Below are 56,411 nucleotides of genomic sequence, written 5' to 3' on the forward strand. Positions count from 1 at the left end.
AGACGCTATTCTCATGGCGCACGGTGTTGCTCCTCTTTCGTGTCCGGGATTGTCGCCAAACATCCGAATACGAGTAGAATCAACACCGTGCGCCATGTCCACCAAATTTAAACCGGACAGCAGTGGCACAAGGCCGAGGATGACGCCGAGGAGGGAGCAAGGTTTTCAAACAAACTGGTACGCTGGGGATACCCGGCGTCTGCAACAATTTTGCTCAGCCCTTCGGCTCGAAATCCGCCGGCCGGCGGCCGGCGGCCTGTCGCGACAGCATCCAGCCCGGATATTCGGGGGCAAGGGCGCTCGCCTCGTCGAGCCGCTTCATATCCTCGTCGTCGAGCTTCAGCCCGACGGCGGCGAGGTTCTGGTCGAGTTGATCGACACGCTTGGCGCCGATGATGACGGTAGTGACGAAAGGCTTGGCAAGGATATAGGCGAGCGCGACGGTCGCGACGCCGGCGCCGTGCTTTTCGGCGATCTCGCGCATGACGGCGACGCAGGCCCAGGCCCTGTCCCTGTCGACTGGCGGGAAATCGAAGCTGGCGCGGCGTCCTTCGCCGTTGCCTGGCGCGCCGGGACCATATTTGCCGGACAAGAGGCCGCCTGCGAGCGGAGACCAGACCATCAGGCCGAGCTTTTCCTCCTGCATCATCGGCACGATGTCGCGTTCGAGATCGCGGCCGGCGATGGAATAATAGGCCTGCACCGTTTCGAAGCGGGCGAAGCCGCGCCGTTCGGAGAGGCCGAGCGCCTTGGAAATACGCCAGGCCTGCCAGTTGGAGACGCCGATATAGCGGACAAGGCCACGCGAAACGAGATCGTCGAGGGCACGCAGCGTCTCCTCGATCGGCGTCACCGTATCGGTCGCATGGATCTGATAGAGGTCGATGTGGTCCGTCTGCAGGCGCTTGAGGCTCGCCTCGACGGAATCCATGATATGGCCGCGCGAGGCGCCGCGGTCGTTCGGCTTGTCGCCCATGACGCCATAGACCTTGGTGGCGATGACGACGTCCTTGCGTGGCACGTCGAGATTCTTCAGCGCCTGGCCGAGCAGCCTTTCGGATTCGCCGGATGAATAGACGTCGGCCGTGTCGATGAAATTGACCCCAGACGCCAGCGAGCGCTCGACGATCCGGTCGGCGGCATTCTGGTCGACATCGGCGATGGCGCCCCACATGCTGCCCGACTGGGCCTCGCCGAAGGTCATCGTGCCCAGGCAGATTTCCGAGACGAAAAGTCCCGTATTTCCGAGTTGATTGTAACGCATGGTCGAAAAAATCCTTTGTGTCTGCCGCAAGAGGGGCTTGCGAACTTCAGAACTTCATTTTTTGATTATTGGCCTGCGCGCGACAGGCACAGCCGTGGCTGGCTGCAGGGTGAGGCCAATTCGATGTAGTGCGACGGCGGCGCTTTTCAACGCCACAGCTTGCCGCGCCGGCAGCGAACGCCCCGACGCAGCCCTCGTCATGACACAGCCCTTGTCTCGACACAGGCGGCCGATAGATTGCCGGCAAAGGTTCAAGAGGTGCGCATGTGACGACGCGAGCACTGACGACGATAGGCTTCGATGCCGACGATACGCTTTGGCAGAACGAACAATATTACCGACTGACGGAAGCGCATTTTACCAAGCTTCTTGCCGATTTCGCCGAAGGACCGAAGATTTCCGACCGGCTGCTGGAAGCCGAGAAACGCAACCTTCGCCATTACGGCTTCGGCATCAAGGGCTTCACGCTGTCGATGATCGAGACGGCGATCGAGATTACCGAAGGCAAGGTGCCGGCCAGCGTCATCGCCAAGATCTTGGATACCGGCCGCGACCTTCTGTCCCACCCGGTCGAGACCATGCCGCATGCGCGCGACACGCTGGAGGCGCTTGCCGGCAAATATCTGCTCGTCATGATCACCAAGGGCGATCTTTTCGACCAGGAGCGCAAGCTTGCCCAATCCGGCCTCGGCGACTTCTTCGATGCGGTCGAGATCGTTTCCGACAAGACCGCCGTCACCTATCGCCGCATCTTCGCCAAGGTCGGTGACGGACCGGAGCGGGCGATGATGGTCGGCAATTCACTGAAATCGGATATCGTGCCGGCGATCGCGGCCGGCAGCTACGGCGTCTTCGTGCCGCACGAACTCACCTGGGTGCTGGAACATGTGGACGAACCGACGGAAGCGCCGCGTTTCCGCAAGATCGGCCATCTCGGCGAATTGCGCGAGCTGATCGACCGGCTGGCATAGGCGGGCGGCCGATCGATGCCGGCCGTTCTGCCCTGCCCTATTGCGGCTTGGGCGGCGCCTTCGGGAACAGCGACGGCTGCTCCGGCTCGGCCGGCGGTTTCGGCTGCGGCGGGGCGGCCGTCAGCGGTTCGATCAGGATGCTGAAGGGCGCGCCGAGGCCGCGGCGCGGCGAGACCTTGGAATAATAGGGACGCAGCAGCCAGGTGGTGTTTTCCTTCGCCGTCGTCTGAAAATTCATGCCGTCCTCGTCGGTGCCGAAGAAAGCTTCGTCATCGGGCTTCGACAGGTCAAAAATCGCCAGGAAGGCGAACTTGCTCTTGGTGGCAAAGCTGATCTTGACGTGCTGTCCGGCGCGCACCGGCAATGTGTAGACATGGCTGTTGCCGAATTTCGTCCAGCCCTTGAGCTGCATGGTGACGGCGGGGAATTGCAGCTTCTCCAGCTTCTCGCCGGGATCGAGCTGCGGCGTCTGCGCCACGGCTGAGATCGGCAGGAAGAACAGGGCAAGGGCAGCAATCGATGTTTTCACGGACAGATCTTTCATGGTCGAACCAGGACGGCGCGCATCGCTTCCACCTCGGGCCGGCAGAAGCAGCCCTCAAGATGATCGTTGACGAGGCCCATCGCCTGCATGAAAGCATAAACTGTAGTCGGGCCGACAAAGGTCCAGCCGCGCTTCTTCAGATCCTTCGAAATGACCACCGAGGTCGGCGTCGTCGGATTGGCGAGGATATGGTCGCGATCGACCACGGCCGGCCGCTCGTTGTGGCCGGGTTCGTAACCCCAGAAATAATGGGCGAGCGAGCCGAATTCGTCGCGGAGCGCCATGGCGCGCCTGGCATTGTTGATGGTCGAGACGATCTTGCCGCGATGGCGGATGATGCCGGCATCGCCAAGGCAGCGATCGACATCCGCTTCGCCGAAATGCGCCACCTTGTCGAAATCGAAGCCGGCAAAGGCGGCGCGAAAATTCTCTCGCTTGCGCAGGATGGTCAGCCAGGACAGGCCGGATTGGAATCCTTCGAGACAGATCTTTTCGAAGAGGCGGATGTCGTTGGTAACGGGGCGGCCCCATTCCTCGTCATGATATTTGAGATAATCGGGCAGATTGGCGTGCCAGTGGCAACGGCGCCTGCCGTCCTCGCCGATGATGATGCCTGTCTCGCTCATGATCCTTCATTCTGCCGGGGTCCGTTTCGTTTTCCGGTCATGATTTCGGCTTTACCATTTGCAAACCGTCTTTCCAAATCGAACGGTAACCCTGACGAAAAGTTTATCCGATCGGCCGGCTTTTCAGAAATCGATCTTTACCATTCGCTGGCGGATCAGGTGGCAGCGTCCTTGCGAGCGGGCCTGTCGCGCCCGCGCATTTCGGCCATTTGTAGAGAGTTCGTCCGATGATGAAACAGCTTGTTCTTGCCGCAGCCCTCGTCGGCGCCTTCTCCACGGCCGCCCTTGCCGACGACCGCTACGCCACCCGCCCGCCTGTCGTGCTCAGCCCCGATCTGACGGCACCATGGATCAACCAGCTCGGCGGCAAGGTTCGCCCCGTGGTCTACCAGCGGCCGGTCGTCCAGCCGCAGCAGCGCGGCCTTTTCCAGCGCCGCGTCATCCGCCAGGCGCCGCGGCCGGCACCGCAGACCGTCTCGGTGATCAATCCCGGCATCCCGGCGATCCGCCATCCGATCGAGCCGCAATTCCTGCCGCAGATGGTCGATTACGACACCCAGGAAAAGCCCGGCACAATCGTCATCGATACCAACAACCGCTTCCTCTACCTGGTGATGGACGGCGGCAAGGCGCGGCGCTACGGCGTCGGCGTCGGCAAGCCCGGCTTCGAATGGGCCGGCGCCCACAAAATCACCCGCAAGCAGGAATGGCCGGACTGGACGCCGCCTGCCCAGATGATCAGCCGCGAAGCCGCCAAGGGTCATTACCTGCCGGCGCGCATGGACGGCGGCCCGGAAAATCCGCTCGGCGCCCGCGCCATGTATCTCGGCTCGACACTTTACCGCATCCACGGCACCAACGCGCCCTGGTCGATCGGCAGCGCCGTCTCCTCCGGCTGCATCCGGTTGCGCAATGAAGACGTCGTCGACCTCTATGACCGGGTCAGTGTCGGAACCCGCGTCATCGTCATGTAACGGCACATACATTATCTTGGAAGCCGCAAGAACAGGCGGTTTCATTTGCCGAAATTGCTTTATCCGGTCGGGCCGATCTTGAATCGGGCAGAAGTTCATGTAGCTTCAGGCAAATTTGCTTGAGGGGAATCGATCATGATCAAATTGATGCCAGGTCTGGCTGCGGCCGGACTTGTTCTGTCCTTGATGTCCACGTCCGTCTTTGCAGCCCCGGCCGGCTCCGACAACACGCAGCGCCCGGCACAGATTGTGCGCGTGGCGCAGATGCCGAAATATGTGAAGCCGCAGTTCAAGCGCAAGAAAGTGCGTCTCGTGACGACGGAAGCGGCCGGCACCGTCATCATCGATACCAACAACAAATATCTCTATCTCGTCGAAGGCAACAACCGCGCCACCCGCTACGGTATCGGCGTCGGCCGTGACGGCTTCGGCTGGTCGGGCATCGTCAAGATCGGCCGCAAGGCCGAGTGGCCAAGCTGGACGCCGCCGGCCGAAATGCGCCGCCGCGAAGCCGCCAAGGGCCACATCATTCCTGCCTTCCAGGAAGGCGGCGAGGACAATCCGCTCGGCGCCCGCGCCATGTATCTCTACCAGGGCGGCCGCGATACCATCTTCCGCATCCACGGCACCAATCAGCCTTGGACGATCGGCCTCAACATGTCTTCCGGCTGCATCCGCATGATGAACCAGGACGTGATGCATCTTTACGATCGCGCCGCCGTCGGCACCAAGGTGATCGTCATCGGCCCCGGCAATAAGCAGGGCAAGGTGGCGTTCGAGGACAGGGGTATCGACGTGCTGCGCACCATGTTTGGCGGCTGAGCAACACTTGCGAATAAATCGAAAGGCGCATTTTGACGCGCCTTTTCTTTTCCTTAGACTTTACGGCGGAAAACTGGCACTGGTGCCTAAGAGTCGACATATTTGCAATATCGGGGCTATTCAATGACATATGCGCTGCGTTCCTCCGCCTCCCTGCTTGCGGGCATCGCACTTTTTACGATCTGTTCAGCAGCCTCCGCCCAGGCGGAAGACCTGGAATTTTCCATTTACGGCGGTTACCAGACGGCGCCGCACAGCGGCGTCGACGTCTCCGACGGCACGAGTTTTACTGCCGGCTGGGAGGGCAAGTCCTTCGGCGCGCCGCCCTATTACGGCGCTCGCGTCACATGGTGGCTCGAGGATTTCAACAAGCCGAACTGGGGTATCTCGCTCGACTTCACCCATGACAAGGTCTATGCCGACGACGATACGCTCGCCAAGGCCGGCTGGTCGCATTTCGAATTCACCGACGGTCTGAACCTGCTCACTGTAAACGGTCTCTATCGCTTCCAGGATCCGGCTCGCCGCTGGACGCCCTATCTCGGCGCCGGTATCGGCGTGAACATTCCGCATGTCGAAGTGATTCGCCCCGAAGGCAAGACCTGGGCTTATGAATTCGGCGGCGTGACGCTGCAGGCGCAGGCTGGCGTCGACTTCAAGGTGACCGAGCGCTGGTCGACCTTCGTCGAATACAAGGGCACCTATTCGCGCGTCGACGTTCCGATCGACAGCGGCGACCGGCTGAAGACCAACATCTTCACGAATGCCGTCAACGTCGGCGTCTCGTTCCACTGGTAATGAATTGAATTTCGGCTGCGGCGTTAGAGCGGTTCTACTTTTGATGAAAGCAGAACCGCTCTAACTTTTCGTTCGGGCGCAAATTCGGACGGAAAACCGCTCAAACTTTCCCTGAAATTGCTCTACTTCGTGCCGCAGCTGACCTTGCCCTCGGCCGCGTAAGGTTTGCTGCCACCCTCGATCGTCAGGGAATAGGTGCCGCTGAAATTCGCCGAAGGCTTGCCGCGCACGCCAGCGATCACCACCAGATCGAGCGTTGCCCTTTCGGTATCGTCACCGCCGCCATCAAAGACTTCCAGGAGCAGTTCGCCATCGCGCGCCCAGTGGTTGCTCAGATGCTGCGATTCGAACACGCGTTTTGCGAAGACCGGCGCTTGCGCGGGATCCTTGACAATGAGCGCGCCGCGGAAATGGTTGAGCCTGTGGCCGGCATCGCTTGCGAAACCGCTTTCGAGGGTAAAACGCGCCTGCGCGTCATCGGCGGAACAGAATAGGCGGCTGTCGGCATGGGCCGCTCCTGCCGTCGCGAGCAGTCCCGCAAGTATTATCATTCCCCGCCACATCGCCCGACCTCCCGAGAGCGGCCCGAATGGGCCGACTGCATTCTCTTCAGCCTAATGGCAAACCTGTTAATTTTTCCGGCATAGCGCCGCCATAGGCCCAATCGAGCAGCTCGACCGTATGCAGGATCGGAATAGCGGTGCCGGTGGCGATCTGGGTGATGCAGCCGATGTTGCCGGTGGCGATGATATCGGCCTTGGTCGCCTCGATATTCCTGACCTTGCGTGCCTTCAGCGCCGCCGAGATCTCCGGCTGCATGATGTTGTAGGTGCCGGCCGAGCCGCAGCAGAGATGAGCTTCGGCTGGATCGCGCACCGTAAAGCCGGCCGCTTTCAGCAAGGATTTCGGCGCAAGGGTGATGCGCTGGCCGTGCTGCATCGAACAGGCGGAATGATAGGCGACTGTAATGCCCCTCGGCATATGGGCCGGCAGCTCGAGGGTCGCCAGATATTCGGTGATATCCTTTGCCAGTGCCGAAACCCTGGCCGCCTTTGCCGCATAGGCGGGATCAAGGCGCAGCATGTGGCCGTAATCCTTGATCGTCGTGCCGCAGCCCGAAGCGGTGATGATGATCGCATCGAGCCCCTGCGTCTCGATTTCGCGCGTCCATATGTCGACGTTGATCCGCGCACTTTCGAGCGCCTGTTCGGCGCGGCCCATGTGGTGGACCAGCGAGCCGCAGCAGACCTCGCCTTCCGGCGCCACGACCTCGATACCGAGCCGCGTCAGGAGCCGGATCGCCGCCGCGTTGATGGCGGGATCAAGCACCGGCTGGGCGCAGCCGGTCAGGATCGCCACTCGGCCGCGCCGCTCCGCCTCGGACAGGTAGCTGCCGGGTTTTGCAAAGTCCGACGCGGCGGGCAGGCGCCGCGGCGCCAGCGCCAGCATGGCGACAAAGGGCTTGAGTGCCGCCCCGCGCATCAAGCCGGCGAAGGGCCGGCCAAGACGGGCGAGACGGAGCGCCAGGCGGAAACGGCCGGGATAGGGCAGCACGGCCGCCAGGAGGGCGCGCGTCAGCCGGTTCATCAGCGGGCGCCTGTAGGTCTTTTCGATATGGACGCGGGCGTGATCGACCAGATGCATATAGTCGACACCCGAGGGACAGGTGGTGACGCAGGCAAGGCAGGAGAGACAGCGGTCGATATGGGTGACGACCTCGGCATCGGCGGGCCGGCCGTTTTCCAGCATATCCTTGATCAGATAGATGCGGCCCCGCGGACTGTCGAGCTCGTTGCCGAGCGTCACATAGGTGGGACAGGTGGCAGTGCAGAAGCCGCAATGGACGCATTTGCGCAGGATTTTTTCCGATTCGGCGATATCGGGGTCGAGGAGCTGGGCGGGGGTGAAGTTGGTTTGCATTTACGCGGCCTCCGGTGCCCCCTTCGCCACAGCGAGGAGAAGGTGCCCGAAGAGCGGATGAGGGGGCCGCACTCGGGACAAAAGCGAGAAGACGACAGACTGCATGCCGTGTGGCCCCCTCATCCGACCCTTCGGGCCACCTTCTCCCCGCTGTGGCGAAGGGGGAGCAAGAGGCACCCTTGTGCAATCCATCGAGCGTGCACAGTCGGCAACAAGCATCTTCTCACCCCATCTTCCCCGGATTCAATATCCCCGCCGGATCGAACTTCTCCTTCACCCGCCGCGACAGCATCGCCACCGCCTCGGGCTCCGGATGAAAGGCGGCGGTCGCCGCCCTTGCCGCAAAGGAGGCGCGAATCAGCGTCGCATGACCACCGCCGAGCCCTTTGACGAAGTGGCGGATTAGTTCGGCCTCCGGCTCCGCTTCCATGCGCATCCAGATGAGGCCGCCTTGCCAATCATAAAAGGCATCGACGCCGGCCTCGAGACGGAGCGCTGCGACGAGCTGATGGCCGGTGCCGGGGGCGACCGAGACGCGCCAGACCGGCCGCGCCGTGCCGTCGGCATAAGGCAGCACATCGCGGATTTCCCGCCAAAGCCTCTGGCTTTCCCTCTCATCCAGCTGCGTGACCGTGGCGAAGGCGGACATTGCCGCCGCAAGCTTTTCGACGCGCACGTCGACAGAGCCAGCCAAGCCCTCGATGCGCAGAACTGTCGCCTCGCCCTCGGGCAATTTGCCGGCGAGGAATTTCCACGTCACCGTCAAAGGCAGATGGGCCGCACCCGAGACTTCGACCGGCAGCGCCATCGCCGTCGCCATGGCACTGGCCGCTTCGGCATCGTTGAGGCCCGAGAGAACCACCGTCCGTTCGGTCTTCGGGCGCGGCGGCACGCGGAACGTGACTTCGGTCAGAAAACCCAGCGTCCCGTGCGAACCGGCGATCAGCTTGACGAGATCGAGGCCGGTAACATTTTTCATCACCCGACCGCCGGCCTTGATGATCTCGCCGCTACCGTTGACGAAGCGCACGCCAAGCAAACTGTCGCGGGCAGCGCCCGCAATGAGGCGGCGCGGGCCAGAGACATTGGCGGCAAAGACGCCGCCGATGGTCGGCTCGCCCGACCTGGCCATAATGGGGCGATGATCCATCGGCTCGAAGGCAAGCATCTGGCTATTTTCGGACAGCGCCGCCTCGACCTCGGCAAGCGGCGTACCCGAACGGGCTGTCATGACCATCTCGCCGGGATTGTAGGCGATGATGCCGGAAAGCCTGGTCGATCGCAGCCGGTCTTCGGCTGCGACGGCATTGCCGAAACCCGAGCGCGTATCGCCGCCGCAGATCGCGAGTGGCCGGTTCATCTCCTGATGTGTGCGGACGATCGCCGCCGCCTGTTCCTCGCTCGTCGGCATCAGATCGATCATGCGGCGGGGCGTCCTTCCAGCGGAAAGACCTTCGAGGGGTTGAGCAGCCAGCCGGGATCGAAGGCGGCGCGCACCGCCATCTGTTGGGCGAGATCGGCCTGCGAATATTGATGCCGCATCAGGTCACGCTTTTCGATGCCGACACCATGCTCGCCGGTCAGGCAGCCGCCGGCATCGACACAGAGCTTGAGGATATCGTTGCCGGCGGCTTCGGCACGGGCGGCATCCTGCGGATCGTTGGCGTTGAAGAGGATCAGCGGATGCATGTTGCCATCACCGGCATGGAAGACATTTGCGACACGCAAGCCGTAATGATCGACGATCTCGGCAGTCTTCTTCAAGACGTTCGACAGCTGGCTGAGCGGTACAGTGCCGTCCATGCAGATATAATCGGCGATGCGGCCGGTGGCGCCGAAGGCGGATTTGCGGCCTTTCCAGATCAGCGCCGCTTCGGTCGCCGACTGGCATTCGCGCACGGTCTTGACGCCGTGCCTGCGGGCGATGTCGACCACATCCTTCAGCATGGCGTCCATCTCCGCCTCCGATCCCTCGACCTCGACGATCAGCAGCGCGCCGACATCGAGGGGATAGCCGGCATGGGCGAAGGCCTCGCAGATCTCGATCGCCGGCTTGTCCATGAATTCGATCGCAACGGGAATGATGCCGGCGGCAATGACATCGGCGACACAGGCGCCGGCCTCTTCTGAAGCTTCGAAGCCAAAGAGCACCGGGCGCGCGCCTTCCGGCTTGGCGATCAGCCGCACGGTCGCCTCGGTGACGATGCCGAGCTGGCCTTCGTGGCCGCAGACGAGACCGAGCAGGTCATAGCCGGGCGCATCGAGCGCCTTGCCGCCGAGCTCGATCACCGTGCCGTCGACCAGCACCATCCTAACACCGAGCAGGTTATTGGTGGTGACCCCGTATTTCAGACAGTGGGCGCCGCCGGAATTCATGCCGATATTGCCGCCGATAGTGCAGGCAAGCTGCGAACTCGGATCGGGCGCATAGAAAAACCCGTCGGCTGCGACGGCGTCGGAAATATTGAGATTGGTCACGCCCGCCTGAACCACGGCGACGCGGTTCGGCAGATCGATCTCGAGGATGCGGTTCATCTTCGACAGGCCGAGCACGACGGCATCCTCCTGCGGAATGGCGCCGCCGGAAAGCGAGGTGCCGGCGCCGCGCGGCACGACGGGAACGCCGTAGCGATGGCAATAACGCATGACGGCCGAAACCTCGGCGGTGGTGCGCGGCAGGGCGACGGCGAGCGGCAGGCGGCGATAGGAGACGAAGGCATCGGTCTCGAAGGGAACCAGTTCGCGCGCCTCATGAACCAGGCATTCCGGCGGCAGCAGATCGGTGAGATCGGCGACGATCTGAGCACGCCGGGCCAGGACATCGGCCCGGGGCGCAAGAAACGGAATGGCGTCGGACATGGCCTTCTCCCTGGCCTCCCGGAAAGATGACGACGGGAGGACGACGGCGGGAACGGGTGTCGGATCTTGCCTGCCGCCGTGCGATCGGCTTAGCACTTTCCCAATAGGGGCGCAAATGCTAAGCACTTATGCCAAAAGGGGAAAAATTCACAAAAGCTTATGACCAATCTGGGCGATCTCGAAATCTTTGCCAAGGTCGTTTCGACGGGAAGCATGTCGCTTGCCGGGCGCATGCTCGGCTTTTCCCCCGCCGTCGTCTCCAAGCGGATCAAGCGGCTGGAGGACCGGCTCGGCACCCGACTTTTGCAGCGCACGACGCGGCAGATTTCGCTGACGGAGGCCGGCCAGGGTTTCTACGACCGCGTTCTCGGCATCCTTGCCGGGCTGGAAGAGGCGGAATTTTATATTTCCGGCCGCGCGGCGCAGATGCATGGGACGCTGAAGATTTCGGCGCCGACCTCCTTCGGCCGCATGCATATCGCGCCGCACCTGAAAGCGTTCATGCAGGCGCATCCGGAACTCGCGATCAACCTGGTGCTGACCGACGAATTCAGCGACATCGTCGGCGGCGGCTTCGATCTGGCGATCCGCATCGCCGAACTCACCGATTCCAGCCTCGTCGCCCGGCGGCTGGCGCCGGTGCGCCGGCTGCTCTGCGCCTCGCCGGATTATCTCTCGGCACATGGCGAGCCGCGTGATATCGACGATTTGAAACACCATCGCTGCCTGCCGGCACACAATGGCGACACCTGGCGGCTGAACGGGCCGAATGGGGCGCTCAGCCTGCGGCCGGAAGGCATGCTGGTCACCAATTCCAGCGAAGTGATCCGCGAGGCCGTCATCGCCGGCCTCGGGATCGCACTGCGCTCCACCTGGGATATCGGCGAAGAACTCAAAGCCGGCCGTCTGGTGCAGGTGCTGCCGGCATATGAGAGCTCACAGAATGTCACGCTGTCGGTCGTCTATCCCAGCCGGCAGTTCCTGCCGGCCAAAGTGCGGCTGTTCATCGACTATCTCACCGAACTCTACGGGCCAATCCCCTATTGGGAGCGCTGACACTTCTTCACGGCATTCGCCACCATGTTCCCACGCGCGAGACCACGTTCAGCTCTTCGGCGGCTTTGCTGCCATGACGGCCTGAAAGGCACGGACGCCATTGAGAGGCATAGTTACCACATTTGCAAAAATCCTGGTGGAACAATTGATCCCGCCATTGATTAGGACTCCGGACGAAGCCATATTGTACACCTGTGCAAGGTGACGCATTCGAGACAGGGCACGACGGATTTCTGAGCCTGCCCCAGCTCGATTTCCCTTAATGAAACAGCGATCAAATCGCGTTTCGGAGCGTCTGTGGCTTTGGATTGCGTAAGCTTTTCGTGATACATGTATATGAGCGATTCCTAACAACCACTGCAAAGGTGACCCGACAATTGACTCTTCTCGCCCGATTGGCATCCGATGTGCAACTGATGTTCCGGCGGCCGCCGCGACAGCAATATGGTGCGCTCTGCTATCGGGTGAAAAAGAAGAGCGGTGAGGTCGAGGTGCTTTTGATGACGAGCCGCGACACCGGCCGCTGGGTCATCCCCAAGGGCTGGCCGATGAACGGGAAATGCGCTCATGAGGTCGCCGCGCAGGAAGCTCTCGAAGAAGCCGGCGTCCGCGGCGTTGCCGAAACGGAGACGCTCGGTGCCTACACCTATCCGAAGGTGCTGCGCGACGGGGTGCAGGTTGTCTGCAAGGTGCAGGTCTATGCGCTCGAAGTCACCGATATGGCAAAGAATTTCAAAGAAAAAGGCGAGCGCCGCATCGAATGGGTCTCGCTCGACGAAGCGGCCGGGCGCGTGCGCGAGCCGGAGCTACGCGGCCTTTTCCTCGCCTTTAAGCGCAAGATGACCGAACGGCTTTCGGCCAAAGCGGCAAAGCAAATTCCGGCGGAATGAATCCTGCCATCTTGCGCTGCTAAAAAGGCAGCGTAAAAGCAGATTCATAGTTGGAAGAAAGAATGCCGCCCCGTCCCGCCGTCCTCACCAAACGCACGCTCGACAAGGACCTCGACAAGATCACCCATGCCGAGGATGTGGCAAAGCACGTCCTGCGGCGGCTGGTAGCGCCCGGTCTCGGGCTGATCTTCGTCGGTCTGACGATGATCTTTGCCGGCGTCTATGTGCTCGACCGCCCGGGAGCGATGCTCGTCGTGGCGGCGGCGGCCCTTGCCGGCTACATGGCGATGAATATCGGCGCCAACGACGTGACCAACAATGTCGGTGCCGCCGTCGGTGCGCGCGCCATGACGATGGGCCAGGCACTCATCATCGCCGCGATTTTCGAGATCCTCGGCGCCACGATCGCCGGCGGCGACGTCGTCAAGACAATTTCCTCCAACATCGTCGACGCGGTGGAAGTGCCGCAGGCGATACTTGGCTGGATCATGATGGCGGCGCTGATGGCGGCGGCCCTCTGGATCAACCTCGCTACGTGGATGAACGCGCCGGTTTCCACCACCCATGCAATCGTCGGGGCGGTCATCGGCGCCGGCATCGCCGCCGCCGGGCCGGAACCGGTGAACTGGCGGGTGATGCTGGAGATCACCTCGAGCTGGATCACCTCGCCGCTGATCGGCGGACTGATCGCCGCCGGCCTGCTTTACCTCGTCAAGAGCCTCATCATCTATCGCGACGACAAGATCGCGGCGGCTCAGCGCTGGGTGCCGGTGCTGGTCGCGGTCATGGCCGGCGGCTTCATGGCCTATATGATGCTGCAGCTGTCGCCGCCCGGCCGGTTTCCTTCTTTCACCGTCATCCTGATCGGCATCGGCATCGGACTGGTCAGCTGGCTCGCCGCCCGGCCGCTCGTTCTCGCCCAGGCGCGCGATCTCGAAAACCGCAACAGCTCGCTGCGGGTGCTGTTCCGGCTGCCGCTAATCGGCTCGGCGGCGCTGCTTTCCTTCGCGCATGGCGCAAACGACGTTTCGAACGCCATCGGGCCGCTTTCGGCAATCGTCCATTCGGTCGGCATCGGCGGGGGCGACAGCGTTGGGCATCCGCCGCTCTGGGTGATGCTGATCGGCGCCTTCGGCATCTCCGTCGGCCTGCTGCTGTTCGGGCCGCGGCTGATCCGCCTGGTCGGCGAGGAGATCACCAAGCTCAATCCGATGCGCGCCTATTGCGTCGCATTGTCGACCGCCTTCACCGTCATCGTCGCCTCCTGGCTTGGCCTGCCGGTCAGCACCACGCATATCGCCGTCGGCGCCGTCTTCGGCGTCGGCTTCTTCCGCGAATGGTATACCCGTCATTCGAAGCGCCGCATCGCCTATATCAGGCGCCTGGCCGAGAGCTTCGATATCGACGAGCCGGAGGAGCCGAACATTTATGAGAGGCGCCGGCGCTACCTCGTACGCCGCTCGCATTTCATGACGATCGTCGCCGCCTGGATCGTTACCGTGCCGGTGTCGGCAGCGCTTGCCGCCGTGATTTATTGGGCTATGTTCGCGCTCTTCGTCTAGAACAGGATGACTTGAGGCCTGCTGGACCTCCAGTCTGAATCCTGTTCTAAAATTAAAGAGTTAGAGCATGATGTCGTCCGAAAGCCGCTCACACTTTTCGGCAACATGTTCTGAACCCCGTGAGTTTTTCAATGCGCGCCAATTTTCGCATGCAACGGCTTTTCGTCGATGCGCCGCTTTCTGCCGGCGCCGTCGTGGAGGCGAGTGCCGAGCAGTTCAACTATCTCGCCAATGTGCTGAGGATGGAGGCCGATGCCGAGATTCTGCTTTTCAACGGCCGTGACGGCGAGTGGAAGGCCAGCCTAACCTTCCCCACGCGCAAACGCATCCTGCTGACGGCAATCGAAGAGACGCGGCCGCAGCCCTCTCCCTGCGATCTGCATTATCTCTTTGCGCCGCTCAAGGTCGGCCGCATGGATTATCTCGTGCAAAAGGCGGTCGAAATGGGCGCCGGTCTGCTGCAGCCGGTTATGACCCAGCATGTTCAAGGCAAGATCACCAATCTCGACAAGCTGCGCGCCAATGTCGTCGAGGCGGCCGAGCAATGCGGCGTTCTCGGCATTCCCGAGGTGGCCGAGCCAGTGAAGCTCTCCGACCTACTCGAGCGCTGGCCGAAGGAGCGCCGCATCATCTATTGCGACGAGGGCGAGGCCGGTCAGAACCCGCTGCCGGTGCTGTCGGCGATCCGGGAAAAGCATCTCGCGCTGCTCGTCGGGCCGGAAGGCGGCTTTTCGGAAGAGGAGCGCGCACGGCTTCGCAGCCTTGATTTCGTTACCGCCATCCCGCTTGGACCGCGCATCCTGCGGGCCGACACGGCAGCGGTTGCGGCGCTCGCCGTGGTGCAGGCGGCAATCGGCGACTGGAACTAACGCTGAAAACGGGTTGACATGGAAATCGCTGCTATTTTTTTGATGCGTCGTTGAAAGAATTTCACTTGCAACATGGGTGGCTTGGGTCCTAATCAGCCTTCCAGCTGCCCGGCCCCCCGGGCGCCTTTTTGAATACAGGTACCCCGCATGGCCCGCGACACTACCGACCAGACGCCGCTCTCTTCGGTTCAGGATCTGACCGATTACATCGCCGCGGGCAACAAGCCGCTGGAGCGCTTCCGGATCGGCACCGAACACGAGAAATTCGCCTTCTTCCGCGCCGACAACAGCCCGGTTCCCTATTTCGGCGATGCCAGCATTTCGGCCCTGCTCGCTGGCCTGCAGGAAAAGAGCGGCTGGGAACCGATCATGGACGGCGGCAACATCATTGGCCTCGCCGAACAGAGCGGCATGGGCGCCATCTCGATCGAGCCTGGCGGCCAGTTCGAACTCTCCGGCGCGCCGCTGGAGACGCTCCACGAAACCTGCAGGGAATCGAACCAGCATCTGGCGACGCTGCGCGAAATCGCCGAACCGATGGGCATCCGCTTTCTCGGCATCGGCGGCAGTCCAAAATGGACCTATGCGCAAACGCCGCACATGCCGAAATCGCGCTACGAGATCATGACCCGCTATATGCCAAAGGTCGGCAGCAAGGGTCTCGACATGATGTACCGCACCTGCACGATCCAGGTGAATCTCGACTTCTCCTCGGAAGCCGACATGCGCCAGAAGATGCGCGTCTCGATGAAGCTGCAATCCTTGGCGACCGCGCTCTTTGCATCCTCGCCCTTCACCGAGGGCAAGCCGAACGGCCTGCTCTCCTGGCGCGGCGATATCTGGCGCGACGTCGACAACCGGCGCTCGGGCCTGCTCGATTTCACCTTCCGCGACGATTTCGGCTTCCGCGACTATGCCGAATGGGCGCTCGACGTGCCGATGTATTTCATCGTCCGCGACGGCCGCTATCACGATTGCACCCATGTCACCTTCCGCCAGTTCATGAACGGGTCGCTGAAGGGCGAGGTCGCCGATCCGGCGCCGACGATGGGCGACTGGACGAACCATCTTTCGACGCTCTTCCCCGACGTGCGGCTGAAGCGTTTCCTCGAAATGCGCGGCGCCGACGGCGGCCCGTGGCGGCGCATCTGTGCGTTGCCGGCCTTCTGGGTCGGCCTGCTCTACGATGATGCGGCCCTTCAGGCTGCCGACGAGTTGACCAAGAATTGGAGCTTTGCCGAGATCGCTGCCCTGCGCGACGCCGTCCCCGCCGAAGGGCTGAAGGCTCAGTTTCGCGGGCATGCACTGCTCGACGTGGCGCGCGAGGTGGTCGCCATATCGAGGACCGGCCTCAAGACGCGCGGCAAGCTCAACCGCGAAGGCCAGGACGAGAGCATCTTCCTGGCGCCGCTCGATGAGGTGCTCGCCAAGAAGGCGACGCTCGCCGAGGATCTGCTGTCGCTCTATCACGGCCGCTGGAACGGCTCTGTCGAACCGGTCTTCGAGGATTATCAGTACTGAGCCTGCCGAGGTTTTTATCGGGTTCGGAAAAACACCGCGCACGTTTGCCGGAACGGCTTTAAGTTCTTATAGCAAAAAGCCGTTTGCACATTACCTTTTCCGGATATATTGGCGTTACACGCGTCACGACTCGGGGAAAGGGACCTCCATGCTGCCACTCTTCGACATGATGATGCAGGCGCAGAACGGTGCGGCGATGGAAGCAGTCGCGCGGCAGTTCAACCTGGCGCAGGAACAGGCGACCAAGGCGATGGCGGCGCTGATGCCGGCCTTTTCCGCCGGCCTAAAGCGCAGCACCAGCAATCCTTATGATTTCGTCGGGCTGATGCAGGCCATTGCCTCCGGCAATTATGCGCGCTATTTCGAGGATATGAGCCGCGCCTTCACGCCGGAGGGCATTTCCGACGGCAACAACATCCTTGCCCAGCTCTTCGGCTCCAAAGAGGTTTCGCGGGCGGTCGCCGCCCAGGCGGCGCAGATGACCGGGATCGGCCAGGATATCTACAAGCAGATGCTACCCGTTTTGGCCGATACGCTGATGGGCGGGCTCTTCAAGCAGACGACCGGCCAGATGGCCTCGCCGGTCAACCCCTTCGTCAACACGGCGGTGGGCGAGACCATTCAGAAATGGCTCGAGAGCACCGGCTTTGCGCCGAAACCGAAGGCCCCGGAACCCAACATCTTCGACAATCCCTTCACGCAGGCGATGCAGGTGATGTTCTCGATGCCGAAACAGGAACCGGCGCCTCAGCCGAACCCCTTCCTCGACAATCCCTTCGCCAAGGCCTTTCAGGAAATGATGACCGGGCTCGGCCAGCAGCCGCCAGCCAAACAGCCGCCAGCCAAACAACCAGTGGGCAAACAACCGGCGGCCAAGACGCCGGAGGCGCCGAAGGAAGAGGCAAAAGCCAATGTCGAGAGCTATACCGACATGCTGAACGCCATGTTCGACAGCGGGCTTGAGGTGCGGAAGAGCTACCAGAGGAACCTGGAAGCGATTTTCGAAACCTACAGGCCGAAGCCCCCCGAGACCAAGGCATAAAAAACCCGGCGATGGCTTGGGAAAAGCCGATCGCCGGGTCAAGCGGCAGGGCTATTGGCTATCACCCTGCGGGGAAACTCGACACTCCTACTCCTCGTGGGCGCGGAAGAGCTGCAGGCGCCAGCGATTGCGCGCCGAGCGCGTCAGATGTTCCGACGGGTCCTCGAAAAAGGTCGAGGCCAGGAACGCAGAGGTCAGGTCGGCCCTGGTGAGGCCGATATCCCTCAGCTGACTGTCGTTCAGATCATGCAGCCCGTTGACCTCCATCCGATTGCGAAAGCCGCGAAAGAGGGAGACCAGCGGAGCGAGGCCGGCCACCAGACGCTGGGAAAGCGTCGGGGTCAGCTTGCTGCAGTCGAGTTCTAGTGTTCGGTCTGTCGTGTGCATCGAACTCTCCTTTCTCGGGCACGCAACAACCCCACCCCTCCCACGAGGTCATGCGGGAAGGGATAAGGCTGAATTCTGCTTGGACAGGCAGGGTGTCTGTCCTTCACTTTGCTTGATTTGCATCCCGAAGATGCCAAAGACCTATTGATCAGTCCAACGAATGTTTCTAATGATTATCATCAGCTATCTTTATGGGTGACACCATGTCCGCGCCTCTTGATCTCGACCAGTTGCAGACTTTCATCGCCATCGTCGATTCCGGCAGCTTCACCAAGGCGGCTGACAAGGTCTACAAGACTCAATCAGCAGTCTCCATGCAGATGCGCCGCCTCGAGGAGCGCATCGGCAAGCAGCTCTTCATCAAGGACGGCCGCGGCAACCGGCTGACGGTCGAGGGCGAGAAGCTGCTCAATTACGCCCGGCGCATCATCCGCCTCAATAATGAAGCGATCGCCGCCTTTGACGACAATAGGCTGGAGGGGACGCTGCGCATCGGCACGCCTGACGACTATGCCGACCGCTACATGCCGGAGATCATCGGTCGCTTCGCCAAGACCCATCCGAACGTCGAGCTTTACATCGTCTGCGAGCCGTCGGTGGACCTTGCCGAGCGCATGCACAAGGGCGAGCTCGATATCGCACTTGTCACCCACAATCCGCGCGAGCGCATGTCCGATGTCGTCAGAACCGAACCGCTCTGCTGGGTAGGCTCGGCCAATCACCCCATTCGCGACGACGCGCCCGTGCCGCTTGCCGTCGGCCGGCGCGATTGCCAGTGGCGTCAGCTCGCCTGCTCGGCGCTCGATGCGGTGGGACGCGAGCACCAGATCCTGTTCACCAGCTGGTCCTGCACCGTTGTCGCCGCGGCCGTGCTTGCCGGCATGGCTGTCTCGGTGATGCCGGAATCGGCGCTGCGGACCGGCATGAAAGTGTTGAGCCAGGCGGACGGCTTTCCCGCTCTGCCGCCGGTGCAGATCGGCATCATGAAGCGGCCCGGCGTCTCGGTCTCGCTGATGAATGCGATCACCGCGCATATCACCGCCTGCCTCGACAACATCACGCCGGCAGTCATCGACGACGGTCTGGATGCGGACGTCAAATCCGCGCAGGCGCGCCTTTATCCGCGGCTGAAGGCGGCCAATATGGTGCCGAGCTGGTAGAGGTTCTCAGGCGGCGCGCGGCGCGGCCTCGGTGAAAAGGGAGGCGCGGATGACGCGTTTCCACTCGCCGAGCATGCGCCGCGCTATGGTCTCTTCGCTGATGGCGGCAAGCCGGATGACGGCGCCGATCAGATGGCTGAAAAGGTAAGTGCGGGCGAACATTTCCTCGTCGCAGAGATCCGGAGCCAGCCTGCGCACGGCGTCATGAAAAATGCCGGCGACGCGGCCGCTATGCTCTATATTCAGCCGCAGCAGATCCTGATCGGTCTCCGTCCCCATCCAGACGCCGAGATAAACGGGATCGTTATGGTAGGAATCATAGTACCAATCGATGATATCGCAGACGAGATCGAGCGCCTGGTCGAGCGACTGCACGTCGGAGAACATCGCCGCCGTCTTCGTCTGGATGGCTGAAGCGTGCTGATCGAACAGGGCTTTGACGATCGCCGCTTTCTCCGGGAAATACTGGTAAACCGAGCCGATCGGCACTTTGGCGGCGATCGCGAGCTCGGTCATCCGCATGGCGCTGACGCCCTTTTCGGCGATGATCCTGGCAGCGGCGGCGAGAATAAGGTCCAGCCTCTGAATGCTACGCTCCTGCTTCGGCTTCCTTCGCAAGCCGATGCGATCCATGCTTTCCGCGCCCATGTCGTTCCCATTCTTATTGTTGCGCGCAGAGGCTTCTGCCACCAGCGCGTCGAGCGGATATGACATGCAGGTCTTCATCAGGCGTAAACGGAAAAGCTCGCATTTTAACGACCGGCAAACGCGTATGAAAATCGGGAGCTCAGCAGTTCCTACCGGTTGCGCCAGGCAAGAGAATCCTTGAAATAGTTGCGAAATTCTCTTCGACGGGAAAAGGCTGATGTCGCGACTCTTTGTTGAGAGGAATGGCCGTCCAGAAGTTTTAGAACTTCACAGAGAGCGTCGCCTTAGCCCCATGCTGCTGTCGCCGCGCGTTATCCCATCGCCATCCACCCGGCCAGCCACACCCACATGGCGGCGAGCACGAGGTAACCGGCGGCAAAGATCGGGCTGCGGTAGCGCAGATCATTGCTGGTGACGTGGATGGCGGCATGGGCGTAACGCAGGCCGACGAAGACCCAGGCGAGCGCGACGGCTACAAGATTGTCGGCCTCGGTGACATATAGAAGAATGCTGCAGGCATAGAAGAGCACAGGCAGTTCGAACTGGTTGGCGAGACAATTCTTAACGGCGAGACTTTCGGCCGGCTCGTCACGATTTTCACGATAATCCGATTTCGCGATCCTGCCGGCGCGGACCATTTTTGCGCGCCGCTGCCCAAGAAGCGCATAAAGACCATAGACCAGGGCCACATGGGCAAGCAGTGGCCAGAAGATTTGATAGCCGGTCATATGGACCCTCAACTCCTTTCCGTTTCCGCAGTCGTTGAGAGGAGTAGCCGAAAGGAGAGCAGGATGCCAGCGGCTGAGGCCGCGTCTCAGTCCTGGCGCGGCGTCAGCCAGCGGAGGCTGGCAAGCCGGGCGAGGAGGATGAAGCAGATGGCGAGGCTTGCGAATTTCAGCCGCGTCATCCACGGCAGCAGATGCGCCGCGAGACCTGCGGATCCGCCATCGGCGAAGGCGATCAGGCTTAAGATATTCTCGCCGTAGTCGGCGATGCCGTAGAGCAACGGCAGCAGATAGAGCGCGCGGCCGACGAGTGGATGCAGCGATCGTCCGAACCAGGCGCCGACAGGGCCGAGCCTGAGGAAGGAGAGAAACAAGAGCGCCGTCAGCAATGCCGGAAAGATCAGTTCCGGGCCAAAATACATGGCGCTGAGCAGCCTTGCTGCCGTCTCGTTGCCATCGAGCAGCATCTGCATGTGGAAGACGGCGGATTCGTCGTAACCGGCGAAATAGGTGTCGAGCACCGCCTGGCCGGTTTCATGCTTGAAGGGAACGACGAAGCCGAAGGTCGTCCAGGCAAGCACGGCAAGGCAGAGAGCGGCGAGCAGCGCGATGATCCAGAGCGAAATCCTGCTGCCCGCCTTCATGGTCAGAGACCGGCGCCCGGATAGTTCGGGCTTTCCCGGGTGATCGTCACGTCATGCGCATGGCTTTCGCGAAGACCGGCGCCGGAGATGCGCACGAAGGTCGCTCGCTCCTGGAAATCCTTGATATCCTTGCCGCCGACATAACCCATGGCCGCCTTGAGACCGCCGGCGAGCTGGTGGACGACGGCCGAGACGGGTCCCTTATAGGGAACCTGGCCCTCAATGCCTTCAGGCACGAGTTTCAGCGTGTCGCGAACCTCCGCCTGGAAATAGCGGTCGGCCGAGCCGCGGGCCATGGCGCCGACGGAGCCCATGCCGCGATAGGCCTTGAAGGAGCGGCCCTGGTAGAGATAGACCTCGCCCGGGCTCTCATCGGTGCCGGCAAGCAGCGAGCCGATCATGACGGCGGAAGCGCCGGCGGCGATTGCCTTGGCAAGATCGCCGGAAAATTTGATGCCGCCATCGGCGATGACGGGCACATCCTGATCCTGGGCTGCCTGCACAGCCGACATGATGGCGGCGAGCTGCGGAACGCCGACGCCGGCGACGATGCGCGTCGTGCAGATCGAGCCCGGGCCGATACCGACCTTGACGGCGTCTGCGCCCGCATCGATCAGTGCCCTGGTGCCGTCATAGGTGGCGACGTTGCCGGCCATGATCCTGACCGAGTTGGACAGCTTCTTGACACGGGTGACGGCATCCAGCACGCGTTGCGAGTGGCCGTGGGCGGTATCGACGACCAAGAGGTCGACGCCGGCCTCGATCAGCCGCTCTGCCCGCTCGAAGCCATCATCGCCGACGCTGATGGCGGCGGCGGCGCGAAGTCTGCCTTGGGCGTCTTTGGAGGCGTTCGGGTTCAGCTGCGACTTCTCGATATCCTTGACGGTGATCAGACCGACGCAGCGGCCTTCGGTGTCGACGACCAGCAGCTTCTCGATGCGATGCGAATGCAGGAGCCGCTTGGCCTCCTGCTGATCGACGTTTTCCTTGACGGTGACCAGATTGTCCTTGGTCATCAGCTCGTGGATCTTCTGCTCCGGATCGGAGGCGAAGCGAACGTCGCGATTGGTCAGGATGCCGACAAGGCGGCCGGACTTCTCGACGACCGGGATGCCGGAGATGCCGTGCGACTTCATCAGGCCGAGCGCCTCGGCAAGCTTCGCATCCGGCCCGATGGTGACCGGATTGACGACCATGCCGCTTTCGAACTTCTTCACCTGACGGACTTCTTCGGCCTGCTCGACCGGCGTCAGGTTGCGGTGGATGACGCCGAGGCCGCCGGCCTGCGCCATCGCGATCGCCAGCCGGCTTTCGGTGACGGTATCCATGGCCGACGAGAGGATCGGGATGTTAAGGTCGAAGTCGCGGGCGATGCGGGTCGCGATGTTCGTCTGGCCGGGCATGACCTCGGAATGGCCGGGCTGCAGCAGCACGTCGTCGAAGGTGAGCGCGTCCGCGCCGGTTGCCGTTTCTATGATGCGGGCCATGGCCAAATTCCTTCAGTTAAGAAAAATGCAACCCGTCCCGGAAACGAATCGTCCGCCCCGGCGGTGTGCATGAGTTGCTTGGAAGTTGGCGAGGGCTGGTAACACGTCTATGACAGGAAGGAAATAGCAAAAAGCCCGGTGTGCTCGCCGGGCTCGTCATGGGTGCCATGCACGAAGAGCAATTCCCGCAAAAAACGGAACCGATTGCGATCAGATATCGAACTGATAGGTCTTCGGCACGAAGCGGTAGCCGCCATCCTGCCGCTCGGCGAAACCGACCGCCGGGAACGGCATGTGATAGCCGAGGAAGGCGATCTTCTCGGCCGCGATCATGTCGAAAACCTTGCGGCGGGCGGCGGCCGCCTGCGCCTTGTCCATATCGAAGCGCACCTCCCAATCCGGCCGCAGCAGCGACAGGATGTAGTGGTTGGCCGTATCGCCGGTCAATACCAGGCGCTTTCCCTCCGATTCAACGTGGAACACCATGTGCCCAGGGCTGTGGCCGGCTGCCAGCATCGCGGTCATGCCCGGGGCGACGCTGGCCCCGTCCCTAATGAAGGTGGATTTTTCGGCAAGCGGCGTCACATTGGCGAGCACCGCCTTGTGGCCACCCTCGGCCGGTGTGCCCTCGCGCGCGGTGTTCGACCAGAAATCATATTCGGCCTCACCGATGACATAGCGGGCATTCTTGAAGGCGGGCGCGCCGTCTTCCATCAGCCCGCCGATGTGGTCGCCGTGCAGATGGGTCAGAGCCACCAGGGTCACGTCCTCGGGCGAATATCCCGCCACCTTCAGGCCGTCGGCGAGCTTTCCGAGCCCGCGGGCGCGACCGCCCGCGCCAAAGCCGGTGTCGACGAGAATGAGATCGGAACCGGTGTCGATAAGAACAGGCGCATAGCCGTTCAGGAGCTTGTCGGCCGGCAGGAAGTTGGCGATCAGCAACGCCTGGACGGTTTCGGGATCCTGATTGGTGCCGTAGGTCTCATAAGGTTTTTCGGAGATATTGATCCCGTCCCTGACGACGGTGAACTTATAGGAACCGAGCTTGAACTGATTGATTTCGGGTAAAGGCGCTATATCCATACGTCTGCTTGCTCCAGTGGCGGCCGCTTCGGCCTTCTCTCTCAAAATTGCCGGCGCCGCCAGCAGGCCGAGACTTGCGGCAAAAAGTGTGCGCCGTGTCATTCGCGTTGAAATTGCCATATATCCATCCCCCATGACGCGTGCTTTGTCGCTGCGCGGCCGATGCTACCCGCGGGATTTCTTGCCCCGGCCAGTAAAACATATGTCAATCTTGGTAACGGACCTTGTCGGACAAGCCGTCTCACGCAGACGTGAAGCAAACATCGCATCGAGCCTGATTTGAGCATTGGCAGCTCCCGGAACTCGGACTAAACAGCACGGGCCTTCCAGCTTCCATCCGCGCCCATCAAGGCTCCCGCCTATGAACCGCATCGTCCCACTGATCCTCGCCGTCGCTCTCTTCATGGAACAGATGGACTCCACCGTGATCTCGACGGCGCTGCCGGCGATCGCCGCAGACCTCCATGTCGGGCCGATCACGCTGAAGCTGGCGCTGACCTCCTACATGGTGGCGCTTGCGGTGTTCATTCCGGTCAGCGGCTGGATGGCCGACAGGTTCGGCGCCAAGAAAATCTTTCGCCTAGCCATCTCCGTCTTCGTCATCGGCTCGATCTTCTGCGCCATCTCCTCCAACCTCGTCGAATTCGTCTTTGCCCGCTTCCTGCAGGGCATGGGCGGCGCGATGATGACGCCGATCGGCCGTCTCGTGCTGGTGCGCACGACGCAGCGAAGCGATCTGGTCTCGGCCATGGCGTTGCTCACCATCCCGGCCCTTGTCGGCCCGCTCACCGGCCCGCCGCTCGGCGGCTTCATCACCACCTATTTCAGCTGGCACTGGATCTTCCTGATCAACGTGCCGGTCGGCATCGTCGGCATCTGGCTGGCGACGATCTTCCTGCCGGAGGTGGAGGCGACAGCGCCGCCGAAGCTCGATTTCATCGGTTTCGTGCTGACCTCGCTTTCGGCCGCGGGCGTCGTCTTCGGCCTGTCGGTGGTGAGCCTGCCGGCCCTGCCGCCGATCATCGGCGTCGCCGCCACCGGCATCGGCCTCCTGTGCGGCTTCGTCTATGTCAGACATGCGAAGCGCCACCCGGCGCCGATCCTCAACCTCGGCCTGTTCAAGAACCCGACATTCCGGGTTTCGACCACGGGGGGCAACCTCTTTCGCATCTGCGTCGGCGCCATGCCGTTCCTGACGCCGCTGATGCTGCAGCTCGGTTTCGGGCTGACGCCGTTCCAATCCGGCCTTATCACCTTTGCCGGCGCGATCGGCGCGATCACCACCAAATTCATGGCAAAGCGCGTCTTCGCAGCCATAGGTTTCCGCACGACGCTGCTCGGCGCCGCCATGGTGACGACTGTCGTCACCGTCATTACCGGCCTGTTCACACCGGCAACGCCGCATCTCGTCATCATCGGCGTGCTGCTCATCGGCGGCTTCTCCCGCTCCTTCATGTTCACCGGCGTCAATGCGCTGGCCTTTGCCGACATCGATGATGCGCAAGCCAGCCAGGCGACCTCGATGAGCTCTGTGATGCAGCAGATCAGCCTGGCGCTCGGCGTCGCGGTCGCGGCCGCGATCCTGGAAAGTTCGATCTATATCAGGGGCGAGGCGCTGCAGGTCGCCGATTTCCACCTTGCCTTCTACATCATCGCCGGACTGACGGTGATTGCGACCATTCCCTTCATCAGGATGGACCGCAACGCCGGCGCGCTCGTTTCCGGCCACCGCTCAAGGCGGGTGGCGGCATCGGCAATCGAGGCCGAACAGCAAGCGGTGAAATAAGCTTTCTATTCAGGGCTTTCGCAGACGGCAGAGAGCTTGTTGCCGTCGAGATCTCTAATATAGGCGGCATAAAAATGGGCATGGTAGGGGCGCAGACCCGGCCCGCCTTCATCGGCAGCACCTGCCGCGATCGCCGCCGCATGAAAGGCATCGACGGCCGCTCTCGTTTCGGCCGTGAACGCGACCATGGCGCCATTGCCCGCAGTCGCCCGGCGGCGATTGAAGGGCGTTACCACCCAGAAGCGGCAGCGCGTGTCGCCCACGGCGGAATAGCCGATCTCCTCCTGCGAATAATGCTGGCGGCGATAGCCGAGCACGGGCAGAACGGCATCGTAAAAATGCCCTGCGCGGTCAAGGTCGTTGGTTCCGAGCGTGACGTAAAGAAGCATGGGATCATCATCATCGGCCGGGAACGACCCGAGATCAAGCTTGCTCTGCGTCAGCTTCCGCCTTGCGGCCTTTGAAGCCCTTGGCGAGCAGGAACATCTCGACCGATTCGGCGCGCGACGAGTTGGGCTTGACGTGGACGACCTGACGGAAGTTCTGCTTCAGCATGGCGAGCAGATCACGCTCAGTGCCGCCCTGGAAGGTCTTGGTCAGGAAATGCCCGCCCTCCCCTAGGACCTCGACGGCGAAATGGGCCGCGACTTCGCACAGATGCATGGTGCGCAGGTGGTCGGTGCGGTGGTGGCCGGTGGTCGGCGCCGCCATATCGGAGATGACGAGATCGGGCGTGCCGCCGACGGCCTCCATCAGTTTTTCCGGCGCACTCGGATCAAGGAAATCGAGTTGCAGGATCTTGACGCCGGGAAGCTGGGCCATTTCCAGGAAATCAATCGCGGCCACGCGGACATCCTCATCGGTCGAGCCGGTGACCTTGGCGGCGATCTGCGACCAGCTGCCAGGTGCCGCACCCAGATCGATGATCCGCCTGGCGCCGCGCAGGATGTGGTATTTCTCGTCGATCTCCAACAGCTTGAAGGCGGCGCGGGCGCGGTAGCCCTCGAGCTGGGCGCGCTGCACATAGGGATCGTTGATGTGGCGCTGCAGCCACTGGCGGGAGGAGGCCTTCATCTTCTTGTTCTTGACGCGCTGGCCGAGCTTGCGGCCGGTGCGATTTCCCGCGATCGGTGCCTTGGTCATGCCCTTCCTCTCATTTCGCGCGCTGGCCGCGGCGATTGCGATTGCGCCGCCACACGCCGTCATCGGCCATCATGTCGGTGAGCAGGCCTTCCCTCAAGCCGCGATCGGCAACGCGCATACGCGGGCTCGGCCAGCGGCGGCGGATCGCCTCGAGGATGGCGCAGCCTGCGAGCACAAGATCGGCCCGGTCCGGTCCGATGCAGGGATTGGCCGCGCGGCTATCAAAATCCCAGGAGAGAAGTTTTGCCTGCATGGCGGAGACCTCGTCGTCCGACAGCCAGATGCCATCGACCTTGCGCCGGTCATAACGCGGCAGGTCGAGATGGACGCCGGCAAGCGTCGTCACCGTGCCCGACGTGCCGATCAGGTGGAAATCTCCGGTCTGGACAATTTCGATCTCCGGGCAATCGAAGCGCCCGAGCATGCCTTCGACCTCGCGCACCATGCCTTCGAAAAGCTCCGGCGTGACATTACGTCCGCCGTGACGCTCCGACAGCGTCACGACGCCGACCGGCAGGGACGTCCAATGGGTGATGTGATTGGCAAGCCGGCTGAAGCGATTGTCGCCGATGCGGATGACGGCGATCTCCGACGAACCGCCGCCGATATCGAAGAGCACGACGGAGCGTGTCTCGCGGCCGACGAGCGAAGAGCAGCCGGAGACGGCAAGCCGCGCCTCGGTCTCCCGATCGATGATTTCAAGCTCGAGGCCGGTTTCGGCAACGACGCGACCGAGGAATTCCTCGCCGTTGACCGCCTGGCGGCAGGCTTCGGTGGCGATCAGCCGCATGCGGCGGATCTCCCGGTTCCTCAGCTTGGAGGCGCAGATCCTCAGCGCCTCGATCGCCCTTTCCATCGCCTCATCGGACAGACGGCCGCTCGCCGCAAGGCCTTCGCCGAGGCGGACGATGCGGGAAAAGGCATCGACGACGCGGAACTGGCCCGGACGGGTCGGCTGAGCAATGAGCAGACGGCAATTGTTCGTGCCGAGATCGAGAGCGGCATAAAGCTCTTCCGGCCAGGCATGCTCGCCGGCCTGGCGATCCCCCTGGTGCGCGTGGCTCCCCGAGCGGCCCTTGCGGCCGGCGCCGTTCTGCACCTCGCGCGGCACGGCGGCACGCGCCGTCTCCTCAGCCCGGTTTTCCTGCGGCTGGATATGGGAAGGCTTTGCCGATGTCAGCGGCCGCCCCTGCAGGCCACGCTTGCCGCGATGCTTGCGGCGGTTGCGCCGGCTCGACGGCGAATCGCCACCGTCCCGGGCGGCATTGGCTGCGACGCCCGTCTGTTCCATCGGCTGGGGTTGAAGCGAGCCCTCCTGCGAAGCGCCATGGCCGCCGCGACGGCGGCGCTTTCGCTTGCGGGCCGGATGTCCGGCGGCATCTTCCATTGGGCGCGCTGGCTGCCCGGCATTGCCGGAGAGCTCATGCGAAGCGGGATGAGCGGCGCTGCGGGATTGCCCGCCGCGCTTGCCCTTGCGGCGCCTGGACTTCTTGCCGTCCTTGCGCCCTGCCGCCGACGCCCCGTCAAATTGCGGCTTCACGCCGCCTTCGGGGTCTTCCACGTTGTTTTCCACCGCGCCGCGCAACTCCCTGAGGTATGCAGCAGGCGCTCATTCGATTTTTGCGTTGCCGCAAGAATATCAGCGCCCGCCAAAATCACCAAATTCTTTTTTGGCAGAGGGATTTGCGGAATAGTTTCAGCCCTGGCTGAGACGGCCAGATTTTTTTCAAAACAGGTATTTGCAATCGGCGGGCTTTTGTTTATAAGCGCCGCACACCAGCCGAACCGCCCGCCGGTTCGCCTTTGCTGGGGAATAGTTCAATGGTAGAACAGCGGACTCTGACTCCGTCGATCTTGGTTCGAATCCAGGTTCCCCAGCCAATTCTCCCCAAATAATCCCTTCATTCCTTGATTTTCCAGTCGTGCCGGATATCGTTTCGGCATCATTGGCGACCCGATGCCCAGAACTGTTCAGCCTGTTCGATTCATCAAGCGTGTCGCCGCCGGCGTGGGCGAGGGATCAGTCGTGGTTCACTCGATCCACGGCTGGCTGGCGAGCAATCCGGTGAGCCGCAAAACCGCGGGCCAATCGGTGGCGTTTGAGGATGCGTCTGGCAACTCGCTATTGGCGTCCAAGATCCTGCAGCTCCGTCAGAAGATCGCGGGCTCTTTGCAAGTCCGGAGTACCGAACCCATCAATGAACTGGCCATACACTGGCTCGAGAACGCTCTTGGCCTCATCGATCTGCAATCGGTCTCTAAGCAGAGCAGCAAGATCAGTTGCGCAGCGAATTCGCCATGCCCATGCTCCATTTTCCTCCGCCACTATCAAAGATCCTCGCAAGGTGGAAAGCGCTTCTTCATCACGGCCGACCGATCGTTCTTTGACAGCCCTAAGACGTAGCAGCTCGGGGACCATCGAACGTTGCGGTCCCACTTCGAACAAATAGTCGAGAATCCGTACGCCTTCATCCATGTGCCCGTTCGCATAGAGGGCTCTTATCAAAAGCGCATAATAAACATGACGTCCGATCTGCTTAAGACCCGTGCGGAGCTCATCAAAAGCTGACATCAGTCCATCCGGGTCCTTTCGAACGCCTGAAAGCGCATCAAGCGCTTCAATGTAGCAGCCTGCGACCGGAATCCATGCCGGCATCCCGTGACGATAGATCGTATCCTTTAGTAGCGCGGCATATTCCCTGGCTAGAGCATGCTCTTGACATTCGCACAGAATGAAAAGCACCCCGTGAGCGTAGCAATAAAGCAGCGTCCATCCATGCCGGGCTTCCAAAGCCTCCCTCGCTGCAGCTTGGATTCTATTCAAACCAGTTCCAGGCCTGCGCGATCCGAGCCAATAGAGTGCGGCCAATATGGTATCAGTCCTGATCTTTGGATCGAGGTCGAAGCGAGAAATCGCGCCATCGGTGGTATTTTGCAACTCCTGACGCAGTTTCTCCATCCGTGCAATCGCCGGCCCGTACTCGCAACGTATGATTTCCCATTCCGTACAAAGATGCTCATGCTCCCACTGCGCCGCACGATTATTGGAGCGTATGGCGAGCCGCTTCAATTCTCTGAGAGTCTTCCCGGCCTCGTTCTGGTGGCCAGGCAGGATCCGATATCTCGCCAGGGCGCCCAAGGCTTGGCACTCGGCCTGACTATCGCCGATCTGACGTGATAGCTGAATCGCTGTTTCAAAGATCTTGATAGCCTTCTCCGCATCGGCTGATATGTAGCTGCTCACTGCGGCGAGCCCGACCACCAGCTTGAGCTTCAGGGCTGCGTCTCTGCAATCAGTCCGATCGAACTCGACGAGCGCCTGTTCGCAGTTCCTGCGGGCCTCTTCGCTCAACGACAACTCATGCCACAGTGGCAATCCCGATGCCACCAACTGCATGCCAAGCAGCGGATCGGCGCGAAGAAAGAGTGCCCAACCGATGGCCCTGCGCAAATCGTCCGCACGACTGGCGTAGGCGATATGCCACTGCCGCGTCGGAAGTCTTGCCTGGTCGGCGTTCGCACGAGCGAAGATGTCCAGCACAAGTCGGGCGTGAGCCTGAGACACGGCGGTCAGTTCCCCCGCGGCTTCCAGCAGATTGCCTGCGAATGCTCGAGTACTGTCGAGAAGCCGATATCGCATCCCACCTGACATCTGTTCGACGCTCAGCATCGACTTGGCGCGCAGGCCGGCAATGGCATCAAAGACGACCGTTGGATCCAAACCATGGTGGACAACGATGCTGACAACCTCATCCATATCGAACGTGCCCATGAAGATCGAGATGGCACGCAACACGGCTGCCTCGCTCTCCGTAAGGAGTGCGTAGCTCCACTGCATCGTCGCAAGCAGAGTCTGTTGACGAAGCGGTCCCTCCTGGTCATGTCCGACTAGTGAGGCGAAACGATCGTCAAGTTCTTTGAGGACACCAGCAGCATTTCGGCTTCCGAGCCGGGGTGAGATCAGTTCTATGGCAAGAGGCGATCCATCGAGCCGTCTGCAGATCTCGGCAACCGCAGACGCATCTCCATCCTCCATCTTGTATTCCCCTTTCTCGGACGCTCGTTCGACGAGAAGTTGTGGCGCGGAATAACGGAGGGCCTGTTCGGCCGTATAAATATGGTCCGGCGGCGGAACTTCCAGAGGAGCAAGCCAGATAACCTCTTCTCGCTTCGCGCGGAGAGCCTGGCGGCTCGTCGCCAGAATCCTAACATCACTTGTGTTTGCGACGATGACGTCGCAGAGATGGGCAACGGCATTGAGCACGTGCTCGCACGTGTCCAGCAGAAGCAAGGCCTTCCTTCGAGCGAGGATGGATGAGATCGCGTCGAGGCGATCCTGGCTACCTGAACTGATGCCGAGCGCAGCCGCAACTGACGGGATGACGAATTCCTCGCCGGCCACTCGGGAGAAATCTATGAAGGTGATGAGATCTCCCTCTTCGTCTTCGAGCAGTTGCACCGTGGCGACTGCAACCGTTGTCTTGCCGATGCCCCCGGGACCAACGATCGTCGTCAGCCGGTTGGCGGCAATCCTAGCCCGCAACTCAGCGATTTCGGCATCCCGTCCGATAACCGTGGCCAATTCGGGAAATCGGGTATTTGCCACAGCGGGCAGATCCGCAAGTTTTGGGATATCTCCGGCAGTGACCTGGTCGGTCAGCCGGTAGCCGCGACCTACGAACGTCCTGATATAGTCCTCTGTAGGAGAGTATTCTCTGAGTGCCCGCCTAAGCGAAGCGATTGTCACTTTCAGATTGGCTTCGTGGACAAAGATCCCGGGCCACGCGGCGTTGTACAACTCCTCCTTATATACCAACTCGCCCTTCTTCCGGGCCAAGGTCACGAGCATCTCCATTGCCCGACCGCCAAGCTGAACCTCTTCGGCACCGCAAAGCAAACGGCGATGCTCCCCGTGAAGGCGAAAGGGACCAAATGCCACCACATCATCCGGTTCCGTCGGTACCATGTGTTCCTCTCAGCGTGCTGATGATCGGCCCGACCCAAGAACGATATCGTTACTATCGCGCGGGTGGACGCGGCAATTTCCAGGTCACTTCAAGCGAACGCGCGCGGGAGGGCCTGCCCACGGCCGTGGCACTGTCGGACGAACTTACCCCAGTTGCCTCACAGGCTGCGCGCCCGCAGCCCACTGAACAGTTTTCCGCTATGGAACACCTGATGCTTGGATTTTCGAATCAATAAACAACCTCGCCGAAGAGGTCTGCTCGTCAGTGCCTCGGCCGCGCATTACTCATCAAGGCCTGTGTAGTCTCGGACGTCCGCACAAAGCTTCTGCCGTGGCAAACCATCCCACGCCATTATTTACCGGAATTTACCCCCATTTGGGAGAGAGCTCTTATAGTATTGAGATTGTATACATGCAGATTGCATTGCTCTCACGGGGGCAAAACCGTTAAGGGAAACCGAAATGGGATCTCGCGCCAGGAACGGTTATTTCGGATTCGGGCCATATCGCTTGAACCCGGCTGCAAGGGTTCTCCTGCGAGGCGGCAATCTGCTGGCATTGGGTAGCCGCGCCTTCGACATTCTTGTCGCTCTCGTTCAAAATCATGGACAGGTCCTTTCCCATGGGGAACTTATGGCGTTCGCATGGCCAGGTCTTACTGTCGAAGCCTCGAACATAAGAGTGCAAATGACACATCTGAGGCGCGAAATCGGCTGTGGTGAAAACGGCAATCGCTATATCGTGAGCGTCGCCGGCCGCGGCTACAGCTTCGTCGCCCCCGTCATATGGGAAGAGGCGTCAGAGCCGGAGGACAGGTATGCGCCCTTGATCTGCGATCAGGCTTGCTACAAGGGATCTGACGGTGCACCGACACCCTCTTTTCCGCCTCGTTTGAGCCATCCTATCGGCCGCGACGAGAATATTTCCAAACTTTCTCAGATGGTCGCAGAACGCCGCTTCGTGAGCATCGTGGGTGCGGGAGGGGTCGGTAAGACTACTCTAGCCATCTTGGTGGCGCACGCCCTCCCCGTGTTCGAAACCGCTTATTTTGTCGATCTTGGCACCATCGATGATGAAGCGGCGGTATTGGGAGCCGTAACCTCGGCTCTGGAGTTTCCCCTTTCGGAAAGCGAGACCATTGGTGACCTCATTGGCCGGTTGTCGCCGCGACGTATCCTCGTGATCCTTGATAATTGCGAACATGTTATTGACGCCGCGGCCGACATCGTGGGTTCGCTGCTCAGACGGACTGCGAATGCGCATGTTCTCGCTACGAGCCGAGAGGCGTTGCGCCTACCAGGCGAGGCAATATACCTTCTCCGACCGCTCGGTGTTCCTCCACACACAGAAGGTTTGACTGCCGCTCAGGCGCTACTTTGGCCTGCGATCCAGCTTTTCGTGGAATGTGCGGTCGATAGCGGCTATCTGGGGCCGGTGGGCGACGAGGAAGCAGCGACAATAGCGGCTCTCTGCAGGAGATTGGACGGCAATCCGCTGGCAATCGAACTCGTGGCGAGTCGTGTGGGGCCTTACGGCCTCGATCGGGTCGCGGAACTGTTGGATAACCAGCTCGCCTTGCGGTGGAAAGGGAGCCGATACGCCAACCCCCGCCACCAAACCGCGGAAGCGATGATGGATTGGAGTTACGCTCTTCTGTCCGACATGGATCAACGCGTATTCAGGCGACTGTCGGTATTCCCGGGCGAGTTCTCGCCTGATGCTGCCCTCACAATGATGGAAGACAACGGCTTCGAGCCGGCGGATATCATCAAATCGATCGGCAATCTTATCGACAAATCCCTCCTTTCACTTCACCCGGGAACAGGACCTGCGCACCTTGAGCTGCCGGGCATCGCTAAAGCCTATGCGGCGTTCAAGCTCCTTGCCTGCGGGGAACGCGCACCAATCGAACAACGCCAGTCTTCGTACCATGCGCAAGCGCCTCAACAGGGCCGCGCAAGCATGGCTGTCTCTTCGCATGGCGGACGAGCGATGCAGCTCCACGCGTTTTGAGCTTGCTTGCAATCGGAGATGGTGAAGCAACCAGCGTTGCCCGATCCCGCCGAAATTGATCTGCTATCGCTTGGCGAATGATCCTCGCCCGAAAACCTTCCCATGCAATGGTCTGGCCCGAGCCGCAGCGCGATGGCCTACCGCCAGTCCTGGTTTCTCATTGGCGAACCTGCCGAAGGGAATGATGCGGTTTTGCGACCGTGGCAAAATCGCAGGATTTAACCACAATTAATATGCCTCCAGGGCCGGCTTGGATGATCATTCCCAATGTCGTCATCGAGATCAATGATCGGAGAAGTCACATGTCCCGAAACCTTGGACTTATCTTCAGCGCCTTGGTTGCGTTCGCAAGCACATCTCCCGCGGCGGTCGCTGCGGATCTCAAAGCCAAGACCGTTGTCCTTGTTCACGGCGCTTTCGCCGACGGATCGTCCTGGCAGAAAGTGATCCCTCTTCTGGAAAAGGCCGGATTGAAAGTTGTCGCCGTCCAAAATCCGTTGGAGTCCCTGGAGAGCGACGTGGCCTTCACCAAGCGCGCGATCCGCGATGCCGAAGAACCCATCGTACTCGTCGGTCATTCGTGGGGCGGCGTAGTCATCACGGAAGCAGGTGATGACCAGAAGGTGAAATCCCTGGTCTACGTAGCTGCCTACGCGCCGGATGCCGGTCAATCGCTGGTCGATATCGCCTCCAAGTATCCTGACCAGGAAAGCCGAAAGACATTCGTCAAGGACGAGGATGGATATCTCAAGATAAGCGACGAGGGTATTTCCACTTACTTCGCGGCTGGCCTGTCTCCGGACGAGCAGAGGCTCGTTGCGGTCGTGCAGGGACGGTTCCATGTGCGCGCCACCACCACGCCCGTCAGCCATGCCGCCTGGCGTGATAAACCGTCTTTCATGGTCGTGGCGACTGAGGACCAGATCATCGCTCCGCAGATGCAAAGGGATCAGGTGAAATCTGCAAAAGCGGAGATGATCGAAGTACCGTCCGGCCACGTGGCGATGCTCTCCCATCCCGACGAGGTAGCCGATCTCATTGTGAAGGCGGCCCGCTAGAATACCCGCCGTAGGAGAATCAATCGGCGTGCGGGGCAAGAACACCTCTTTCGCTGAGCCACTGAACCCCACCGATTTAACAACATCAAACGAGGAGAGTTCCATGAGCAAGGGCACAGTTCTTGTCGTTGGGTCGAATGCCACCCGGATTGAAATTCAGGGCGGTGGAACTGGCCCAACCGGCCAATATCTAAACGAAACCGTGGTGCCGGCCATGGCTCTTGTTGCCGCCGGATACGAAGTCGTGTTGGCAACGCCCGACGGCACCAAGCCGCACATCGATCCCGTGTCGGACGCGGCACAGCATTTTGACGGCGACGAAGCTGCTTACAAGCGCGGGCGCGCCTTCTTCGACGACCATCAGGCGATGAACGATGTCAGGACATTGAGATCAGTCATCGAAGACGGGATCGATGGTTATGCCGGCGTCTTCGTACCCGGCGGTCAGGCACCGGTCGTCGATCTTATGCAGGATGCCGATCTCGGCGAGATCCTCCGCCACTTTCATGCTCGCCGGAAGCCCACGGCCTTTCTCTGCCACGGGCCGATCGCCTCGCTGGCCGCCCTGCCGCACGCAAAGGAATATCGTGCTGCCCTGATTGCTGGCGATGTTTCCGAAGCGTCTGAACTCGCTAGGGGCTGGCAGTACGCCGGTTATAAGATGACGGTGTTCTCCGCCAGTGAGGAGAAGCCGATCGAAGAACAGATCCTTCACGGCAAGCTTTATTTCAACATGCCAGACGCATTGCGCATGGCGGGTGGCCACGTCACGACGAACCCGGTCGACTTCTCCCCCCATGTGATAGAGGACCGCGAGTTGATCACGGGCCAAAATCCGCGATCGGATCATCCCCTTGCCGCGAAACTCGTCGAGGCCCTCAACCGGGTGGCGGTTTCGGCATGATCTGATGGCACGCGGCATAGAAGGTGTGGCGTGCCTTCTATGCCGGAATCCCGACCCCGCAACATCTCGTCCGCCCAAGCGAGTTACCTCGTGCATTCCATCAGGAGCCTTCTGTATGACACAGTCGCCGACCAAGATCACCGCCATCCTGACAGCTCATCTCGGCAAGGCCGCCGAGTTACGGGCATTGCTTGTTGGCATGGCACCGCTTTGCCGGGCCGAACCCGGCAATCTGCGCTGGGATGTCTGGTGCGACCGGGCGCATGGCGAGCGATACGTGCTCGACGAACTCTATCTGGACGCCGCCGCCGTCGAGGTGCATCGCATGACATCCCATTATCAAGCCTATCTGGCCAAGATTCCTGAACTGGCAGAGAGAACGGTCTGGGTGCTGGAGGCGGTAGAGGTCGGATAGTTCTCAGCAACATGTTCAAAGCCGGGTAATCCCGGTTCCCCAGTCAAATCTCCTGATTGATAAGACAGCAGCCGTTGATGCGGATGCCTCATCATCGGTTTGTCAAAGCAGCTGAATGATTGGCGTGAGGCAGGGCGTAACCGCGTGCTTCGATCAACAGCGCCGCTTACGGCGAGACACCAGACCAGCGCCGCGCCATGCTGACGGCACGCTGATCGCCGCGCCGACGGCTCGGGGACCTCATCATAGTCGACTAAATCTGAACGGCTCGACCGCTATTGTCGCACCGCGCCGGCGTTGCCCTCGAACTGCAGAAACCAGTCATACACGGCGCGGATGCCGTCTTCCAGCGAGATACGGGGCTTCCAGCCCATGCTCTTCAGCTTGTCTGTGCTCATCAGCTTGCGCGGCGTACCGTCCGGCTTGGAGAGGTCGTGGGCGATTGTTCCTTCATAACCGACAACGCGGCAAACCAAGCGCGCCAGTTCGACGATTTCGATATCCTCTCCCGAACCGACATTGACATGTTGCGCGTCGGAATAATTTCTCAGCAGGAAAACGAGCGCATCCGCACAATCGTCGACGTGAAGAAATTCCCGTCGCGGCGTTCCGGTTCCCCAGATGGTAATCTCGGGCGCCCCTGTCACCTTTGCGACGTGGGCTTTGCGAATGAGCGCGGGCAGGACGTGACTGGATTGCAGATCGAAATTATCGCCCGGACCATAAAGATTGGTGGGCATGGCAGAAATATAATCGCGCCCGTGCTGCTTGCGGTAGGCTTCCGCCAGCTTGATGCCGGCAATCTTGGCGACGGCATACCATTCGTTGGTCGGCTCGAGCGGGCCGGTCAGAAGCGCATCTTCCGAAATCGGCTGCGGCGCAAATTTCGGATAAATGCAGCTCGACCCCAGAAACAGAAGCCTGTCGACGCCGCTGCGGTGCGCGGCCTCGAAGATATTGGCCTCGATGATCAGATTGTCGTAGAGAAAATCGGCCGGAAAGGTGTCGTTTGCAAGAATACCGCCAACTTTCGCAGCGGCGAGGATGATCGCATCCGGTCTGTTGGTCTGGACGAATCTTTCGACTTCGTCCTGCCGCTTCAGATCAAGCTCCTGCCGTGTTGCCGTAACGACAGTGCAATTTTCTGAGTGAAGCCTGCGCACAAGGGCGCTGCCGACCATACCCCGATGACCGGCCACCCAGATTTTCTTGTTCGACAAGTCGGACACTCAGCTATCTTTCCTGCTGTTCAGGGCCTTCCAGTGCTTGATATCTTCACGCACCATTTCGGCGGCGAGTTCGCGAACCGGCGTCTTGTGGTGCCAGCCCAAATTCTGACGTGCTTTGGTCGGATCGCCAAGCAAAAGGTCGACTTCCGTCGGACGAAAATACCGAGGATCGATTTCGACGAGGCATTGGCCGGAGGCAGCATCATAGCCCTTCTCCTCAACGCCGGATCCCTTCCATTCCAAAGCAATGCCGACGTCGGCAAAGGCCCACTGGACGAACTGGCGCACGCTGGTCGTCTCGCCCGTCGCCAATACGTAGTCCTCCGGCTTGTCCTGCTGCAGCATCAGCCACATGCCTTCGACATATTCGCGCGCGTGACCCCAGTCGCGCTTGGCGTCGAGATTGCCGAGGAAGAGCTTATCCTGGAGGCCGAGATGGATGGCAGCCACCGCCATCGTGATCTTGCGGGTGACGAAGGTTTCGCCGCGAAGCGGGCTTTCGTGGTTGAATAGAATGCCATTGGACGCATGCATGCCGTAGGCCTCGCGATAATTCACGACGATCCAATAGGCATAGAGCTTGGCGGCGGCATAGGGAGAGCGCGGATAAAACGGCGTCTTCTCGTTCTGCGGCACTTGCTGCACAAGACCGTAGAGCTCCGATGTCGATGCCTGATAGAACCGGGTCCTTTTCTCAAGACCCAGGATACGGATCGCCTCAAGCAGCCTCAGCGTCCCGATGCCATCGGCATCCGCCGTATATTCAGGCGTTTCGAAACTGACGCCAACATGGCTTTGTGCGGCAAGGTTGTAAATTTCGTCAGGCTGCGTCTGCTGCACGATTCGCAGCAGATTGGTCGAGTCGATCATATCGCCATAATGGAGGATGAAGCGCGGATGGGCTTCATGCGGATCCTGATAGATGTGCTCGATACGGCCGGTGTTAAAAGATGAGGATCGCCGCTTGATGCCGTGCACCGTGTAGCCTTTGCTCAGAAGCAATTCGGCCAGATAGGCACCATCCTGACCAGTCACCCCGGTGATAAGCGCAGTTTTTGTCATTTTTCACGTCGTCTTTCGATGCAATCCTTGGGATGTGTTTATGGAAACGACCGAACGAGCGCAACCCCCATATAACCGCGCCCGCTCAAGTGAAATCAGCATTGTGGATCTCTGCGGTTGACGCAGGACCGGCGCGGTGAGACAGAGCATCACACATTGTCTGATCTCCAAGGAGGAAAAATGATCCTGGTGACAGGAGGAGCTGGTTTCATCGGCGCGAACTTCGTGCTCGATTGGCTTGCGCTTCAGGATGAACCGGTCCTCAACTTGGATGTGCTGACCTATGCCGGCAATCTGGAAAATCTCACCTCTGTCTGGAGCGATCCGCGCCATCTCTTCGTCAAAGGCAGCATCGCGGACTACGATCTCGTCGAGGAACTGCTCCGCTCCCATCGTCCGCGTGCAATCCTCAACTTCGCCGCCGAAAGTCACGTCGACCGATCGATCCACGGACCTGAAGAATTTATCCAGACGAATATCGTCGGCACGTTTCGCCTGCTGGAGGCGACCCGCGGATTTCTTGCCGCACAGGATGAAGCCTTCCGCGCCAGCTTTCGTTTTCTCCATGTATCGACGGACGAAGTCTACGGCTCGCTGGCTCCGACCGAGGCCGCTTTCAGCGAACAGCGCAAATATGAGCCCAACAGCCCCTATTCCGCCAGCAAGGCGGCCAGCGATCATCTGGTCCGCGCCTATCATCACACCTATGGCCTGCCTGTTCTGACGACGAACTGTTCGAACAACTACGGCCCCTATCACTTTCCCGAAAAGCTTATTCCCCTGGTCATTCATAATGCCCTCTCGGGCAAACAGATTCCGATCTACGGAGACGGAATGCAGGTGCGCGACTGGCTGTTCGTGAAAGATCATTGCAGCGCGATCCGACGCGTTCTGGAAAATGGAAAAGTCGGCGAAACCTACAATGTCGGCGGCAGGAACGAACTGACGAACCTCTCGGTTGTCAATACGCTCTGCGAGATCCTCGATGAATTGAGACCCCTGCCGGACGGAGCAAGCTACAAGTCCCAGATCGCCTTTGTGCGGGACCGGCCCGGTCATGATCGCCGTTACGCCATCGATGCTGATAAAATCGAGCGCGACCTGGACTGGCGCCCGAGTGAGACGTTCGAGACAGGCATTCGCAAGACTGTCGAATGGTATCTCGCCAACGAAGCCTGGGTAAAAAACGTGACAAGCGGCAGCTACCGCCAGTGGATCGACCGTCAGTACCAATAACGGGTTGGAGGAGGCGGGGCTCCCGCCGAGAGCGTGACGTCAATACCTGATGAAATGGTGCAGGAAGCGCTTGACCGGCAAGGGTACATGACGCTGCACCCATCTGCGCGCCAGCACCAGGGCTACGGGGCGAAGGCCACCGGAAAAGCCAGGGGAAATCGTCCTGATCTCGTGCAGGGCCTGCATCAGCGCACGCTCGTAAGCCACGTAGACAGCGTCCGGCTCCGCGCGAACGTTGGTGTAGAACGTCGACAGCCGGCTGAACACGCCATTGGCCAGCAACTGGAACTGGTGGAAGTGATAAAAGATCAAAGGTGAACCATCGACCTCGATCCGGCCGGATGCGTCCTGCGTAAAATGCGACTTCTCGTAATTCCAAGGAGCAACCCCAGCGCCGGGATGCTCGATGATATGGCAATTCGGATAGAGATCCGGCCATTCGTCCAAATATTTCTGGTCGCCCATTTTGCCGTCTTCGAGACGATAATAGCACCATTCGATGCACTGCTCGCGCCAGCGTGCAAGGCAGCGCATTCCCTCTTCATCGCGACGGAAACTCACCCATTCCACACAGAAACGGCCGTTCACCTCCCTGTTCTGCAGCCGCGGGGCAAAACGATGCTCGATAATCGCGATGGAATTATCGCCGATTTCGTCGAGAATTGGACGGATCGGCGAATAGAACAGCAGATCGGAATCGAGATAGGTGATGAAGTCGATTTCGGGATGGTGCTCCAGCACGAAGGTCGGCAGGCACGGCGACAAGGTCCAGCAATATTCAGCGACGCCACGCGATTTCTTGGCTTCCAGGAGTTCCGGCGTCTCCAGATCGGCAAGTGCAATGCAGGTGATGTAGGACCGCTTGGAGGCGGTCAGTATCTCCTGCGTTTCCTGGTCCATGCAAAGCACAAAAACATGCGCGTCGGGACACCACTGGACGAGACTCTCCATCATGGCCAGCCCCTTGATGAGATAGCCGCTGTCGAAAAGGGTACAGAAGTAGTTCGTCATGATCGGGATTGTTTCCTGCACAAATAGGTGCGACTTGCATTGCCCTTGCCGCTGTCACGCGGGTCCACGTTCTCACTCAGCGTGAAGGTCGCCAGGACTTCCAGGCCATGAACTCGAAACATGTCCAATAGCTGGGGCTCGGAAAAATGGATCTCTATGGTCTCGACGCCATAGGCTTGTTTGCGGAAATACTTCGTCGGCTCGCCATAAACAACAGGCGTGCGGTGAAAAATGACGTAATCCTTGGCAACGCGGGCGCTCTCGGCGATCGCCGCTTCATAATCGGGAATATGCAGCAGGCAACATCCCGAGACGACGACATCGAAGGTATCATCCGGATAGCTGAGCCGCGTTGCATCCTCCACATCGAATGACAGTCCCGGGTAGGTGCTGCGCGCCATAGCAATGAAAGCATCCGAATAATCGCAGCCGCGATACCGCAACGGCAAGCCATTCACATCAAGCACTTCAGAATAATATCCGCTGGAACAACCGATTTCGAGCAGCGAGCCATTCGCCGGGAGATTGTCGATCTTGCGCAATGCGGCGGTAAAAACATCGAATACGTCGATGGAGGCGCCGCCGCGATATTCCTTCAGCTGGCGCTCGACGAGGGCTCTCTGACGGGCGGGTAGATCGCTCGCCTTCCAGGATGCGGCAAGGCGCGAACTTTCGCTGTCTCGACGAGCCGCATCTATCTCGACATAGCGAGACGATACGGATGTCGCAGGCAACAGCCGGTCACGCAATCGCTTTAGCTGGCTCTTCACTCCCGGGAAGCGATTGACTGCCGCGCGCAGAAACGACATCAACCCTGTTCCTCCAGATGTCGCTCGAGGATCGGCATCAATTCTTCCATTCTCGACTTGTAGGTGTGGTCCTTCAACGTCCTTGCCTGACCAGCCTTTGCGATCGCGTCGGCCTCGTCGGGGTGGTTTATATAGTAGCGGACGAGCTCTGCCGCTTCCTCAGGACTGGAATAGGCAACCACCTCCGTGCCGACGTCGAAAATCTCACCGAGATTATCTTTCCTGTCGGTTATGAGCAGCGATCCGACCCCGGTCGCCTCATAGAGCCGCATATTATTGGCATTGTTTTCGGCGACATTGATATGCCGGTTGACGGTGATCCGGCTGCGGGCCAGAGCGCGGTACATATCCGGGCCCCAGACTTCGCCATTGTGGCGTTTGCGAATCGGAGAGGAGCGGGGCAGCGTCGTGGCGCCGTAGCCGAAAAACTGTATCGGCGTGGTATCGGCCAGGTGTTCGAGCAGCGGGATCGCCTTGCCGTGATGCCGGCTTATGCCGCCGACAAAGCTTACCGGCACATCGCGCGGGACATCACCGAGAATATCGAGCACCCGGGTATCGAAGCCGATTCTGAAATATTCGGATTTGATCCCCATCTCGTGAAAACGCGGCACGAAATGCGGGAAGGATGTCAGGATGAGATCATAGGGCCGCAGAAAGCCGTCCGGGGGCAGCGGACAAGCGATCTGGCCGACAATCAAAGGCACCGTCTTTTTTAACTCAATCAACGCATGCGGCGGGAAAAAGCTGAGATCCTGACAGTAGAGGACCTCCGGCTTAAATGCTCGGACCCGCGCCATTGCGACCTCGAGCAAGCCAGGCAGCGCGGCAAGGCGCGCGCCGACATAAGGCAATCTGAAAAATCGATGCGGCAACTTCATTGCCCACGGGCTGAACGGCTCGTTGTTCTCCCGCGCCCAGGCCGATTGCAGCGGAACACAATTGCCGATGATATCAATGACTTCGCAGCCGAGATCTTTCAGGTGGCGCGAATAGAAATCCGACGTGCCGAACGCAGCCTCAAGCAGGGCGTCCGTCTGCCTTTTGGAAGAGGCCGACCTCAAATCCCGGTTGCGGCGATAGTGCATCGCCAAAAATCGGGAATAATAAGTGTCGAATACGGCAATCCGCATGAGGCTGAATCCTAGTTCCTTGTCGCTGAGAGACGAAGTTCTACCAGGAGGCTATCGCCCTGTCCCATCGCATCCAGAGTCCGGTTGACAAACCCCATCATGACGCCGGCAAGCCGCGCGCTGCGCGAAGCCGCGACGTTGCGAAGCTTTCGAACAAAGCTCGGCGGCTTCTGGGAACTGCCGCTTTCCGACCAGGTATTGGAGGCCTTGCCTTCCTGTCGCTGTTCCTGAGAGGTTCTCAGCTGGAGGACTGACCACAAATTCGGCGTGATCGTTCGGATGCGCTCGACATCGTAACCGGATTTTCGCGCCAGCAACGCAAAGGACGTTCGGTTGAAGTGATTCTGATGGTAGGGAATGTGCCAGTTTATCCACCGTTGCTTCCAGACTTTACGATGAAAGGAACCGGTATTCGGGAAAGCCAAGATGACGCGTCCGTCTTTATTCAGCCGGTCCTTCAGGGCCGCCAGCATCGCAAGCGGATCGGGCACATGTTCGATGACTTGGTTGAGGACGATCAGATCGAATTTCTGATCGGCAAACGGCACGTCATAGATGTTGCCGATATGAACGCGTAAGCCATATTTTTCGGCGATCGTACGAACGTTCGGATCAGCCTCGACACCCCAGCATTCCACGCCGAGCTTGCGCATCTCCAGAAGAGAGAGACACGAGCCGCAGCCGATATCCAGTACCTTCTGCCCCGGCTTGGCAAGATAATGTCCCTGGTTGTCAGTACCGGCAACCCACCGGCGGAAGCCGGCGAGAGGTTTCTCGACGAGAGCGGCCTCTCTTTCGAGAGCATCGAAGTCGATCTCCCGGCGGGGATAGTAATTGCTGTAGAGCGCCGGCAGATCTTCTTCGGTCAGCCGTGGCGCCGTCGACATGTGACCACAGGAAACGCACCGGTCTATGGAGTAGACGCCCGGGCAACCGTATCGATCATCGCTGATGCGCTCGATAAAGGTTCGCATCGTCGATCCGCACGCGATGCACTGCTGATGCTGGCCGCCGCTCATATCGTTCCTTCCTTTCGTTTCGCCAATGACCTCCACGTTGAAAACGCGCGGCTGCAGGAGAAATAGGCCATACGGATCGGCGCAGTCATGCGTTGCACCGGAGACCCGACAAGCGAGTAAAAAATAAGACGCTGAAACACGTTGTGCGCCGAACGCCTGCCAAACAACCGCTTTCGCCAGGAAAGGCTGGACGCGTCGTTTCCATATACCGGAGGCGAATAGACGATTGCCTTGCTGCTGACAACCAAAGGAATCCCCGCACGCGCGAAGCGCATGGCGATTTCGTAGTCAGCCATGTAGTGCGGCAGAAGGCGCGGGCGCATGCCGCCATATTTCCGGAACAGGTGCGCCGGATAGAGCGTTCCTCGACCACTCAATGCATCGACACTATATTGGCTGGCGGGCGACCGCTTTTCCTTTTCGCTCAATTCCGAGAGCAGATCCCAGACGGCAAGCCGATTGATGTTGACCTTGGCCCCAATACTGACAAGAGGCGGATCCCGCCCCTCTTCATGGATGACGCTTCCAACCGCGGCTCCGCCGTTTTCTTTGGATGCCTGCACCAGGGCTTCAACAAAATTGCCGTCGAACCAGGTATCATTGTTGAGGAACAGAACATAGTCGTCCGGCTGGCAGGCAGGAAGCACATGTTTCAATCCTTCCTCGATGGCGCCGCCCCACCAGAGATTGCCGTCCCCCCGGATTTCAATCACATCGCTCTGCGATTGCAGGTACCCTGCGGTTCCATCGGTCGAGCCGTCGTTGACGATGACAATCGTCAAGGCGTCAGAGATGGTCTGCCCCCTCAGCGCTTCCAACACCTTTCGGGTATGTTCAAGGCGATTGAAAACAGGGATAATGACGTTCACGCGCATTCGCTAGATTTCCAGCTTCTCAAGAAACCAGCCAACATACGGCCATTCGTGCTGCCGAGGGGCTGGTGTAACGCCAATGCCCCAACGCTTCAATTCTTGCAAGGGCGGCGGCGTCACGAAGCCAAATGTTCCAGTTGGCTGGAAACGATCCACAACCTCATAATCATGTTTTGCAAAGCTGCTCTGCATTTCATCCGCGTTCAGGAACCATACCGGGTAGCTCGCGCTGTAGATCCACGCCGGCACATGCTGCACAAAGGGTGCGGCTGCGACGTCGGACTGCGCGGCGGTCCTGTCGATCAGTATGAACTTGACACCTCTCGACAGAATATCCTCGAGATATTCATGAGGATTTTGAAGATATTGAAGGACACCGGAGAGCAGAACGACAGTGGGCTTCACACGATCGATCGCCTCATCGAGGCTGTCGGAAAAGCTCAATTGCTGGTCTTCGAATTCCGCTCGGCCGGCGCTCACAAAATGTGGCTGCTCGACAACGCACCATTTCAGTTCCGCAAGATGCGCCAACGCCGATCGGTGTTGGAAATAGGAACTTCCCAGTGCGCCGCCAAAATCCACCACCCTCAAACGAAGATCGGACCGAGATGCGGCATAGAGAAGCCAGGCAAGCAACGGGTGCGAGTAACTTCTCTCCGTGAAGACTACGGTGTCTCGCTCGTAGGCGGCACGGCCCTGAACAACTGCGCGTGTCGCCTCAAGAACCTTGGTGAAGATCGTCGGCGCATCATATCCGTCGGAGGCAGCCACGGCCGAGCGCCAATCATTGTGAGGTCCGTCGAAATAGACGTTATGACGCCGAAATTCGCTCCAGGTGTCCTGTTCACGGGCCTGCGGCGATTCCCGCGTCATCTCAAGCAAACAATGAATGCCCGGCAGCGAAAAATTGATGCGCTTCATTTCTCGAACCAGGCTTGGAAAGGCCGCCGGTCAAATTCGTCCAGTGCTCCACCGGGTGTGGAATTGACGATGCGAATACCATTTGCTTTCGCGATATTTGCGATGGCTCGATATTGCCGCCACAGTCGCGCCAGCGCTTGAAAGTCGTCGTGACGGTTCGTATTCAAGGTGCCGTCGGCATTTGCGGTGCTATCCTTGCCCTTTTGCACCCTGAGATCGAACGCGTATTGGTAGCTCGATGACAGGAAATGATCGTGGTCGACGCCGAGCAGGACGATCTCTTTGAAACCGAGATACATGGCTATCATCAAGGCCATCACCGGCACCGACTCGACACGTGGCACCGGGCGAGAGATATCGACGATTTCCTTTGACGACCGATCGTCGAAGCTGCCGCCCAGCACGAGATATCGAACCGTTCGGCCTGCAAAAAGATCGTGTTTCCGAACGAGCTCCGCTTCGGTGGAGCTGAGGAACAGTTCCGCAGCTCCGAGGTGTGAATGCATTTCTTCAAACCAGCGGATGACGTCTTCCGGCGTCATCAATCCGTAGGTAATCTGCGGTACACAATGATAGCGAGGTTGGAACGCGTCAAAATCGGAATGCAAATAGCCGTTGGAAACGGTCACAACGTTTTCGCCCTGAAGCCGCGATAGATCCAAGCCCTTGACGCTCGGTCCATTCCCCAAAACAAAGCAGCGCTGGCCCGCATGCAGGCCGGCGAGCTGTCTATTTCCTGCCAGGGATTTCGCAACATCAGAAGAGAAGCTCTGACGATTACTCAGTCTGCGCCTCAGCTCATGCACACCATATGGAAGCAGCATGGAGCCAAAGGTCAAAACCTTTCTCAAGGCTGCAACCACTTCACCACCTCGAAGACTTCGGCGTATTTAACACCGATGCGCTGGCCGGCGTTCTCGGCTTCATTGCGGAAGAAGCTCACCCATTTCCGTCCTGTGCGCTCCATTTCGGATTCATGGGCAAGGATCGCTCTTTCCTTCTGATCCCAATGGGAGGTGATGTCGACGTAGAAATTCCCGCGGAAATCGACCGTCGAATGATACCAGTTGCTGCGATACATCAGAAGGCGCGGCACATGGCGGCAGCTGTGCAGCGACGCCCTCGACAAGGCAAGATGGTCGTGGTGAATGTCTCCGACCCAGTGGGTGTAGACCATGTCGATCTTCAGATCCTGCACGAGCTTCAGGATCTCGATATTCAGCGGATCGACGAATTCGATCTGCAGCGTCTTGAACTCGCCGCAAAACATCTTGTGGACCCCGAGAATTTCCATTGCGGCATCCGCTTCGGCTCTGGCGACCTGGCTGCTGCGCACGGACTGGTCATACTGGTTGGAAAAGCCGGATACGGTTGCGACATAGACGTAAACCGTGTCGCCGTTTGCCGCATGGCGTGCCAATGCACCGCCACAGCCGAGCTCCACGTCGTCAAAATGGGCACCGATCGCGAGAATATTCATTTGCAACTCCAGAGCAGGTCACGCGTGCCTGCAATACCACAATTCAGCAGTGTGTCGAGGATACTGAGATAGGGCATGAATTCGCCGAACGGCTGTGGATAAACCGGGTGGACGAAATGTTGCCATTCGATTTCGATCCCGGCTGCCTCGAACAGCTCCGGCTGCATATAGCCGCGCGCGCCGAGACCTGAGAGATAGCGTGTTGCTCCCACCTTGCGCAGCAGTTCGATAAGCAATTCGTTCTTCTGCCCCTCCGGGCTTAAGGTGCTCGACCGGACTGTCGGCATCGTGATTTCAAGCATATCCAGGATGCCATCGAGGAAATGCATGTTGAAATCGGCCAGCAGATCGAACCGCTTGCCGTAGAGAGCCTCGATACGCGGAAAAACCTCACTCCAACCGGCGGACTTCCGATAGTTTTCACGAAGCAGGGAAAGATTCTGGTCGATCCAACCGCTGCTCGGCGCCAATTCCACCTCGTTGATCGGCGTGCCCAAACTCGGCTTCCTGATTCCGACGGTGAGCCACCGATCGCCCTGCGCCGTCTTTATTTTGTCGCGATGCGTCCAGCTTTTGCTCGTGCCATGGACGAATTGAACGTGATCCAGAACGATGTAGAGGTCGGCGTTGAGGAACCGCTGAAAAAAGCCGAGATATGATGCGAAGTCCGGCTGATGAATAACCGCTGTAATGGTCATGCAGCCAATCTTTCCAGCAAATCGGCGACGCGACCGACCCCGCCGAGGTCGATCTTGGTCATGGCGGTCTCGCTCATGCTCCTGATGGGAATCGGCTTTTCCAGGATACCGAGATCGAATGCCGAGTGATGTCCGGCGAAGAATGCTGCCCCCAATTGTTCAAGAGCCCGGCCGACCGGGATTTCAAAAGGTTCATTGGCGATCACCACGCAGGGCAGGCCGGCCGCACAGGCTTCGAAGGGCGTAACGCCGCCGCCGGTAATGGCCAGATCGTGCCGATACATCTCTGCCGCAAGCGACGGCACCTGGCTCAGCAGTTTGAACCGGTCCGGCGCGGCTGTCGAGACGGCCTCTTCAAGCTCCGCCATGTGCTGAAAGCTCGGGCCTGTGACGATGGTGACCGGAAAAGCCTTGCTGCTCAGCCATTTGGCGACGCGGACCGTGACGCCATAGGTATCGGCGCCCCCGAGCGTGACGAGGATCGATGCAAGGCCTTGCCGAACTCTGCGATATCTCGCAATTTCAGGGTCGAGTATCATGTACTCCACCCCCAGCCTCACATCCTTGCCCCTCAGATCCTCCGTCTTTTCGAAAAGGAGAGCGCAGATGTTGACGTCGGCGAGTTCCGCGCCGTCGCCGCGATCATCAAAAGTGACGAGCTTGGCGCCCAAGCCCTTGATCGTTTCGCTGTGAGATCGCCGCGTATTCAGACGGTCATTGATCCAGATCGGTGACGGACCGGCGGGGTCTATGAGACCCTCCTCCCATCCCGTGACGGCGGCGAGATCGTAAAGCACGACGTCGAAGCCGCGCTCTCGGATGATTCTCAGTGAATTCGGATGATCGTTCGCCAGGAAACGGACCGAATGACCGCGCGAACGCAGTTCGGCGGCGAGCGTCAGCGACCGAAACAGATGCCCCATGCCGCGGGCATGCGAACTCTCTATGCAGAAAACGAACATAGCCTGATCGCTTCCTCTGTCCCAAGCCAGGTCGCACCCGCCTGCGCGGCGAGCGCACAGGCACGTCGCCAGTCTTCCTCGGTATCCACCGTCAGGCGCAGGTTCGGAGAGGCTTTGGCAGCGGGAATATCGAGCTGGCCGATCTTGAAGAGCTCGGGCCGATCGGTGAAGTATTCGTTCACATGTTCGCGATGGTGCGGCAGCTTTCCTTCGCGATGACTGCGCGACAGGGCTTCAAAGGTAAATATCTCGGCGCCGACGCCAATCGGTAACTGGCCGAATGCGTGCGTGTAGTCAAATCCCTGCTTCTGGTGCAGATCGATCAGTCTCTCCAGCTCCTCGATATCGGTGAACGGATTATCGGCGGTCAATCGCACGATATCCGACATCCCAAGCAACCTTGCACATTCGAAATAGCGATCGAGAACATCGGCTTCGTCGCCGCGAAAGCAGTTTACGCCGTGCTCGAGGCACCAAGTTTCGATAACATCGTTCTCGCCGGCCGATGATGTCGCGACGACAATTTTGGCCGGCCGCTTCAACATCTGAAGCCTGCCAAGAACATGTCCGAGAAGGGGCCTTCCAGAAATGTCGCGAAGGACTTTTCCCGGCAGCCGCGTCGATCCCATCCGCGCCTGGATGATGATTCCAAGCGTCACGCCAGATCGCCCCACTGCAGGACAGCGTCGCCGTCGAGATCCCTGATCACCCGTCGCCCGGCGAGAGTTTCGAGATGCTTTGGCTCGATCCCCGTTCCCGGCCGCTTAACCGAGATGTCGCCGGCGGAGATGACATCACCGGCTTTGAGCGGTCGATTGAGAACGACGCTCTTGCGGTTGTTCAGCCTGGTGGTCGCTTCGCTTGCAGCCGGCTCCTTGCGGCCACTGCCTTTCATGATCTCGAACGCGCGTATCGCATCCACAAGCCATTTCATCTCCGCTGGATCAGCCGAAAGCATATGATCGGGACCGTCGGCGGCCTTGTCGTAGGTGAAATGCCGCTCGATGACGCGGGCCCCCATTGCGACCGCACAAAGGCTTGCGACAGGGTTCAATGTATGGTCGGAATAGCCAACGTCGAGATCCGGGAACGCCTCCATCATCGTTTGCATTGCGCCCAGGTTCACATTTTCCGGATGCGTGGGATAGCTTGTGATGGCATGCAGCAGAATGAGCTTGTCGTTGCCCGCTTCCTTGATTGCTGCGACGGATTCCCGAACTTCTTCGAGCGTCGACATGCCCGTTGACAGGATGATCGGCTTGCCCGTTCTTGCCAGATAGCGGAGAAAGGGGATGTTGACCGCATCGTCCGAACCCACCTTGTGGGCGCCAACTCCGCACCTCTCAAGCAGATCGACATCGGTTTCGTGGGACGGCGACGAAAACCAGTCCAGCCCATGCTCCTCCGCATAGCGGAAAACCGCTTCATGAAGCTCGTGTCCGATTTCATATTTGCGGAAGAGTTCGAATTGCGAAGTAACGCCGGTGTTTTCCATATCGAACATGGCATTGCGGCTCGACAGCGTCTCCGCCCGATAGGTCTGTAGCTTGACGGCATCCACTCCCGCCGCCTTTGCCTCGTCGATCAGGCGCTTTGCCTGATCAAGCGTCGTGAAGTTGCCGCCGATCTCGGCTATGATATAGCAGCGATCAGGCCGGTAGTTGCGGAACATTCGTCACTCCCTGTAATTCACGAGCGGCAAAATTAGCTGGCGCCCTGGTGGATGCCCCGGCCCAATCTGCCGCCTATCGCCCGATTTCCTGGTTCCGGTCGACGTAATTCCGGACAATGACCTGTCTGCCGCAAATCTGTGCGGTTTCGTCGTTGGTCTCTCTCGGCAGGTAGCACCTGCGGCAGACCTCGCTCTTCAGGAAGCCCTGCGGTTCCTTGTGCAGAGCACGGACGGCGTTCATTTTTTCCCCGTGCCAGATCTGATGCACGGTTTCGGTGTTCGCGTCGCCGATAACCTCGCGATTCTCTTCGTCGTTCGAGCACTTCATGACCAAGCCGTCGGCACCGATCACCAAACGCTGGTATTGCTGCGGGCAAGTGAAGTTGTCGAGATAGGCGATGTCTGAATCATTGCCGAGGTAATCGATCAGCGGATTGAAGGCGACCAGATCCACGTGGGGCGCGAAGGTCTCGTAATAGAGATCAGGGTTTTCCCGGATTGCCGGCCAGATGCCCTGCACCTTGATAACAGGACGGTGCAGGCCGCGCTCGTCCTTGTACTTCTTTATGTCCTTGATCTTGTCGAGCAGGGCTTCGAACTTGATCGGCTTGCGTATCTTCTCGTAGGTCTCACCGGTGCCGTCGATTGAGACGGTGATCCAGTCGATGCCGGCGTCGACGAGCTGAGCGAAATAGTCTCTGTTGAGCTTGAAGCCGTGCGTGAGGGTGGAGACTTCCTTAATGCCGTGGTCCTTGGCATAGCGCACGCAGTCGGCGAAGCGCTTGTGCAGGGTGGCTTCGCCGCGCAGCGACAGACGGATGGCGGGAACCTTGCCGCCGATCTCGTCGATGATGCGGCAGTAGAGGTCCCAGTCCATCCGGGTGGTGTTGACGTTCTTCTTGAACTCGTCGCTGATCGTATAGCACATCGGGCAGCGCAGATTGCAGATCGACGCCAACTCGAGATCGACCAGCAGCGGATAATCCGAAACCTGCTGATTCAGGGCATATTCCGACCACTTGCGACGGTAATCCGCGTATTCGGCTTCCCAACCCTCGCCACGGTATCTATCGAACGCGGCTTCGCGCTCGTCCGTGTCCATCGAGTAGTTGCCTTTGTTGATCGGAACGTAACGCTCGTTCAATTTACGACTCCTTCATCAGTTCGCGGATTCCGGCCGGCAGATCCCATTCCGGCCGCCATCCAAGAACAGCGCGAGCCCTTGTAATATCGGCCCGCACGTCAGGTATTTCATTCCGCCGAACGGCGCAAGATGACACTACAGGTAGAGCAGTGCCGGCGGCCTCTTGCAAGATATCGATTATTTCCTGCACCGAATACGACCTGCCGGAGCCGATATTGATGCAGTGGTAACCTTCCGGCACGTCCATGGCCTTGGCGAAGGCGCTCAGGACATCGTCAACGAAGACGTAGTCCCGCCGCGGACTGAGGTCCATGACCTCTATGTCCTGCTTCGCCCGTATCCGGTTCAGAAGTGTCGGTATCAGGAACTCCGGGCGCTGCCCATCCCCATATATATTGAAAAGGCGCAATACCACGACCGGTATTTGCTCATGTGTGGCAGCGAACTCACAGAGTTGTTCGGCAAGATGCTTGGAAAGCGCATAAGGGTTATTCGGCCTGACCGGATCGCTTTCCTGGATCGGCAGTCGCTCCGGCACTCCGTATACATAGGCGCTTGCGAATACGAGCTTGGCCTTGTGCCGCTTGCACCAGTTCAGAGCATGCTGCGTACCGAGAACATTGGCGGCCATGAAGCTCGGGCCTTGCGCCCAACTGTCGGGAACGAATGTCCTGCCTGCCAGATGAAACAGCGTGCCGGCAGCGGGAAGCTCCTGCCACATTCCCTCTTCGCTTATGTCACCATGTGTCCGGTCAAGCGCAAGCACATGGACGCCGGCCTGTTTAAGCCGCTCAACCAGACGCTTCCCGAGAAAGCCGCCAGCACCGGTGACGATGGCATCAACCATTCAAGAACCTGGACTGCATGGTTTCGAACTGCTCGATCGCCAAGGCATAATCGTCAGGGCGTCCGATATCGAGCCAATAGCCCGCAAAATCGCGAACAGTGGCCGGCTTTCCGGCCGCCAGAAGATCGAGCATCAACTGGTCAAAGCCGTAGGCGCCCCGCTGCGGTATGTGTTCGACGGCCCCCGACGACACCATATAGACGCCCATGCTGACCTTATACTCGGCCGTCGGCTTCTCTCGAAAGCCGGTCAGCAGCCCGCTCTCGCCGGTGTCGAGAACGCCGTAATCGATGCGATGCTGGCGTGTCTTGGACGAAATCGTGAATATATTCCCGTCGCGGACATGCGCGTCATGAAAATCGGCATAGTTCAGGTCCGTGAGAATATCCCCGTTCATGACAAGGAAATTCTCCGGCAGATCCTTGATCAGCCGCAGCGGTCCCATTGTCCCAAGCGGCTCGTCCTCGAGCGAATAATCGATGCGCACGCCCCATTTGTCGCCATCCTGGAAAAACGCCTTGATCAGCTCGGCCTGATGGTTGACGGCAAGCGTTATGTGCTGAAAGCCACCTGCTATCAGCTGACGGATAATGACCTCGAGAATGGGATAATCGCCGATCGGCATCAGCGGCTTTGGAAGCACGACGGTGTAAGGCCGCAGCCGCGTTCCCATTCCGCCCGCCAGAATGACCGCACGTCTAGACATTGAAGATATCCGCCTTGTATCTCGCCAGATTCTGCGGCTGGCGCAGCCATTCAACAGTGGCCTTCAGACCTTCTTCCAAGCTGTAGCGGGGCGAAAATCCCGTCAGAGACTTGATCAGGCTGTTGTCGCAGCACAAGCGTTCAACTTCACTATTTGCCGGACGCAACCGCTGTTCGTCGCATTCGATCTCCACGCTGACGCCGATGATGTCGGCGATCAGCCGAACGGTATCGCCGATCGATATCTCGCCGCCGGAGCCGATATTGACCGTCTGCCCGACGGCTTCGTCGCAAGCAGCGAGGGCGAGAAAGCCGTCACACGTATCCTGAACGAAGTTGAAATCCCGCGTGGGTGAGAGCGCGCCAAGTTTCAGCGTCGTCCGTCCACTCAGAAGCTGTGAGATCACCGTGGGAATAACTGCTCTCGCCGATTGTCTCGGGCCGTACGTGTTGAAAGGCCGTGCGATCGTCACCGGCAGATCGAAGCTCGAATGATAGCTGTAAGCGATCGCATCGGCGCCGATTTTGGACGCCGAATAGGGCGACTGCGCCTGCAGCGGATGGCTTTCGCTGATCGGCACAAAACGCGCCGTGCCGTAGACTTCGCTCGTCGAGGTCTGGATCACTCTTCCGACGCCGGCATCGAGGGCGCCTTGGAGGACGTTCAGCGTCCCATGCACATTGGTATCGATATAGCTTGATGGAGCCTGGTAGGAATAGGGAATTGCGATCAAGGCGGCAAGGTGAAAGATCGTGTCGACGCCTTTGGCGACGGAGCGCATCTGGGCTGGATCGCGGACGTCTCCGAGGATCACCTCGAACTTGCCGCGGTATTCGGACTGATCGAGCCAGCCCCAGCTGGAAAAAGAATTGTACTGGCAGAGTGCGCGGACTTCCACGCCCGATCTTACCAGCGTCTCCACAAGATGAGAGCCGATGAACCCATCTGCTCCGGTGACAAGCGCCTTCTTCATTTCAAAACACCTTCAGAATCGCGCTGGAAGACCTTCTCAACCTCCCAAGGCAATTGTATCGCCGAAATCGACGGCTTCCGTTGTTGACCGAGCATCTGGATAATTCCGACATTATCTTCCACATCAAACCGAATACCCTCGGCGACGGAATATATCGAGAACCGGCTCGATATGCCGAGTCGCAGGTAGAAGGTGCCCGTGTTGAGGAGAAACCCGGGAAACCTGACGCGGGCTCTATAGTAGCCGGCCGGCCGGGTCTCCAAACGCCCAATGTCGAGCTCGGGATCGGAAAGGCTGACGAGGGGGGTATAGCCATCCTCCATCATGATCTGCATCCCGACCGAAAGGCCGGAAAGAGGCTCCCTTAACTCGTACTCGACCTCGACGGAGAATCCCTTCGACAGTTCCAGCGTTCCCGAAACCTCGTCCTTCTCGTTCAAGACTGCGACACGGCATATGACCGCCTTCCCATCGACGTCCTCGGGATTGACCGCGTAAGTCGCCGTGCCGCCGAATTCAGGGCGATCGAGATAGGCTTTTATCACATCTGCAGTATCGCCCATTGCCGCGACCTTGCCATCGGCCATCAAGATCGACTTCGGGCAGATGCTGCTTATCGCGGTCATATTGTGGCTGACGAAGATGATCGTTCGGCCAGCCTTCGTCACTTCCTGCATGCGGCCCATACATTTGTTCTGGAAGTTGACGTCGCCGACAGCCAGGACCTCGTCGACCAGGAGAATTTCCGGCTCAAGATGCGCCGCGACGGAGAAAGCCAGACGAACGTACATTCCAGAGGAATATCGCTTCACCGGCGTGTCGATAAATTCACCGATCTCGGCAAATTCGACGATCTCCTCGAATTTAGATCTGACCTCCGCACGACTCATGCCAAGGATGGCGCCGTTGAGATAGACGTTCTCTCGACCGGTGAGCTCTGGATGAAATCCGGTGCCAACCTCAAGCAGGCTGGCGATTCTGCCCCGTATACCGATGAAACCCGAGTTGGGCATGGTGATACGTGACATTACCTTCAGCAGCGTGGATTTTCCGGCGCCGTTCCTGCCGATAATTCCGACGATCTCGCCGTGCCCGACCTCGAAGGAAACATCATCAAGCGCATAGAAGATGTCGCCCTTCAGCCGCGCCTGTCTGCCCCGGTCAGACGTAAAGTCTGATACCGAAACATTCGGGTCGGGAAGATTGCGCCACTTCGCCCACCAACTCTGAAGATCACGATAAAGAGTGCCGTGATTGATCACGCCGAGACGATATAGCTTGCTGACATGCTCAGCTCGAATAACGACATCGTTCATCAGACAGTATCCATCGCGTTGGCTTCCGCACGCGAGAAAAGTGCCAGGCCGCAAAAGGTGATCGCAACGGTCACTGCCAGATTGGCAAAATAGAGACCGACCGGCAAAGCAGAAACGTCAAATAGCGCCCAGCGAAAGGTCTGAACCGGCATCGTCATTGGATTAAGATAATAGAACCAATGATATCGTTCAGGGATTTGGCTGAATGGATATACGATCGGAGTCGCATACATCCAGAGCTGCGTCATAAATCCGACGGCGTAGACGAGATCGCGGAAACGAACCGTGAGGGCAGACACGACGAGCCCGGCGCCCACACCCAGCACCGCAATGTAGAGCAATATCAGTGGCGTCAAAAACAGAAACCGATAGCTCAATGCCAGGTCGGGATACGCGAACTTGATGCCGAAGGCGACTATCAGCAACAGCAGGAACTGGATCGCAAACGCAACAAGGCCGCTCATCGCGACGGATAGCGGCACCACAAGCCTGGGGAAATAAACCTTTCCGAAAAGATTGGCATTCTTGGAGAATACTTCGGAATTATTGGTCAGGCACGCAGCAAAGTAACTCCAGATGATCGTGCCCGACATGTAGAACAAGAAAGGCGGAAGGCCATCCGTGGAAAGATTGGCTATCTTTCCGAACACGACATAATAGGTCATGGCCGTCAATGACGGTTGAATGATGTACCAGGCCGGCCCCAAAACGGTTTGCTTGTAGAATGTCGTGAAATCCCGCTTGAAGAACATCCAGATGAGATCGCGATAGCGCCAGACAAGCCTAAGATCCGGCGCGCTGCCCTTCGATGGCTTGATAATGATATCCCAATCTTCCTCGTGTGCGGAGGCCGATCGCTTCAGGTGCTCTGTCATGCCGCCAACTTCAGCTTTTCCGGGAGCGTGGCAAGCAACCTGCAGACGCGCTCGATTTCGTCGTTGCTATGCCCCGCCGATATAGGCAGGCTGAGCTCGGTGGCATGCAGTTCATCGGCAATCGGATAATCGCCGGAAAGAATGCCTTGCATCGCCTTCTGCCGATGCGGCGGTATCGGATAATGCACCTCGGTCTTGACTCCGTTATCGAGCAGCCATTGGCGCAATTCGTCGCGGGCCGGGTGACGTATCCCGAAAATATGAAATACGTCGTACTCGGCAGATCGACGAAGCGGTTGCGCGAGCCAT

General features: G+C 59.7%; 55 protein-coding genes and 1 tRNA gene (1 of these 56 running past the window's edge). 18 read left to right on the plus strand and 38 right to left on the minus strand.

Features of this window, described 5'->3' with window-relative positions:
- Window positions 1-214 precede the first annotated feature (214 nt).
- Window positions 215-1,264, minus strand: coding sequence for an aldo/keto reductase (locus A7X77_RS00005; protein ID WP_064681009.1), 1,050 nt, complete (start codon window positions 1,262-1,264; stop codon window positions 215-217).
- A gap of 266 nt (window positions 1,265-1,530) precedes the next feature.
- Here A7X77_RS00005 and A7X77_RS00010 point away from each other — a divergent pair, with 266 nt between their 5' ends.
- The gene (locus tag A7X77_RS00010) at window positions 1,531-2,235 is read left to right on the plus strand and encodes an HAD family hydrolase (protein ID WP_064681010.1); all 705 of its coding nucleotides are present in this window, start codon (window positions 1,531-1,533) and stop codon (window positions 2,233-2,235) included.
- Between the two features lie 37 nt (window positions 2,236-2,272).
- Here A7X77_RS00010 and A7X77_RS00015 read toward each other — a convergent pair whose 3' ends face one another.
- Both A7X77_RS00015 and A7X77_RS00020 read right to left on the minus strand, forming a co-directional pair.
- On the minus strand, window positions 2,273-2,779 hold the full coding sequence (locus A7X77_RS00015; protein ID WP_064681011.1) for a hypothetical protein: 507 nt from the start codon (window positions 2,777-2,779) through the stop codon (window positions 2,273-2,275).
- Window positions 2,776-3,405: a DNA-3-methyladenine glycosylase I gene (locus A7X77_RS00020; RefSeq protein ID WP_064681012.1), complete on the minus strand. Its 630-nt coding sequence runs from the start codon at window positions 3,403-3,405 to the stop codon at window positions 2,776-2,778. The genes A7X77_RS00015 and A7X77_RS00020 overlap by 4 nt, the downstream gene beginning before the upstream one ends.
- A 227-nt stretch (window positions 3,406-3,632) precedes the next feature.
- On the opposite strand from A7X77_RS00020, the gene A7X77_RS00025 reads away from it, so the two are divergent.
- The 3 genes from A7X77_RS00025 (at window position 3,633) to A7X77_RS00035 (ending at window position 5,999) form a co-directional block, all read left to right on the plus strand.
- Window positions 3,633-4,379 (plus strand): L,D-transpeptidase, encoded by a 747-nt coding sequence (locus A7X77_RS00025; protein WP_064681013.1) that lies wholly within the window; start codon window positions 3,633-3,635, stop codon window positions 4,377-4,379.
- Window positions 4,380-4,514: 135 nt separating this feature from the next.
- The gene (locus A7X77_RS00030; RefSeq protein WP_064681014.1) at window positions 4,515-5,201 is read left to right on the plus strand and encodes a L,D-transpeptidase; all 687 of its coding nucleotides are present in this window, start codon (window positions 4,515-4,517) and stop codon (window positions 5,199-5,201) included.
- A 123-nt stretch (window positions 5,202-5,324) separates the two neighbouring features.
- Window positions 5,325-5,999: an outer membrane protein gene (locus tag A7X77_RS00035; protein WP_064681655.1), complete on the plus strand. Its 675-nt coding sequence runs from the start codon at window positions 5,325-5,327 to the stop codon at window positions 5,997-5,999.
- Window positions 6,000-6,121: 122 nt separating this feature from the next.
- Here the strand turns inward: A7X77_RS00035 and A7X77_RS00040 are convergent, their stop codons facing one another.
- The 4 genes from A7X77_RS00040 to A7X77_RS00055 form a co-directional block, all read right to left on the minus strand.
- Window positions 6,122-6,562 (minus strand): hypothetical protein, encoded by a 441-nt coding sequence (locus A7X77_RS00040; protein WP_064681015.1) that lies wholly within the window; start codon window positions 6,560-6,562, stop codon window positions 6,122-6,124.
- A gap of 46 nt (window positions 6,563-6,608) precedes the next feature.
- Window positions 6,609-7,919, minus strand: coding sequence for a glycolate oxidase subunit GlcF (gene glcF, locus A7X77_RS00045; RefSeq protein WP_064681016.1), 1,311 nt, complete (start codon window positions 7,917-7,919; stop codon window positions 6,609-6,611).
- A gap of 223 nt (window positions 7,920-8,142) precedes the next feature.
- The gene (locus A7X77_RS00050; protein WP_064681017.1) at window positions 8,143-9,342 is read right to left on the minus strand and encodes an FAD-binding protein; all 1,200 of its coding nucleotides are present in this window, start codon (window positions 9,340-9,342) and stop codon (window positions 8,143-8,145) included.
- A complete protein-coding gene (locus A7X77_RS00055; protein WP_064681018.1) occupies window positions 9,339-10,778 on the minus strand; it encodes an FAD-linked oxidase C-terminal domain-containing protein in 1,440 nt (479 codons plus the stop codon). The genes A7X77_RS00050 and A7X77_RS00055 overlap by 4 nt, the downstream gene beginning before the upstream one ends.
- A gap of 159 nt (window positions 10,779-10,937) precedes the next feature.
- Between A7X77_RS00055 and A7X77_RS00060 the strand changes: the two genes are divergently transcribed.
- The 6 genes from A7X77_RS00060 to A7X77_RS00085 all read left to right on the plus strand — a co-directional run bounded on the left by A7X77_RS00060 (window position 10,938) and on the right by A7X77_RS00085 (window position 17,718).
- Window positions 10,938-11,834, plus strand: coding sequence for a LysR family transcriptional regulator (locus A7X77_RS00060; RefSeq protein WP_064681019.1), 897 nt, complete (start codon window positions 10,938-10,940; stop codon window positions 11,832-11,834).
- Between the two features lie 377 nt (window positions 11,835-12,211).
- On the plus strand, window positions 12,212-12,724 hold the full coding sequence (locus tag A7X77_RS00065) for an NUDIX hydrolase (RefSeq protein ID WP_064681020.1): 513 nt from the start codon (window positions 12,212-12,214) through the stop codon (window positions 12,722-12,724).
- A gap of 62 nt (window positions 12,725-12,786) precedes the next feature.
- Entirely contained in the window at window positions 12,787-14,286 is a 1,500-nt protein-coding gene (locus tag A7X77_RS00070; protein ID WP_064681021.1) for an inorganic phosphate transporter, read from the plus strand.
- Between the two features lie 131 nt (window positions 14,287-14,417).
- On the plus strand, window positions 14,418-15,155 hold the full coding sequence (locus A7X77_RS00075) for a 16S rRNA (uracil(1498)-N(3))-methyltransferase (RefSeq protein WP_064681022.1): 738 nt from the start codon (window positions 14,418-14,420) through the stop codon (window positions 15,153-15,155).
- Window positions 15,156-15,302: 147 nt separating this feature from the next.
- Window positions 15,303-16,676, plus strand: coding sequence for a glutamate--cysteine ligase (locus A7X77_RS00080; protein WP_064681023.1), 1,374 nt, complete (start codon window positions 15,303-15,305; stop codon window positions 16,674-16,676).
- Window positions 16,677-16,824: 148 nt separating this feature from the next.
- A complete protein-coding gene (locus A7X77_RS00085; protein WP_064681024.1) occupies window positions 16,825-17,718 on the plus strand; it encodes a DUF937 domain-containing protein in 894 nt (297 codons plus the stop codon).
- A gap of 87 nt (window positions 17,719-17,805) precedes the next feature.
- Here A7X77_RS00085 and A7X77_RS00090 read toward each other — a convergent pair whose 3' ends face one another.
- Complete coding sequence (locus A7X77_RS00090) at window positions 17,806-18,105, minus strand: DUF1127 domain-containing protein (RefSeq protein WP_064681025.1); 300 nt, start codon at window positions 18,103-18,105, stop codon at window positions 17,806-17,808.
- A 203-nt stretch (window positions 18,106-18,308) separates the two neighbouring features.
- On the opposite strand from A7X77_RS00090, the gene A7X77_RS00095 reads away from it, so the two are divergent.
- Window positions 18,309-19,265, plus strand: coding sequence for a LysR substrate-binding domain-containing protein (locus A7X77_RS00095; RefSeq protein WP_064681656.1), 957 nt, complete (start codon window positions 18,309-18,311; stop codon window positions 19,263-19,265).
- Window positions 19,266-19,271: 6 nt separating this feature from the next.
- Here A7X77_RS00095 and A7X77_RS00100 read toward each other — a convergent pair whose 3' ends face one another.
- From A7X77_RS00100 to A7X77_RS00120, 5 genes are all read right to left on the minus strand, one after another.
- Window positions 19,272-19,913: a TetR family transcriptional regulator gene (locus A7X77_RS00100; protein ID WP_064681657.1), complete on the minus strand. Its 642-nt coding sequence runs from the start codon at window positions 19,911-19,913 to the stop codon at window positions 19,272-19,274.
- A gap of 311 nt (window positions 19,914-20,224) precedes the next feature.
- Window positions 20,225-20,641, minus strand: coding sequence for an MAPEG family protein (locus tag A7X77_RS00105; protein ID WP_064681026.1), 417 nt, complete (start codon window positions 20,639-20,641; stop codon window positions 20,225-20,227).
- Window positions 20,642-20,727: 86 nt separating this feature from the next.
- Window positions 20,728-21,282 (minus strand): hypothetical protein, encoded by a 555-nt coding sequence (locus A7X77_RS00110; protein WP_064681027.1) that lies wholly within the window; start codon window positions 21,280-21,282, stop codon window positions 20,728-20,730.
- A 2-nt stretch (window positions 21,283-21,284) separates the two neighbouring features.
- A complete protein-coding gene (gene guaB, locus A7X77_RS00115; protein ID WP_064681028.1) occupies window positions 21,285-22,769 on the minus strand; it encodes an IMP dehydrogenase in 1,485 nt (494 codons plus the stop codon).
- A 210-nt stretch (window positions 22,770-22,979) separates the two neighbouring features.
- Complete coding sequence (locus A7X77_RS00120; RefSeq protein WP_064681029.1) at window positions 22,980-23,972, minus strand: MBL fold metallo-hydrolase; 993 nt, start codon at window positions 23,970-23,972, stop codon at window positions 22,980-22,982.
- Between the two features lie 241 nt (window positions 23,973-24,213).
- Between A7X77_RS00120 and A7X77_RS00125 the strand changes: the two genes are divergently transcribed.
- The gene (locus tag A7X77_RS00125; RefSeq protein WP_064681030.1) at window positions 24,214-25,638 is read left to right on the plus strand and encodes a DHA2 family efflux MFS transporter permease subunit; all 1,425 of its coding nucleotides are present in this window, start codon (window positions 24,214-24,216) and stop codon (window positions 25,636-25,638) included.
- A 5-nt stretch (window positions 25,639-25,643) separates the two neighbouring features.
- Here the strand turns inward: A7X77_RS00125 and A7X77_RS00130 are convergent, their stop codons facing one another.
- Genes A7X77_RS00130 through A7X77_RS00140 form a run of 3 tightly spaced genes read right to left on the minus strand, consistent with a single transcriptional unit; the run spans window position 25,644 to window position 28,342 of the window.
- Complete coding sequence (locus A7X77_RS00130; RefSeq protein ID WP_064681031.1) at window positions 25,644-26,027, minus strand: VOC family protein; 384 nt, start codon at window positions 26,025-26,027, stop codon at window positions 25,644-25,646.
- Window positions 26,028-26,061: 34 nt separating this feature from the next.
- Complete coding sequence (locus A7X77_RS00135; protein WP_064681032.1) at window positions 26,062-26,781, minus strand: RlmE family RNA methyltransferase; 720 nt, start codon at window positions 26,779-26,781, stop codon at window positions 26,062-26,064.
- A 10-nt stretch (window positions 26,782-26,791) separates the two neighbouring features.
- The gene (locus tag A7X77_RS00140; protein WP_064681658.1) at window positions 26,792-28,342 is read right to left on the minus strand and encodes a Ppx/GppA phosphatase family protein; all 1,551 of its coding nucleotides are present in this window, start codon (window positions 28,340-28,342) and stop codon (window positions 26,792-26,794) included.
- 246 nt (window positions 28,343-28,588) lie between these two features.
- Here A7X77_RS00140 and A7X77_RS00145 point away from each other — a divergent pair.
- Window positions 28,589-28,662, plus strand: a tRNA-Gln gene (locus A7X77_RS00145).
- A 241-nt stretch (window positions 28,663-28,903) separates the two neighbouring features.
- On the opposite strand, the gene A7X77_RS00150 is transcribed toward A7X77_RS00145, so the two are convergent.
- Window positions 28,904-31,747, minus strand: coding sequence for an ATP-binding protein (locus A7X77_RS00150; protein WP_064681033.1), 2,844 nt, complete (start codon window positions 31,745-31,747; stop codon window positions 28,904-28,906).
- Between the two features lie 462 nt (window positions 31,748-32,209).
- Here A7X77_RS00150 and A7X77_RS00155 point away from each other — a divergent pair, with 462 nt between their 5' ends.
- The 4 genes from A7X77_RS00155 (at window position 32,210) to A7X77_RS00170 (ending at window position 36,137) form a co-directional block, all read left to right on the plus strand.
- On the plus strand, window positions 32,210-33,760 hold the full coding sequence (locus A7X77_RS00155; RefSeq protein WP_064681034.1) for an ATP-binding protein: 1,551 nt from the start codon (window positions 32,210-32,212) through the stop codon (window positions 33,758-33,760).
- Between the two features lie 254 nt (window positions 33,761-34,014).
- Window positions 34,015-34,818, plus strand: coding sequence for an alpha/beta fold hydrolase (locus A7X77_RS00160; RefSeq protein ID WP_245293692.1), 804 nt, complete (start codon window positions 34,015-34,017; stop codon window positions 34,816-34,818).
- 103 nt (window positions 34,819-34,921) lie between these two features.
- Window positions 34,922-35,722 (plus strand): type 1 glutamine amidotransferase domain-containing protein, encoded by an 801-nt coding sequence (locus tag A7X77_RS00165; RefSeq protein ID WP_064681036.1) that lies wholly within the window; start codon window positions 34,922-34,924, stop codon window positions 35,720-35,722.
- Between the two features lie 115 nt (window positions 35,723-35,837).
- Entirely contained in the window at window positions 35,838-36,137 is a 300-nt protein-coding gene (locus A7X77_RS00170) for a putative quinol monooxygenase (RefSeq protein WP_064681037.1), read from the plus strand.
- A 275-nt stretch (window positions 36,138-36,412) separates the two neighbouring features.
- Here the strand turns inward: A7X77_RS00170 and fcl are convergent, their stop codons facing one another.
- The gene (fcl, locus tag A7X77_RS00175; RefSeq protein ID WP_064681038.1) at window positions 36,413-37,366 is read right to left on the minus strand and encodes a GDP-L-fucose synthase; all 954 of its coding nucleotides are present in this window, start codon (window positions 37,364-37,366) and stop codon (window positions 36,413-36,415) included.
- Complete coding sequence (gene gmd, locus A7X77_RS00180; RefSeq protein WP_064681039.1) at window positions 37,367-38,428, minus strand: GDP-mannose 4,6-dehydratase; 1,062 nt, start codon at window positions 38,426-38,428, stop codon at window positions 37,367-37,369.
- A 180-nt stretch (window positions 38,429-38,608) separates the two neighbouring features.
- On the opposite strand from gmd, the gene rfbB reads away from it, so the two are divergent.
- Window positions 38,609-39,664 (plus strand): dTDP-glucose 4,6-dehydratase, encoded by a 1,056-nt coding sequence (gene rfbB, locus A7X77_RS00185; RefSeq protein ID WP_064681040.1) that lies wholly within the window; start codon window positions 38,609-38,611, stop codon window positions 39,662-39,664.
- A gap of 39 nt (window positions 39,665-39,703) precedes the next feature.
- Here the strand turns inward: rfbB and A7X77_RS00190 are convergent, their stop codons facing one another.
- The 19 genes from A7X77_RS00190 to A7X77_RS00280 form a co-directional block, all read right to left on the minus strand.
- Complete coding sequence (locus A7X77_RS00190; RefSeq protein WP_064681041.1) at window positions 39,704-40,675, minus strand: hypothetical protein; 972 nt, start codon at window positions 40,673-40,675, stop codon at window positions 39,704-39,706.
- Complete coding sequence (locus A7X77_RS00195) at window positions 40,672-41,484, minus strand: class I SAM-dependent methyltransferase (protein ID WP_064681042.1); 813 nt, start codon at window positions 41,482-41,484, stop codon at window positions 40,672-40,674. Before A7X77_RS00195 ends, A7X77_RS00190 begins: the two co-directional genes overlap by 4 nt.
- Window positions 41,484-42,617 carry a CgeB family protein gene (locus tag A7X77_RS00200; RefSeq protein ID WP_064681043.1) on the minus strand — a complete coding sequence of 378 codons (1,134 nt, stop codon included), beginning with the start codon at window positions 42,615-42,617 and terminating at the stop codon, window positions 41,484-41,486. The genes A7X77_RS00195 and A7X77_RS00200 overlap by 1 nt, the downstream gene beginning before the upstream one ends.
- Window positions 42,618-42,628: 11 nt before the next feature.
- Window positions 42,629-43,504, minus strand: coding sequence for a class I SAM-dependent methyltransferase (locus A7X77_RS00205; RefSeq protein WP_245293693.1), 876 nt, complete (start codon window positions 43,502-43,504; stop codon window positions 42,629-42,631).
- A gap of 128 nt (window positions 43,505-43,632) precedes the next feature.
- Window positions 43,633-44,511: a glycosyltransferase family 2 protein gene (locus A7X77_RS00210; RefSeq protein ID WP_064681045.1), complete on the minus strand. Its 879-nt coding sequence runs from the start codon at window positions 44,509-44,511 to the stop codon at window positions 43,633-43,635.
- A gap of 3 nt (window positions 44,512-44,514) precedes the next feature.
- Window positions 44,515-45,429, minus strand: a complete 915-nt coding sequence (locus A7X77_RS00215; protein ID WP_064681046.1) for a TIGR04325 family methyltransferase — start codon at window positions 45,427-45,429, stop codon at window positions 44,515-44,517.
- Entirely contained in the window at window positions 45,426-46,292 is an 867-nt protein-coding gene (locus A7X77_RS00220) for a hypothetical protein (protein ID WP_064681047.1), read from the minus strand. Before A7X77_RS00220 ends, A7X77_RS00215 begins: the two co-directional genes overlap by 4 nt.
- Window positions 46,277-46,909 carry a PIG-L deacetylase family protein gene (locus A7X77_RS00225; RefSeq protein WP_064681048.1) on the minus strand — a complete coding sequence of 211 codons (633 nt, stop codon included), beginning with the start codon at window positions 46,907-46,909 and terminating at the stop codon, window positions 46,277-46,279. The genes A7X77_RS00220 and A7X77_RS00225 overlap by 16 nt, the downstream gene beginning before the upstream one ends.
- Entirely contained in the window at window positions 46,906-47,607 is a 702-nt protein-coding gene (locus tag A7X77_RS00230; protein WP_064681049.1) for a WbqC family protein, read from the minus strand. Before A7X77_RS00230 ends, A7X77_RS00225 begins: the two co-directional genes overlap by 4 nt.
- Window positions 47,604-48,569 (minus strand): PseG/SpsG family protein, encoded by a 966-nt coding sequence (locus A7X77_RS00235; protein WP_064681050.1) that lies wholly within the window; start codon window positions 48,567-48,569, stop codon window positions 47,604-47,606. Before A7X77_RS00235 ends, A7X77_RS00230 begins: the two co-directional genes overlap by 4 nt.
- Complete coding sequence (locus A7X77_RS00240) at window positions 48,551-49,198, minus strand: cytidylyltransferase domain-containing protein (RefSeq protein ID WP_245293699.1); 648 nt, start codon at window positions 49,196-49,198, stop codon at window positions 48,551-48,553. The genes A7X77_RS00235 and A7X77_RS00240 overlap by 19 nt, the downstream gene beginning before the upstream one ends.
- Before the next feature lie 26 nt (window positions 49,199-49,224).
- Window positions 49,225-50,241, minus strand: coding sequence for an N-acetylneuraminate synthase family protein (locus A7X77_RS00245; RefSeq protein ID WP_064681052.1), 1,017 nt, complete (start codon window positions 50,239-50,241; stop codon window positions 49,225-49,227).
- 73 nt (window positions 50,242-50,314) lie between these two features.
- Window positions 50,315-51,385, minus strand: a complete 1,071-nt coding sequence (locus A7X77_RS00250) for a radical SAM/SPASM domain-containing protein (RefSeq protein WP_064681053.1) — start codon at window positions 51,383-51,385, stop codon at window positions 50,315-50,317.
- 1 nt (window position 51,386) lies between these two features.
- Window positions 51,387-52,232: an NAD-dependent epimerase/dehydratase family protein gene (locus A7X77_RS00255; protein ID WP_064681054.1), complete on the minus strand. Its 846-nt coding sequence runs from the start codon at window positions 52,230-52,232 to the stop codon at window positions 51,387-51,389.
- Window positions 52,225-52,938 (minus strand): nucleotidyltransferase family protein, encoded by a 714-nt coding sequence (locus A7X77_RS00260; RefSeq protein ID WP_064681055.1) that lies wholly within the window; start codon window positions 52,936-52,938, stop codon window positions 52,225-52,227. The genes A7X77_RS00255 and A7X77_RS00260 overlap by 8 nt, the downstream gene beginning before the upstream one ends.
- Complete coding sequence (locus tag A7X77_RS00265; protein ID WP_064681056.1) at window positions 52,931-53,911, minus strand: NAD-dependent 4,6-dehydratase LegB; 981 nt, start codon at window positions 53,909-53,911, stop codon at window positions 52,931-52,933. The genes A7X77_RS00260 and A7X77_RS00265 overlap by 8 nt, the downstream gene beginning before the upstream one ends.
- A complete protein-coding gene (locus A7X77_RS00270) occupies window positions 53,908-55,227 on the minus strand; it encodes an ABC transporter ATP-binding protein (RefSeq protein ID WP_064681057.1) in 1,320 nt (439 codons plus the stop codon). Before A7X77_RS00270 ends, A7X77_RS00265 begins: the two co-directional genes overlap by 4 nt.
- Window positions 55,227-56,102 (minus strand): ABC transporter permease, encoded by an 876-nt coding sequence (locus tag A7X77_RS00275; protein WP_064681058.1) that lies wholly within the window; start codon window positions 56,100-56,102, stop codon window positions 55,227-55,229. The genes A7X77_RS00270 and A7X77_RS00275 overlap by 1 nt, the downstream gene beginning before the upstream one ends.
- Window positions 56,099-56,411: the final stretch of a DegT/DnrJ/EryC1/StrS family aminotransferase gene (locus A7X77_RS00280; protein ID WP_064681059.1), read on the minus strand. Its footprint extends 794 nt past the window's final position; the window shows 313 of its 1,107 coding nt (coding positions 795-1,107); the start codon falls outside the window, past its right edge — the gene reads right to left on this strand; it ends in the stop codon at window positions 56,099-56,101. Before A7X77_RS00280 ends, A7X77_RS00275 begins: the two co-directional genes overlap by 4 nt.

This window comes from Rhizobium bangladeshense, from assembly GCF_001662075.1.
Classification (GTDB): Bacteria; Pseudomonadota; Alphaproteobacteria; order Rhizobiales; family Rhizobiaceae; genus Rhizobium; species Rhizobium bangladeshense_B.

What these genes read in the sequence shown, in the direction of transcription:
- A7X77_RS00260 (WP_064681055.1), bottom strand. Translation starts at nt 52,938, where the DNA reads ATGTCTAGACGTGCGGTCATTCTGGCGGGCGGAATGGGAACGCGGCTG.
- A7X77_RS00245 (WP_064681052.1), bottom strand. Translation starts at nt 50,241, where the DNA reads ATGTTCCGCAACTACCGGCCTGATCGCTGCTATATCATAGCCGAGATC.
- A7X77_RS00055 (WP_064681018.1), bottom strand. Translation starts at nt 10,778, where the DNA reads ATGTCCGACGCCATTCCGTTTCTTGCGCCCCGGGCCGATGTCCTGGCC.
- guaB (WP_064681028.1), bottom strand. Translation starts at nt 22,769, where the DNA reads ATGGCCCGCATCATAGAAACGGCAACCGGCGCGGACGCGCTCACCTTC.
- A7X77_RS00120 (WP_064681029.1), bottom strand. Translation starts at nt 23,972, where the DNA reads ATGGCAATTTCAACGCGAATGACACGGCGCACACTTTTTGCCGCAAGT.
- A7X77_RS00200 (WP_064681043.1), bottom strand. Translation starts at nt 42,617, where the DNA reads ATGCGGATTGCCGTATTCGACACTTATTATTCCCGATTTTTGGCGATG.
- A7X77_RS00105 (WP_064681026.1), bottom strand. Translation starts at nt 20,641, where the DNA reads ATGACCGGCTATCAAATCTTCTGGCCACTGCTTGCCCATGTGGCCCTG.
- A7X77_RS00095 (WP_064681656.1), top strand. Translation starts at nt 18,309, where the DNA reads ATGTCCGCGCCTCTTGATCTCGACCAGTTGCAGACTTTCATCGCCATC.
- A7X77_RS00255 (WP_064681054.1), bottom strand. Translation starts at nt 52,232, where the DNA reads ATGGTTGATGCCATCGTCACCGGTGCTGGCGGCTTTCTCGGGAAGCGT.
- A7X77_RS00225 (WP_064681048.1), bottom strand. Translation starts at nt 46,909, where the DNA reads ATGAATATTCTCGCGATCGGTGCCCATTTTGACGACGTGGAGCTCGGC.
- A7X77_RS00210 (WP_064681045.1), bottom strand. Translation starts at nt 44,511, where the DNA reads ATGCGCGTGAACGTCATTATCCCTGTTTTCAATCGCCTTGAACATACC.
- A7X77_RS00270 (WP_064681057.1), bottom strand. Translation starts at nt 55,227, where the DNA reads ATGAACGATGTCGTTATTCGAGCTGAGCATGTCAGCAAGCTATATCGT.
- A7X77_RS00160 (WP_245293692.1), top strand. Translation starts at nt 34,015, where the DNA reads ATGATCATTCCCAATGTCGTCATCGAGATCAATGATCGGAGAAGTCAC.
- A7X77_RS00020 (WP_064681012.1), bottom strand. Translation starts at nt 3,405, where the DNA reads ATGAGCGAGACAGGCATCATCATCGGCGAGGACGGCAGGCGCCGTTGC.
- A7X77_RS00040 (WP_064681015.1), bottom strand. Translation starts at nt 6,562, where the DNA reads ATGTGGCGGGGAATGATAATACTTGCGGGACTGCTCGCGACGGCAGGA.
- A7X77_RS00110 (WP_064681027.1), bottom strand. Translation starts at nt 21,282, where the DNA reads ATGAAGGCGGGCAGCAGGATTTCGCTCTGGATCATCGCGCTGCTCGCC.
- A7X77_RS00050 (WP_064681017.1), bottom strand. Translation starts at nt 9,342, where the DNA reads ATGATCGATCTGATGCCGACGAGCGAGGAACAGGCGGCGGCGATCGTC.
- A7X77_RS00205 (WP_245293693.1), bottom strand. Translation starts at nt 43,504, where the DNA reads ATGTCGACGGCGCCACGGCTGACCGAAGAAGATCTGCCGGCGCTCTAC.
- A7X77_RS00165 (WP_064681036.1), top strand. Translation starts at nt 34,922, where the DNA reads ATGAGCAAGGGCACAGTTCTTGTCGTTGGGTCGAATGCCACCCGGATT.
- A7X77_RS00195 (WP_064681042.1), bottom strand. Translation starts at nt 41,484, where the DNA reads ATGTCGTTTCTGCGCGCGGCAGTCAATCGCTTCCCGGGAGTGAAGAGC.
- A7X77_RS00025 (WP_064681013.1), top strand. Translation starts at nt 3,633, where the DNA reads ATGATGAAACAGCTTGTTCTTGCCGCAGCCCTCGTCGGCGCCTTCTCC.
- A7X77_RS00085 (WP_064681024.1), top strand. Translation starts at nt 16,825, where the DNA reads ATGCTGCCACTCTTCGACATGATGATGCAGGCGCAGAACGGTGCGGCG.
- A7X77_RS00155 (WP_064681034.1), top strand. Translation starts at nt 32,210, where the DNA reads ATGGGATCTCGCGCCAGGAACGGTTATTTCGGATTCGGGCCATATCGC.
- A7X77_RS00005 (WP_064681009.1), bottom strand. Translation starts at nt 1,264, where the DNA reads ATGCGTTACAATCAACTCGGAAATACGGGACTTTTCGTCTCGGAAATC.
- A7X77_RS00070 (WP_064681021.1), top strand. Translation starts at nt 12,787, where the DNA reads ATGCCGCCCCGTCCCGCCGTCCTCACCAAACGCACGCTCGACAAGGAC.
- A7X77_RS00135 (WP_064681032.1), bottom strand. Translation starts at nt 26,781, where the DNA reads ATGACCAAGGCACCGATCGCGGGAAATCGCACCGGCCGCAAGCTCGGC.
- A7X77_RS00100 (WP_064681657.1), bottom strand. Translation starts at nt 19,913, where the DNA reads ATGGGCGCGGAAAGCATGGATCGCATCGGCTTGCGAAGGAAGCCGAAG.
- A7X77_RS00265 (WP_064681056.1), bottom strand. Translation starts at nt 53,911, where the DNA reads ATGAAGAAGGCGCTTGTCACCGGAGCAGATGGGTTCATCGGCTCTCAT.
- A7X77_RS00090 (WP_064681025.1), bottom strand. Translation starts at nt 18,105, where the DNA reads ATGCACACGACAGACCGAACACTAGAACTCGACTGCAGCAAGCTGACC.
- A7X77_RS00170 (WP_064681037.1), top strand. Translation starts at nt 35,838, where the DNA reads ATGACACAGTCGCCGACCAAGATCACCGCCATCCTGACAGCTCATCTC.
- A7X77_RS00275 (WP_064681058.1), bottom strand. Translation starts at nt 56,102, where the DNA reads ATGACAGAGCACCTGAAGCGATCGGCCTCCGCACACGAGGAAGATTGG.
- glcF (WP_064681016.1), bottom strand. Translation starts at nt 7,919, where the DNA reads ATGCAAACCAACTTCACCCCCGCCCAGCTCCTCGACCCCGATATCGCC.
- A7X77_RS00060 (WP_064681019.1), top strand. Translation starts at nt 10,938, where the DNA reads ATGACCAATCTGGGCGATCTCGAAATCTTTGCCAAGGTCGTTTCGACG.
- A7X77_RS00075 (WP_064681022.1), top strand. Translation starts at nt 14,418, where the DNA reads ATGCGCGCCAATTTTCGCATGCAACGGCTTTTCGTCGATGCGCCGCTT.
- A7X77_RS00015 (WP_064681011.1), bottom strand. Translation starts at nt 2,779, where the DNA reads ATGAAAGATCTGTCCGTGAAAACATCGATTGCTGCCCTTGCCCTGTTC.
- A7X77_RS00080 (WP_064681023.1), top strand. Translation starts at nt 15,303, where the DNA reads ATGGCCCGCGACACTACCGACCAGACGCCGCTCTCTTCGGTTCAGGAT.
- A7X77_RS00190 (WP_064681041.1), bottom strand. Translation starts at nt 40,675, where the DNA reads ATGACGAACTACTTCTGTACCCTTTTCGACAGCGGCTATCTCATCAAG.
- A7X77_RS00125 (WP_064681030.1), top strand. Translation starts at nt 24,214, where the DNA reads ATGAACCGCATCGTCCCACTGATCCTCGCCGTCGCTCTCTTCATGGAA.
- A7X77_RS00230 (WP_064681049.1), bottom strand. Translation starts at nt 47,607, where the DNA reads ATGACCATTACAGCGGTTATTCATCAGCCGGACTTCGCATCATATCTC.
- A7X77_RS00130 (WP_064681031.1), bottom strand. Translation starts at nt 26,027, where the DNA reads ATGCTTCTTTACGTCACGCTCGGAACCAACGACCTTGACCGCGCAGGG.
- A7X77_RS00240 (WP_245293699.1), bottom strand. Translation starts at nt 49,198, where the DNA reads ATGGGATCGACGCGGCTGCCGGGAAAAGTCCTTCGCGACATTTCTGGA.
- A7X77_RS00235 (WP_064681050.1), bottom strand. Translation starts at nt 48,569, where the DNA reads ATGTTCGTTTTCTGCATAGAGAGTTCGCATGCCCGCGGCATGGGGCAT.
- A7X77_RS00035 (WP_064681655.1), top strand. Translation starts at nt 5,325, where the DNA reads ATGACATATGCGCTGCGTTCCTCCGCCTCCCTGCTTGCGGGCATCGCA.
- rfbB (WP_064681040.1), top strand. Translation starts at nt 38,609, where the DNA reads ATGATCCTGGTGACAGGAGGAGCTGGTTTCATCGGCGCGAACTTCGTG.
- A7X77_RS00215 (WP_064681046.1), bottom strand. Translation starts at nt 45,429, where the DNA reads ATGAAGCGCATCAATTTTTCGCTGCCGGGCATTCATTGTTTGCTTGAG.
- gmd (WP_064681039.1), bottom strand. Translation starts at nt 38,428, where the DNA reads ATGACAAAAACTGCGCTTATCACCGGGGTGACTGGTCAGGATGGTGCC.
- A7X77_RS00030 (WP_064681014.1), top strand. Translation starts at nt 4,515, where the DNA reads ATGATCAAATTGATGCCAGGTCTGGCTGCGGCCGGACTTGTTCTGTCC.
- A7X77_RS00150 (WP_064681033.1), bottom strand. Translation starts at nt 31,747, where the DNA reads ATGGTACCGACGGAACCGGATGATGTGGTGGCATTTGGTCCCTTTCGC.